Source organism: Vibrio sp. HB236076, assembly GCF_040957575.1.
In the GTDB taxonomy this organism is placed as follows: Bacteria; Pseudomonadota; Gammaproteobacteria; order Enterobacterales; family Vibrionaceae; genus Vibrio.
In genome coordinates this window covers 173,015-230,685 of record NZ_CP162602.1, presented here as the reverse complement: position 1 = coordinate 230,685, position 57,671 = coordinate 173,015, and the positions used below count along the sequence as shown (strand labels likewise).

59 protein-coding genes (2 of these 59 running past the window's edge) are annotated in these 57,671 nt (G+C 45.7%); 28 read left to right on the top strand and 31 right to left on the bottom strand.

From position 1 onward, the window contains the following. A protein-coding gene (locus AB0763_RS14320) for a GGDEF domain-containing protein (RefSeq protein WP_306099866.1) crosses the window boundary here: on the bottom strand, positions 1-630 show its 5' portion. 384 nt of this gene lie to the left of the window's left edge; the window shows 630 of its 1,014 coding nt (coding positions 1-630); it begins with the start codon at positions 628-630; its stop codon lies beyond the left edge, outside the window. 203 nt (positions 631-833) lie between these two features. Here AB0763_RS14320 and AB0763_RS14315 point away from each other — a divergent pair, with 203 nt between their 5' ends. The 3 genes from AB0763_RS14315 (at position 834) to AB0763_RS14305 (ending at position 2,728) form a co-directional block, all read left to right on the top strand. After that, positions 834-1,241, top strand: a complete 408-nt coding sequence (locus tag AB0763_RS14315; protein WP_306099865.1) for an OsmC family protein — start codon at positions 834-836, stop codon at positions 1,239-1,241. Between the two features lie 35 nt (positions 1,242-1,276). Beyond that, on the top strand, positions 1,277-1,957 hold the full coding sequence (gene yjjG / locus AB0763_RS14310) for a pyrimidine 5'-nucleotidase (RefSeq protein WP_306099864.1): 681 nt from the start codon (positions 1,277-1,279) through the stop codon (positions 1,955-1,957). Between the two features lie 228 nt (positions 1,958-2,185). Continuing rightward, positions 2,186-2,728 (top strand): NUDIX hydrolase, encoded by a 543-nt coding sequence (locus AB0763_RS14305; RefSeq protein ID WP_368644202.1) that lies wholly within the window; start codon positions 2,186-2,188, stop codon positions 2,726-2,728. Positions 2,729-2,773: 45 nt separating this feature from the next. Here the strand turns inward: AB0763_RS14305 and AB0763_RS14300 are convergent, their stop codons facing one another. Together AB0763_RS14300 and AB0763_RS14295 are read right to left on the bottom strand one after the other, a co-directional pair. Then, a complete protein-coding gene (locus AB0763_RS14300; RefSeq protein WP_306099863.1) occupies positions 2,774-3,160 on the bottom strand; it encodes a VOC family protein in 387 nt (128 codons plus the stop codon). 3 nt (positions 3,161-3,163) lie between these two features. Continuing rightward, positions 3,164-4,093 carry a LysR family transcriptional regulator gene (locus AB0763_RS14295; RefSeq protein WP_306099862.1) on the bottom strand — a complete coding sequence of 310 codons (930 nt, stop codon included), beginning with the start codon at positions 4,091-4,093 and terminating at the stop codon, positions 3,164-3,166. 616 nt (positions 4,094-4,709) lie between these two features. Here AB0763_RS14295 and AB0763_RS14290 point away from each other — a divergent pair. Continuing rightward, on the top strand, positions 4,710-5,444 hold the full coding sequence (locus AB0763_RS14290) for an IclR family transcriptional regulator (protein WP_306099861.1): 735 nt from the start codon (positions 4,710-4,712) through the stop codon (positions 5,442-5,444). A 108-nt stretch (positions 5,445-5,552) separates the two neighbouring features. Here the strand turns inward: AB0763_RS14290 and AB0763_RS14285 are convergent, their stop codons facing one another. After that, entirely contained in the window at positions 5,553-6,683 is a 1,131-nt protein-coding gene (locus tag AB0763_RS14285; RefSeq protein ID WP_306099923.1) for a mechanosensitive ion channel family protein, read from the bottom strand. A 112-nt stretch (positions 6,684-6,795) separates the two neighbouring features. Beyond that, a complete protein-coding gene (locus tag AB0763_RS14280; RefSeq protein WP_306099860.1) occupies positions 6,796-7,674 on the bottom strand; it encodes a DMT family transporter in 879 nt (292 codons plus the stop codon). Positions 7,675-7,772: 98 nt separating this feature from the next. Here AB0763_RS14280 and AB0763_RS14275 point away from each other — a divergent pair, with 98 nt between their 5' ends. The 6 genes from AB0763_RS14275 to AB0763_RS14250 all read left to right on the top strand — a co-directional run bounded on the left by AB0763_RS14275 (position 7,773) and on the right by AB0763_RS14250 (position 12,959). Continuing rightward, positions 7,773-8,258 carry a MarR family winged helix-turn-helix transcriptional regulator gene (locus tag AB0763_RS14275; RefSeq protein WP_306099859.1) on the top strand — a complete coding sequence of 162 codons (486 nt, stop codon included), beginning with the start codon at positions 7,773-7,775 and terminating at the stop codon, positions 8,256-8,258. 73 nt (positions 8,259-8,331) lie between these two features. Continuing rightward, positions 8,332-8,688 carry a helix-turn-helix transcriptional regulator gene (locus AB0763_RS14270; RefSeq protein WP_306099858.1) on the top strand — a complete coding sequence of 119 codons (357 nt, stop codon included), beginning with the start codon at positions 8,332-8,334 and terminating at the stop codon, positions 8,686-8,688. 563 nt (positions 8,689-9,251) lie between these two features. Then, positions 9,252-9,767, top strand: coding sequence for a diaminobutyrate acetyltransferase (gene ectA / locus AB0763_RS14265; RefSeq protein WP_306099922.1), 516 nt, complete (start codon positions 9,252-9,254; stop codon positions 9,765-9,767). 21 nt (positions 9,768-9,788) lie between these two features. Beyond that, positions 9,789-11,063 (top strand): diaminobutyrate--2-oxoglutarate transaminase, encoded by a 1,275-nt coding sequence (ectB, locus tag AB0763_RS14260; RefSeq protein ID WP_306099857.1) that lies wholly within the window; start codon positions 9,789-9,791, stop codon positions 11,061-11,063. 10 nt (positions 11,064-11,073) lie between these two features. Continuing rightward, positions 11,074-11,460, top strand: a complete 387-nt coding sequence (locus tag AB0763_RS14255; protein WP_306099856.1) for an ectoine synthase — start codon at positions 11,074-11,076, stop codon at positions 11,458-11,460. A gap of 80 nt (positions 11,461-11,540) precedes the next feature. Continuing rightward, positions 11,541-12,959, top strand: a complete 1,419-nt coding sequence (locus tag AB0763_RS14250; RefSeq protein WP_306099855.1) for an aspartate kinase — start codon at positions 11,541-11,543, stop codon at positions 12,957-12,959. 179 nt (positions 12,960-13,138) lie between these two features. Here the strand turns inward: AB0763_RS14250 and AB0763_RS14245 are convergent, their stop codons facing one another. From AB0763_RS14245 to proV, 6 genes are all read right to left on the bottom strand, one after another. Beyond that, complete coding sequence (locus AB0763_RS14245; RefSeq protein WP_306099854.1) at positions 13,139-13,771, bottom strand: LysE family translocator; 633 nt, start codon at positions 13,769-13,771, stop codon at positions 13,139-13,141. Between the two features lie 154 nt (positions 13,772-13,925). Further along, a complete protein-coding gene (locus tag AB0763_RS14240; protein ID WP_306099853.1) occupies positions 13,926-14,564 on the bottom strand; it encodes an HD domain-containing protein in 639 nt (212 codons plus the stop codon). 217 nt (positions 14,565-14,781) lie between these two features. Beyond that, positions 14,782-15,264 carry a MarR family winged helix-turn-helix transcriptional regulator gene (locus AB0763_RS14235; RefSeq protein WP_306099852.1) on the bottom strand — a complete coding sequence of 161 codons (483 nt, stop codon included), beginning with the start codon at positions 15,262-15,264 and terminating at the stop codon, positions 14,782-14,784. Positions 15,265-15,401: 137 nt separating this feature from the next. Further along, positions 15,402-16,403, bottom strand: a complete 1,002-nt coding sequence (gene proX / locus AB0763_RS14230) for a glycine betaine/L-proline ABC transporter substrate-binding protein ProX (protein ID WP_306099851.1) — start codon at positions 16,401-16,403, stop codon at positions 15,402-15,404. After that, positions 16,403-17,506, bottom strand: a complete 1,104-nt coding sequence (gene proW / locus AB0763_RS14225) for a glycine betaine/L-proline ABC transporter permease ProW (RefSeq protein ID WP_306099850.1) — start codon at positions 17,504-17,506, stop codon at positions 16,403-16,405. The genes proX and proW overlap by 1 nt, the downstream gene beginning before the upstream one ends. A gap of 2 nt (positions 17,507-17,508) precedes the next feature. Then, on the bottom strand, positions 17,509-18,696 hold the full coding sequence (proV, locus tag AB0763_RS14220) for a glycine betaine/L-proline ABC transporter ATP-binding protein ProV (RefSeq protein WP_306099849.1): 1,188 nt from the start codon (positions 18,694-18,696) through the stop codon (positions 17,509-17,511). 271 nt (positions 18,697-18,967) lie between these two features. Here proV and AB0763_RS14215 point away from each other — a divergent pair, with 271 nt between their 5' ends. Both AB0763_RS14215 and AB0763_RS14210 read left to right on the top strand, forming a co-directional pair. Continuing rightward, positions 18,968-19,129, top strand: a complete 162-nt coding sequence (locus AB0763_RS14215) for a hypothetical protein (protein WP_306099848.1) — start codon at positions 18,968-18,970, stop codon at positions 19,127-19,129. Positions 19,130-19,173: 44 nt separating this feature from the next. Then, on the top strand, positions 19,174-19,950 hold the full coding sequence (locus tag AB0763_RS14210; RefSeq protein ID WP_306099847.1) for a class II glutamine amidotransferase: 777 nt from the start codon (positions 19,174-19,176) through the stop codon (positions 19,948-19,950). A 47-nt stretch (positions 19,951-19,997) separates the two neighbouring features. Here the strand turns inward: AB0763_RS14210 and AB0763_RS14205 are convergent, their stop codons facing one another. Next, complete coding sequence (locus AB0763_RS14205) at positions 19,998-21,125, bottom strand: carboxylesterase (RefSeq protein ID WP_306099846.1); 1,128 nt, start codon at positions 21,123-21,125, stop codon at positions 19,998-20,000. 56 nt (positions 21,126-21,181) lie between these two features. Further along, positions 21,182-21,412: a hypothetical protein gene (locus tag AB0763_RS14200; protein ID WP_306099845.1), complete on the bottom strand. Its 231-nt coding sequence runs from the start codon at positions 21,410-21,412 to the stop codon at positions 21,182-21,184. Positions 21,413-21,663: 251 nt separating this feature from the next. Here AB0763_RS14200 and AB0763_RS14195 point away from each other — a divergent pair, with 251 nt between their 5' ends. After that, positions 21,664-22,659 carry a Gfo/Idh/MocA family protein gene (locus AB0763_RS14195; protein WP_306099844.1) on the top strand — a complete coding sequence of 332 codons (996 nt, stop codon included), beginning with the start codon at positions 21,664-21,666 and terminating at the stop codon, positions 22,657-22,659. 116 nt (positions 22,660-22,775) lie between these two features. On the opposite strand, the gene AB0763_RS14190 is transcribed toward AB0763_RS14195, so the two are convergent. Together AB0763_RS14190 and AB0763_RS14185 are read right to left on the bottom strand one after the other, a co-directional pair. Then, on the bottom strand, positions 22,776-24,101 hold the full coding sequence (locus AB0763_RS14190) for an MATE family efflux transporter (RefSeq protein ID WP_306099843.1): 1,326 nt from the start codon (positions 24,099-24,101) through the stop codon (positions 22,776-22,778). Positions 24,102-24,252: 151 nt separating this feature from the next. Next, positions 24,253-24,573, bottom strand: coding sequence for a DUF496 family protein (locus tag AB0763_RS14185; protein ID WP_306099842.1), 321 nt, complete (start codon positions 24,571-24,573; stop codon positions 24,253-24,255). A 423-nt stretch (positions 24,574-24,996) separates the two neighbouring features. On the opposite strand from AB0763_RS14185, the gene AB0763_RS14180 reads away from it, so the two are divergent. From AB0763_RS14180 to AB0763_RS14135, 10 genes are all read left to right on the top strand, one after another. After that, a complete protein-coding gene (locus tag AB0763_RS14180; protein WP_306099841.1) occupies positions 24,997-25,635 on the top strand; it encodes a YceH family protein in 639 nt (212 codons plus the stop codon). A 15-nt stretch (positions 25,636-25,650) separates the two neighbouring features. After that, positions 25,651-25,959 (top strand): GIY-YIG nuclease family protein, encoded by a 309-nt coding sequence (locus AB0763_RS14175; protein WP_306099840.1) that lies wholly within the window; start codon positions 25,651-25,653, stop codon positions 25,957-25,959. Between the two features lie 182 nt (positions 25,960-26,141). Beyond that, complete coding sequence (locus tag AB0763_RS14170) at positions 26,142-27,233, top strand: autoinducer 2-binding periplasmic protein LuxP (protein ID WP_306099921.1); 1,092 nt, start codon at positions 26,142-26,144, stop codon at positions 27,231-27,233. 12 nt (positions 27,234-27,245) lie between these two features. Continuing rightward, a complete protein-coding gene (locus AB0763_RS14165; RefSeq protein WP_306099839.1) occupies positions 27,246-29,825 on the top strand; it encodes a LuxQ periplasmic sensor domain-containing protein in 2,580 nt (859 codons plus the stop codon). A gap of 58 nt (positions 29,826-29,883) precedes the next feature. Next, positions 29,884-30,519, top strand: coding sequence for a class I SAM-dependent methyltransferase (locus tag AB0763_RS14160; RefSeq protein WP_306099838.1), 636 nt, complete (start codon positions 29,884-29,886; stop codon positions 30,517-30,519). Further along, positions 30,516-31,193, top strand: coding sequence for a hypothetical protein (locus AB0763_RS14155; RefSeq protein ID WP_306099837.1), 678 nt, complete (start codon positions 30,516-30,518; stop codon positions 31,191-31,193). Before AB0763_RS14160 ends, AB0763_RS14155 begins: the two co-directional genes overlap by 4 nt. Before the next feature lie 87 nt (positions 31,194-31,280). After that, positions 31,281-31,517 (top strand): hypothetical protein, encoded by a 237-nt coding sequence (locus AB0763_RS14150; protein WP_306099836.1) that lies wholly within the window; start codon positions 31,281-31,283, stop codon positions 31,515-31,517. Positions 31,518-31,650: 133 nt separating this feature from the next. Beyond that, the gene (locus AB0763_RS14145; protein ID WP_306099835.1) at positions 31,651-32,667 is read left to right on the top strand and encodes a response regulator; all 1,017 of its coding nucleotides are present in this window, start codon (positions 31,651-31,653) and stop codon (positions 32,665-32,667) included. Then, entirely contained in the window at positions 32,667-33,101 is a 435-nt protein-coding gene (locus AB0763_RS14140) for a PAS domain-containing protein (protein WP_306099834.1), read from the top strand. Before AB0763_RS14145 ends, AB0763_RS14140 begins: the two co-directional genes overlap by 1 nt. 84 nt (positions 33,102-33,185) lie before the next feature. Continuing rightward, a complete protein-coding gene (locus AB0763_RS14135) occupies positions 33,186-34,670 on the top strand; it encodes an NAD(P)H-hydrate dehydratase (protein ID WP_306099833.1) in 1,485 nt (494 codons plus the stop codon). Positions 34,671-34,680: 10 nt separating this feature from the next. On the opposite strand, the gene AB0763_RS14130 is transcribed toward AB0763_RS14135, so the two are convergent. Then, complete coding sequence (locus tag AB0763_RS14130; RefSeq protein WP_306099832.1) at positions 34,681-35,637, bottom strand: LysR family transcriptional regulator; 957 nt, start codon at positions 35,635-35,637, stop codon at positions 34,681-34,683. Positions 35,638-36,056: 419 nt separating this feature from the next. Here AB0763_RS14130 and AB0763_RS14125 point away from each other — a divergent pair, with 419 nt between their 5' ends. Beyond that, positions 36,057-37,061, top strand: coding sequence for a zinc-binding dehydrogenase (locus AB0763_RS14125; RefSeq protein WP_306099831.1), 1,005 nt, complete (start codon positions 36,057-36,059; stop codon positions 37,059-37,061). Positions 37,062-37,089: 28 nt separating this feature from the next. Here the strand turns inward: AB0763_RS14125 and AB0763_RS14120 are convergent, their stop codons facing one another. Together AB0763_RS14120 and AB0763_RS14115 are read right to left on the bottom strand one after the other, a co-directional pair. Further along, positions 37,090-38,781 (bottom strand): EAL domain-containing protein, encoded by a 1,692-nt coding sequence (locus tag AB0763_RS14120; RefSeq protein ID WP_306099830.1) that lies wholly within the window; start codon positions 38,779-38,781, stop codon positions 37,090-37,092. A 91-nt stretch (positions 38,782-38,872) separates the two neighbouring features. Continuing rightward, complete coding sequence (locus tag AB0763_RS14115; RefSeq protein WP_306099829.1) at positions 38,873-40,708, bottom strand: CHASE domain-containing protein; 1,836 nt, start codon at positions 40,706-40,708, stop codon at positions 38,873-38,875. Between the two features lie 324 nt (positions 40,709-41,032). On the opposite strand from AB0763_RS14115, the gene AB0763_RS14110 reads away from it, so the two are divergent. Beyond that, complete coding sequence (locus AB0763_RS14110; protein ID WP_306099828.1) at positions 41,033-42,430, top strand: diguanylate cyclase; 1,398 nt, start codon at positions 41,033-41,035, stop codon at positions 42,428-42,430. 256 nt (positions 42,431-42,686) lie between these two features. Here the strand turns inward: AB0763_RS14110 and arsB are convergent, their stop codons facing one another. The 3 genes from arsB to AB0763_RS14095 form a co-directional block, all read right to left on the bottom strand. After that, complete coding sequence (arsB, locus tag AB0763_RS14105; protein WP_306099827.1) at positions 42,687-43,703, bottom strand: ACR3 family arsenite efflux transporter; 1,017 nt, start codon at positions 43,701-43,703, stop codon at positions 42,687-42,689. Between the two features lie 9 nt (positions 43,704-43,712). Continuing rightward, positions 43,713-44,432, bottom strand: coding sequence for an arsenical resistance protein ArsH (gene arsH / locus AB0763_RS14100; protein WP_306099826.1), 720 nt, complete (start codon positions 44,430-44,432; stop codon positions 43,713-43,715). Between the two features lie 170 nt (positions 44,433-44,602). Continuing rightward, a complete protein-coding gene (locus tag AB0763_RS14095; RefSeq protein ID WP_306099825.1) occupies positions 44,603-45,484 on the bottom strand; it encodes a DMT family transporter in 882 nt (293 codons plus the stop codon). Between the two features lie 196 nt (positions 45,485-45,680). Between AB0763_RS14095 and AB0763_RS14090 the strand changes: the two genes are divergently transcribed. Both AB0763_RS14090 and AB0763_RS14085 read left to right on the top strand, forming a co-directional pair. Next, positions 45,681-46,046: a DUF2750 domain-containing protein gene (locus AB0763_RS14090; RefSeq protein WP_306099824.1), complete on the top strand. Its 366-nt coding sequence runs from the start codon at positions 45,681-45,683 to the stop codon at positions 46,044-46,046. Between the two features lie 153 nt (positions 46,047-46,199). Continuing rightward, the gene (locus AB0763_RS14085; protein ID WP_306099823.1) at positions 46,200-46,598 is read left to right on the top strand and encodes a hypothetical protein; all 399 of its coding nucleotides are present in this window, start codon (positions 46,200-46,202) and stop codon (positions 46,596-46,598) included. A gap of 140 nt (positions 46,599-46,738) precedes the next feature. Here the strand turns inward: AB0763_RS14085 and AB0763_RS14080 are convergent, their stop codons facing one another. From AB0763_RS14080 to moeA, 7 genes are all read right to left on the bottom strand, one after another. Further along, entirely contained in the window at positions 46,739-46,900 is a 162-nt protein-coding gene (locus AB0763_RS14080; protein WP_306099822.1) for a DUF2256 domain-containing protein, read from the bottom strand. Between the two features lie 342 nt (positions 46,901-47,242). Next, positions 47,243-47,419: a hypothetical protein gene (locus tag AB0763_RS14075; protein ID WP_306099821.1), complete on the bottom strand. Its 177-nt coding sequence runs from the start codon at positions 47,417-47,419 to the stop codon at positions 47,243-47,245. A 513-nt stretch (positions 47,420-47,932) separates the two neighbouring features. Next, complete coding sequence (gene tkt / locus AB0763_RS14070; RefSeq protein WP_306099820.1) at positions 47,933-49,927, bottom strand: transketolase; 1,995 nt, start codon at positions 49,925-49,927, stop codon at positions 47,933-47,935. Between the two features lie 118 nt (positions 49,928-50,045). Then, the gene (gene tal / locus AB0763_RS14065) at positions 50,046-50,996 is read right to left on the bottom strand and encodes a transaldolase (protein WP_306099819.1); all 951 of its coding nucleotides are present in this window, start codon (positions 50,994-50,996) and stop codon (positions 50,046-50,048) included. 384 nt (positions 50,997-51,380) lie between these two features. Next, on the bottom strand, positions 51,381-52,223 hold the full coding sequence (locus AB0763_RS14060; protein WP_306099818.1) for a sulfurtransferase: 843 nt from the start codon (positions 52,221-52,223) through the stop codon (positions 51,381-51,383). Next, on the bottom strand, positions 52,220-53,002 hold the full coding sequence (locus AB0763_RS14055; protein WP_306099817.1) for a molybdopterin-synthase adenylyltransferase MoeB: 783 nt from the start codon (positions 53,000-53,002) through the stop codon (positions 52,220-52,222). The genes AB0763_RS14060 and AB0763_RS14055 overlap by 4 nt, the downstream gene beginning before the upstream one ends. A gap of 9 nt (positions 53,003-53,011) precedes the next feature. Beyond that, the gene (moeA, locus tag AB0763_RS14050) at positions 53,012-54,244 is read right to left on the bottom strand and encodes a molybdopterin molybdotransferase MoeA (protein ID WP_306099816.1); all 1,233 of its coding nucleotides are present in this window, start codon (positions 54,242-54,244) and stop codon (positions 53,012-53,014) included. A gap of 149 nt (positions 54,245-54,393) precedes the next feature. Here moeA and folE point away from each other — a divergent pair, with 149 nt between their 5' ends. Then, positions 54,394-55,047 (top strand): GTP cyclohydrolase I FolE, encoded by a 654-nt coding sequence (gene folE, locus AB0763_RS14045; protein ID WP_306099815.1) that lies wholly within the window; start codon positions 54,394-54,396, stop codon positions 55,045-55,047. Between the two features lie 113 nt (positions 55,048-55,160). Here folE and clcA read toward each other — a convergent pair whose 3' ends face one another. The 3 genes from clcA to AB0763_RS14030 all read right to left on the bottom strand — a co-directional run. After that, entirely contained in the window at positions 55,161-56,597 is a 1,437-nt protein-coding gene (gene clcA, locus AB0763_RS14040; RefSeq protein ID WP_306099814.1) for a H(+)/Cl(-) exchange transporter ClcA, read from the bottom strand. A gap of 306 nt (positions 56,598-56,903) precedes the next feature. Continuing rightward, entirely contained in the window at positions 56,904-57,107 is a 204-nt protein-coding gene (locus AB0763_RS14035) for an RNA helicase (protein WP_306099813.1), read from the bottom strand. A 171-nt stretch (positions 57,108-57,278) separates the two neighbouring features. Continuing rightward, a protein-coding gene (locus AB0763_RS14030; protein ID WP_306099812.1) for a dCMP deaminase family protein crosses the window boundary here: on the bottom strand, positions 57,279-57,671 show its 3' portion. The gene runs 57 nt beyond the window's last position; only the last 393 of its 450 coding nucleotides appear in the window; its start codon lies off the right edge, out of view; it ends in the stop codon at positions 57,279-57,281.

The window sequence follows — 57,671 nt, the reverse complement described above, 5'->3', positions numbered from 1 at the left end:
AAAAATGAGACAAAAACTGTCCTGGCTTGCGACGAGCGTGGCAATATCACCGTCAAAGGCGCGTCGATTGTACAGGCCGGATAGTACATCGAATAAGGCCTCTTTTTGGACTTCTTGGAGTTGTTGTTTGAGCTTAATGATTTCATCACTGGCGCTCTTTAACTGAAAATTTAAGTAGCGAGTCGATTGGCGAATGTGATTGGCTTCATTTACCATGTGATTGACAAGCTTCATGATATCTTCAAAATTTAATTTTTGTTCACTGACTTGAGAGAGTTCAACAAACGTTTTTTCAACTAACTGCTGAAAAGCTTGGCTATCACTAAGGGTGTCGGTAACCGAGTTGGCGGCGTCGTTGAGTAGTATTTCTAAACTTTTTTGGAATTGTAAAAATTCAGCTTGTTCTTGGTGAGCAATGTGTTCTAGATACCAAGCTTGGTTTTGCGCTTCACTAACCCATTGTCCCTCTTCTAAAGTGGCATCGATGACAGAGTTCAGCTTGCTGTTACTTTGATCGACATAGGTATACCACAAGGCATAGTTGGCCGGGGTGGTCGCAATGCGGTGTTTTAACATTAAAGGGACTGCTTTTTTTAAATTGGCAGCAGATTTTTTGAACTCTTCGGACATGAAGTAAAACCATCAATAATATCAATCTGATGCTTTAAGTGTAGTGCAAGAACGGTTGAAAAACTCTTGTCTGTTTCAAAATTATCGCAGCTGATCAAGATTAAAAATGGTAAAGATAGCTAATGACATAAGGTTTGTGGGAAACTTGTCGCTAAATTGAGAGTGAATAACGACATTAACACCAAGAAAGTAAGGAAAATACGATGAATTCAGTAGTCAAGTGGACTGGGGATTTACAGTTTGTTGCAACGTCTGCCTCTGGCCACAGTGTGGTGTTAGATGGCCAAGGGGGCAAGACCGCCCCAAGCCCCATGGAGATGGTACTGATGGCTGCCGGTGGTTGCAGCTCAGTCGATGTAGTGGATGGCTTAAAGCAAGCAGGGCAAGCGATCACCGGTTGTGAGGCCTCTTTAACAACAGAAAGAAGAGAGCAAGCGCCTAAGTTGTTTACCAAAATTAACATTCACTTTGCCATCACAGGGCAAAAATTGGATGAGGCTATTGTCGAGCAGGTGACTCTTGATTCACTAACTAAATATTGTTCTGTTTGTTTGATGCTCGGTGCTGGCATTGAAATGACACACACTTGGTCTATCACGCAAGATCAATAATGCCAATTCGATTACTATCAACAATAGGAGAGACGATGCGTTATCAATGGGTCATTTTCGACGCCGACGAAACCTTATTTCACTTTGATGCCGCCAAAGGCATGAGTTTGATGTTTGAGCGTATGGGGGTGCCGTTTAGCGAACAAGATTATCGCGATTATCAAGCGCAAAACCAACCGTTGTGGACGGCGTTACAAAATGGCGATATCACACCAGAACAGCTCAAGCATCAGAGGTTTGAAGCATGGGCCAAACGATTAAACAAGACCACACAAGAGCTTAACTCAGCGTTTTTTGTCGCCATGGCGGATATTTGCGAATTTTTGCCAGGTGCACAACACCTACTGAAAAGCCTACATGGGCAAGTCAACATGGCGATCATTACCAATGGCTTTACTGAGCTACAATCAATGCGCTTGGAAAAGCTCGCTATTACTCACTACTTTGAGCCCATCATTATTTCTGAGCAAGTGGGTGTCGCCAAACCGGATGGGGCGATTTTTGATGCGGCATGGCAGGCGATGGGGCAGCCTAATAAGCGAGAGGTCTTGATGGTTGGCGATAATATTCAAGCGGATATCTTCGGCGGTCATCAAGCGGGGTTTGATACTTGCTGGCTCAATCGAGACCACAAGGAAAAACCAGACCACATCAATCCAACGTTTGAAATTGATCATTTAGCGTGTCTAACGAGCCGTTTAACGGCCGAGTTTTAAATGCGAAACGGTCATTCATGAATAATACCAATCTCACTCAATAGCGGGTCAACCTAGCGGGTTAAAAACTCGATAACATCGTTAAGAAAGTCACGGCTAGAATAACGATTTAGATTGCGTTCTTGATAAGAAAAGGCTTGCTTTGTTCTCACGTTTTTTCCTGCGCTGCTATTGACCACAAACTGAATGAGACTGGTATAATTATTTTATCTCTAAGTGAACAGAACTATGATGCGCCATCTTAAAACCCATTATCACCCCGAAACACCTGCTGACCATGGCAGGAGTCAGTTTTCCCGTTATTCCACTCGTGCGATTGCGCTGCAAGGCAGTGACATTCTGGTTATGTATACGCAACGCTACCAAGACTACAGCTTACCTGGTGGAGGCATGGATGAAGGTGAGTCACGTCAACGTGCTTTACTTCGCGAGCTCAGTGAAGAAACCGGTGCAAGACTGACGGGCTCAATTTATGAATATGGCCAGTATGAAGAATACCGGCCATGGCATCGAGACGATTATGACGTCATGCACCAAGTGTCTTTTTGTTATCTGTGTGAGGTGGATAAAGTGTTGGGCGACAACCAATTAGAAGCCCATGAAATTAAAAATGGCATGACCCCCATGTGGCTTGATATTCATACCGCGATCGCTCATAACGAGCAGGTTATCGCCAATAGCAGCAAAAAGGGTTTAAGCATTGAAAGAGAGACTTTTCTTCTCAAACACATCGCCAACCACTGCTTAGAAGCGGATTATTGCTTAGAGTAATATCATCTTGATCATGTTTCCGACGCTCTAACCAACAAGACAGTGTCAGTCTTGTTGATAGAGCTCTAAAGGAAGTCCGTCAGGGTCTTGAAAAAAGGTGAAATACTTTTCGGTGTAGGGGTCGATGCGAATGGGCTCGACATCGATACCCTGTGCGGTTAAGTACGCCGTCACTTGCTTAATATTGGCGACGCGAAAAGCAAGGTGTCGTAAGCCTTGAGCTTCTGGAAAACTCGCTCGAGCTGGTGCATCGGGAAAGCTAAATAATTCTATCTGGCCGCCATCGGGCAACTGTAGATCGAGTTTGTAAGAGTCACGCTCTGCGCGATAGTTTTCGGCGATGATTGGCAGTTTGAGAATCTGGTGATAAAAGTGACGCGAGCGCGGATAGTCCGAGCAAATAATGGCCACGTGGTGAAGACCTAAAAACACGATTTAATATCCTTGTTGAAGTTTGGGCGCGATGGTATCCATCACGTAATTAATGAATAAACGTACGCGTTTGGGCATGTATTGATTACGAGGGTATTGTAAACCGATGGCGCCGTGATAACTGCTCTGTAACGTCCAATCGGGCAACACTCGAATTAACTGGCCTTGGGATAGGGCATCGCGCACGACAAAATCGTGAAAAATGCCAATCCCCAAATGTTCTTGTACCCCTTTTAAACGAATTTGTGAATGATTAACCGCAAAGCGACCTGCCACGCTGACAGAATGCAGTTTATCTTCTTTCCAAAAGTGCCATAAATTATCGCGATCGTTTTCTGCCAGATACAAACAATCATGATCGACCAACTGCTCAGGGTGAGTCGGTACCCCTTGTTTTGCAAGGTACTCTGGTGATGCACATAAAACCAGATGGGTTTGACACACTTCTTTCATGACTAAGTGTTCGTCGGGTTTGTCAGTCAGTCGAAAAGCGATATCTATCCCCTGATTAAAAAAATCGACTGGTCCATCAATGGATCGCAGGTGCAGCTGTATTTGCGGAAACTGCGCTAAAAAAGGCACGACGTAAGGTTGTAATACCGAATAGAGAAAGGCTTCTGGGGCGGATACGATCAGACGTCCGCTGGCTTGGGTGGATTCGACTTTAGCGCTGTCAACCGCTTGCTGAGCGGCGTTGAGCATAGTTACGCTTAGATCGTATACCTTTCTCCCCGAGGCGGTGATGATCAGTTGCCGCGTGGTTCTTTCAAGTAATCGAACTTCTAATGCCTTTTCAAGCCGAGTGATCAATTTTGATAGCGCAGATGGGGTGACATTGAGCTGTTTTGCCGCAGCGGTAAAACTGCCTTGATTAACAACAATGATAAAAGAAGCGAGGTCGGGAAGTAGGGCTAAGAGTTTTTGCGTTTTCATGATGGCTTGACCGGGTTAACTCGAGTAACAATAGACATGTGATCGCGATGATAATGTCGATTTTACCTTAGTGTAGCATGTATTTGTGCCTAGGATTCACAAATGATTTGCTCAAAAGACGAATAATCACCGTGCATCAGATGGAGTAGAATCAAATGGTTAAATCGTTCTCTAGACCAAAAAGTCAATCAAGCTTTAATCACCTCTATAGCAACGATTTACGGGTTAATCATTATTTTGATTAAGCCACAGACCGCAAAGCATTGGGTGGTGAGACCCTATGTGACCTAAAACCAGTCGACCCTATCGCCAGTTAGGCGAGCGGATACGATTGGTCTCATCCGATACTAAAGGAAGAGTATCGGATGACCGCTTTTTTATTTCTTCGTCAGTACATCGCCACAAGTTCTGTTATCTATCACGGCCTTTCTTTAGATATAAGCGAGCATGAGTTATCCATTGGGCGATAGCGATACAAAACGGTAGACCCAATCAATAAAGCGATCCGTGATTATTCTCATTTCTTGAGAATAGTAGAGGAATTTTTACTTACCTTTCTTACTCAATAGTAATTATAGTTTGTTAAAAACGAAAATAGGGTTAGGTTAGGTATTCAATGACAGGGAAACACAAAATCAGCTCGGGGGCGGTGAACGAAAAGGCATTGCAGCTTTTGATGCAAGTGGCCATTAATCCCCACTCTTTGACGGCAAAAGAATTAGCTGATCAGGTCAATCAACCGTTGAGCAGTCTTTATCGCTATCTAAAAATCTTAAAGGAATGGAGCCTGATTGAGGAGACGCCTCATGAAAAGCGTCTAGCGATTGGCCCGGCGGCGTTGATGTTGATGAGAAGTTATCAAACCACAACGCATACCAGTGATTTAGACGCGGTGTTAACGCGTTTACAGAAACAAACGGGTGAACTCGCCGCTTATATGGTGCCTGTCGGGTATCGAGCTTTGTGCGTCAGTATGAAAGAGAGTATGCAGGCACTGCGTTGCAGCTTCGTCCAGGGTCAAAGTCAACCTCTGCTGCGCGGTGCCTCATCCAAAGTGATGTTGGCTTATATGCCAAGTGAGAGAAGTGAAAAAATCTTGCGCTATTTTAATGAAGGCCATCAACTCGAGCAATGGAAGGCGCTTTTCGAACAAATCCGCGTCCAAGGTTATGCCATGAGTCACGCCGAGATTGATCATGGTGTGGCCAGTGTCAGTGCTCCCGTGCTCAAAGGCAGTAAGTTGATTGGCGCTATCAGTGTGATGGCGCCATTAGAACGGGTTAAGGCCAACAAACAAAAGATAATTTTGCATGTCCTGCAAGCCTCAAGAGCGTTGCCCCCAGAAGGTTAGTTGACAACTGGAACTCAAAGACACCGTTTAGCGCGATCCGCGGGTCATTCTTATTCCATTCCTCGCCATGCGATGGCGAGGAAAAAACCAGTTCCCTTTTAAACGAACTTAGTTAGTTTGGGGCGGTGTAGTTAAATGGGCTGAATCACCGCTTCTCAGTGCCTCTAAAGCCTCACTGTTTTCAAGGTAAAGCGATCGCGAGGGGTAAGCAACCTGTGCATTGTGATGCTTGATAATCGCGGCAATTTTGATTAAAACATCGTGTTTGACCTCGTGATAGCGATTCCAATTTACGGTTTTGGTAAAGGTATAAATAAAGAAGTCTAAAGAAGACGGCCCGAAACTGTTGAAATGCACCATCAAGGTTTTGGTGGTGTCGATTTCTTCGTGGTTCTCCAGCATGGATTTGACGTCAGCGACGATCGCATCCACCGTATCAATATCTTGATATCGAACACCGATGGTTTCATTAATACGGCGGTTAAACATACGCGATGGGTTTTCGACGACAACACTGGTAAAAACGGAGTTTGGAACATAGATAGGGCGTAGATCAAACGTGCGAATCACTGTCATTCGCAAGCCAATGCGCTCGACGGTTCCTTCAATTTGGCGGTCTGGTGAGCGGATCCAATCGCCGACTTTAAAGGGTCTGTCGAAGTAAATGACAATGCCGCCAAAAAAGTTGGAGAGTAGATCTTTGGCTGCCAAACCAACCACCAGACCACCGACACCACCAAACGTGAGTAGACCGGCGACACTGATGCCAAAGGTTTGCAGTAACGTGATACCACCAATAGCAAGACAGACTAAGCGCGCGATTTTTCCTAATGCCTGGACTGTCGTTTCATCGCGTTTTTTCTTTCTTAACGTGTTTTCCTCGACGTTGGCAATCAGTCGAATCACGATCCACATGGCGACGACAATGAAAAAGCCTTGTTTGAGGTTGGCCAACCAGTCGATGGAAGTATCCGTGTAATAATGCTTGAGGATGATCCCCATCGATAACGTCGCTGGCCAGCCCCATACCACGAAGCTGATCGGGGTTTGTAACGCGTCGAGCAGTTCGTCGTCCCAACGCATTTTCGTTTTAGACAGTAAAGAGTACAGTTGGCGATAGACTAATCGCCAAATGATCCATACGACAAAACTGATTAACGTAATCGTCAGTACTTTGCCGTACCAGAGTGTGTTGAAGTCAACTATCTTGTCGATAGCAAGGTTAAGATATTCTGTCATAGCCATAATGAAGTTGATAATAAATTATGGCGTTACGGTAACAAATTCACACTTGGTCAGCTACCCACAATAGGTGAAATGACCAAGTACTGACGGTTTGGAGGTGGGTTTATTACTGCGCAGTTCTGATTTGCTGTATTTTGACCATCACTTGAGGAAGCATAGAAAAAATCACCATTGCCGCCATTAAGGCGTACTGGCTCAACTGGAAAGTTTCACCGAGTAATAACCAGCCAAATAAAACGCCGGCAATTGGGTTGGCCACACCCGCAAAGGTAAAATCGACCACGCTCATTCTTTGTAATAGCCAAACATATAAAGCATACGCGAGTGCGGTATTTAAGACGATAATCCACGTTAGGCCGATGACATTGGTCAACGACACTTGGGTGATACTTGCAAAGGCATGAGGTTGGATAAAGTACTGAACCAAAGCGGCAAGGCTCAGCCCAATCCCGCCTACGATCAACTGCCAAGTCACCACGCCATACCAGTGCATAGATTTGCCCAGTGCTTGAGTGAGTAAACTGCCGATGATAATGCATGAGATAGCCCCGAACATGGCCAACATACCTATGGGGTCAAGGGTCATCGAGCTTGGATTAAATAAGGTCCATGCAAATGCGACTAGAGCGAAACCGCAAATCAGTTTAAACACACTGGGTTTTTGCCGGTACGTCACCCAATAAATGATCATCGCGAACACCGGTACCGAAACCATACCCACACTGGCAACCGCAGAAGGTAAGCGCAGGGCCATCAAAAAGATCAAGCTAAAAAATACCCCAATATTAATACAACCGATGATCACAATCGGTCGCCATTGCGCTTTGGTTGGCAAAGACGGTTTTAATGCAAGTAAGAGCAGGCCTGCCGGTAAGGCTCTCAAAGCACCGAGCAGCAACGCGGGCCAGTCCGTGAGGGCTTCTTGAGTCACCGCGTAAGTCGTGCCCCACAAAAAAGCGGGGATCATAGCGAGAATTAGTTTCATGTTAATTATCTTTATGTAAAGCTAAATTTGCCTGTACTTTACACCGTTCATATTTACAAGTAAAGTTTCTTTATATAAAGATAACTGGATAGAGAATAATGGACGTTGTTGACCAAGTCATCGCGCAATGGGGTGCCGAAAAACCCCAACTCAATACCTTGCCCATGGCGGTGATGGGCCGGCTGATCCGCAGCGTGAAACATTTAGAAACGGCGATTAATCAAGTACACAAGCAGTATGGATTAAAACCCGGTGAATTCGATATGTTGGCAACCTTAAGGCGTAGCGGCCAACCCTATCAGTTAACACCGTCAGAGTTGATGGCCAATATGATGTTGTCCTCAGGAGCCATGACGAACCGCTTAGACAAACTTGAGCAAAAAGGTTGGATCGAACGAGTGCACTGTCAGCAAGATAGACGCAGTGTACAAGTCAAATTGACCGAGCAGGGAATAACGTGCATCGAATCGGTATTAGAGCAACACGTCAAAGAGCAAGAGCGCCTCATGGCACACATGAGTGTCGATGAACAGCAACAATTAAACCACTTACTCAAAGCGCTTGTTAACCCTTACGAGTCATAATTCTTACTTCGCATTAACAAGCAACAGGAGTGAATATGTCATGATGGGCTTTTTATAAAACTTGAGAAGCGCGATGGAATATACAGAGAAAGACCGTGCAGCTTTGTATGATGTTTGGATGTCGCAGAAAGCAAAAATGCACCTTACCCAAATGGAAATGACAAGAAAGCTCGGCATTAACCACAACCAGTTTTCTGGATTGATCCGCGGTAATGAACCACTTAATACCCGTTTTATACGACAGTTGTGTGAGCATTTACACGTTGATCCCTATCGAGTCATCCCCTCATTGTCAGAACAGGGTATTCAAGTACACAGCACCAACAGCTTATCATTGACCAACCGAGTCAAAGTACCTGGAAAAGTCAAAAAAGTGTACGTGGATAATAATGAAGTGGTTATTGAGTACTCTTGCCCGATCACTGATTAATGACTTTCCCTACTCGAGCTTTGACCAATTAAGCGTTCAAAAAAACAAAAGCCGACGAAAAAATTCGTCGGCTTTTGGCGTATTTAGTGCGTTGATCTTTTACAACCTTGTAATTCTTGACTGACGTTGTTAGTGGATGACGTTCAATGCCGCCACCTCCTTGTGCTAAGCACTTCTGATTTTAATCTAAGCCTAAAAAGTCAATTTCGCAAAATGATCGCATTATAATTCGTCATTTTTGTTGTTATATGAGACCCACTTCACAAATAAATGGTGAGTTACCCTATGAGCCGTAAAGTAATAACACGATTTTTCTTCGTGTTGGTCATGTTTTGAACAGCGAGTTGTTTAGGGTTTTATTAATTATACATCAAATTAATATAACTCTAATAATGATGTAATATTTTGGTGCAATGCGCTTAATTAGTGCTTTTTGACATTAAATTGACATTGAAACCCCCACCAACCCCCTTGAAAAGCGATCTCTGTGTGTTAATCTAATAATCAAATTGATTAGAGGTCAAAGGAAAAGAATCGTGACTGCTTTACTTGAAACCGAAGAAATAAACAAACACGAATTATCTGTTGATCAATCTTGGTCATTTCGACAGCCCGAGTTGGTCGATGGGCAATCCATTCATAAGCTGATTGCCAATTGTCCGCCACTCGACGAAAACTCGTCTTACTGCAACTTTTTGCAAACGGGTCATTTTACCAAAACTTGTTTGATGGCGGAGAAAGACGGCGTGTTGGCTGGGTTTATTTCTGGCTATCGCAAACCAGAAACACCGAGCACATTGTTTGTCTGGCAAGTGGCTGTCAATCCAGACTTTCGGGGCCAGGGTTTGGCATTTCAGATGTTAAAACAACTGCTTGGCCAAGCGCATTTACACGACATTTCTCGTGTTGAAACGACCATAACCAAAGACAACCAAGGCTCTTGGCGTTTGTTTGAGAAACTGGACAAACTTCACGGTCAACAAGGTAAGGTCACGACTTTTTTAGATCAAAAGAAACACTTCAAAGGGCTGCACGATACAGAGTATTTGTATCAAATCCCTCTTAAGCCATCTCACTAACAGGAGAAGACAGGTACTGTCATGAATATTTTCAAACAGCAAGAATCAAACGTTCAATCTTATGCGAACAACTTTCCTGTCGTGTTCGACACGGCTAAAGGTTGCTGGTTAGAAACAAAAGACGGTGAGCGCTATCTCGACTTTCTCGCGGGTGCAGGGTCGCTTAACTACGGCCACAATAACCCAGTATTTAAACTTGCTTTGCTTGATTACATTGAGCGCGATGGGATCACCCACGGCCTAGATTTGCACTCACAAGCAAAAGGCGATTTTCTAACCGCACTTCGTACTCATATCTTTGAACCAAGAGATCTTGACTACAAAGTGCAGTTCACCGGCCCAACCGGTACCAATGCGGTTGAGGCAGCATTAAAACTGGCTCGAAAAGTAACCGATAGAACCAATGTTGTTGCTTTCACTAATGGCTTCCACGGCTGTTCATACGGCGCATTGGCGGCGACGGGTAACAAGCATCACCGTGGCGGTGCGGGCGTCACTCTGGGTGGGGTAACGCGTATCCCTTACGAGCATTACGCTGATATTGATGGATTAGCGTTGTTTGAAGCAATGCTATCTGACAACTCAAGTGGTTTGAGTGGTTCTGACAAACCCGCTGCGGTTATTTTAGAAACCGTTCAAGGTGAGGGTGGTTTAAACGCAGCTTCAAACGAGTGGTTACAAACCCTGAGCAAGATTTGTAAACAGCACGATATCTTATTGATTGTCGATGACATTCAAGCAGGTTGTGGCCGAACGGGGACCTTCTTTAGCTTTGAACCGTCGGGTATCAAGCCAGATATTGTGACCTTGTCAAAATCGATTGGTGGCTACGGTCTCCCACTTGCGGTGGTGTTGTTTAACCCTGAGCTCGACCAATGGAAACCCGGTGAGCACAATGGTACGTTCCGCGGTAATAACCACGCCTTTGTCACGGCGACAAAAGCGATTGAGACCTATTGGTCAAACGGTGAGTTTGAAGAACACATCGCGGCTCGCTCAGAGCAAGTGACCCAAAAGCTAAATGCATTGCTCAAAGCCTATCCAAATCTGTTCAACCGATTGAAAGGCCGCGGCATGATGCAGGGGATCGAGTGTAAGTCTGGTGATATTGCTGACCAACTTATCGCAGAGTGTTTCAGTAACGGTATGGTGATTGAAAGCGCTGGTCCAAACGACGAAATCGTTAAATTTTTCTGCCCATTAGTGATTACAGAGACTGAGCTAGAACAAGGCTTAGAGATCTTTTCACAAGCAGTGGCAAGCATTTCGGAACAATTAACTCGTAAAGCGTCTTAAGGAATAGATTATGATCGTTAGAACTTTAGAAGAATGTCAAAACAGTGAACGCCGTGTTGTATCTGATAACTGGGAAAGCGTTCGCATGTTATTGAAAGAAGACCAAATGGGTTTCTCTTTCCACATTACGACAATTTATGCAGGTACAGAAACCCACATTCACTACCAGAACCACCTAGAGTCGGTGTACTGCATGTCTGGTGAAGGTGAGATTGAAATTATCGGTGGTGAGACCTACAAGATCAAACCGGGTGTGTTATACATCCTGGATAAAAATGATGACCACTATCTGCGTGCCAACGAAGGGACACCGATGCACATGGCTTGTGTGTTTAACCCGCCTTTGACCGGTCAAGAAGTTCACGATGAAAACGGCGTTTATCCCGTCGTTGAGTAATCTCATCTCCAAAGAGTAAAGAGATGGTCTCTTTACTCTTTTAACCAAACACTTTTTTGACTGTTAAAGGTAACCAAATCATGACTTATACCGTAGAGAAGATCGGCGGTACATCAATGACAGCGTTTGATGCTGTGATCAATAATATTTTTCTTAAACCCGAAACTTATAACCGCGTGTTTGTCGTGTCGGCATACAGCGGCATTACAGACGGCTTGCTCGAATGTAAGCGAAGCGGTAAACCGGGTGTTTACCAGTTAGTTGCAAAGCGAGACGAAGGTTGGCAACAAGCGTTGCGCGAGTTGGAAACCAAGATGCTAGGTATTAACCAAGACATCTTTGCCGAGGATGAAACAACCCGGTCTATCGCTGATAAATTTGTTCACCAACGTGTGCAAGAAGCGGTCAATTGTATTGAAAATATTATGCAAACTTGTCAATACGGTCAGTTTTCAATGCGCCACTATTTGCCGCAAATTCGAGAGTTTTTATCTTCAATAGGTGAAGCGCACAGCGCACATAACACGGTGCTGAAGTTAAAAACTCTTGATATTAATGCCCAATTTGTCGATTTGTCGGGTTGGGATGAGCCAGAGAGTGGTAATCTCGATACCGTAATCAAAAGAGCCTTTGCCGATATTGATGCTAGTAAGGTTCTGCCAATCGTCACCGGTTATGCCTATTGTGACGAAGGCCTGATGAAGACGTATGACCGCGGCTACAGTGAAATGACCTTCAGCCGTATTGCGTGTTTGACAGAAGCGGATGAAGCCATCATCCACAAAGAATACCACTTGAGTACTGCTGACCCTCGTATTGTTGGTCCGGATAAGGTTCGTCCTATGGGCAAGACCAACTTTGATGTGGCAGACCAGTTAGCCAACTTGGGTATGGAAGCCATTCACCCGAATGCGGCCTCTGGTTTGAGAAAGCAAGGTATTCAATTGCGAGTTAAAAACACCTTTGAACCCGAGCACCCAGGTACATTGATCTCCGGTGATCACCACCCTGATAACGATAAAATTGAGATCGTGGCGGGTAAAGATAAAGTCTTTGCGTTGCATTTGTTTGATCAATCCGTGGTCGGTGAAATCGATACGGTCAGCTGTGAGTTGATGGAAATCATCGCCGATGCCCACGTTAGCTTAGTGGGTAAAGAGATGAACGCCAACTCAATGACTTACTATCTAAGCGGTTCAAGTGACAGCTTAAACCAGGTACTGTACCGCGCTGAAAAACGCTATCCCAACTCAGCGATCACCGGCAAGATGGTGGCATTGATTTCCGTCATTGGTGCTTGTATTAATACCAATACGGCGCTGAGCAAAGGGATGTTGGCTCTGATGAAGCAAGATATTTCACCGATTGCAGCCCATTCATCGATGCGAAACGTAAACGTACAGTTTGTGGTTGAAGATGAGTATTACCTCGCGGCAATCTGTGCATTACACCAAGAATTTATCGATAAAGTATACGATGAAACGGCCAAAGCAGCGTAATCGCTGATTCGGTAAAAGCGTTCACTAAAGACAATGCCAGCGTTTGTTTCGCTGGCATTTTTTATCTTTCAATACCCAAGTGATTCAATCTTTGTTTATCGATAGCACGGCAATGCGTTGAGTTAAGGTCACCTTTTAAACTAGGTTAGTCTTGTTTATTGGGTTGAAGGTCGTTGACGTTATGCTTGAAAACCGCTGAGCATCCACAAAGCAAGAAGCAAAAAAACAGCCCCCATAAACTTGTGTTGAAAAATGCGAAAACGTTCATTTTCAATCAGTTTTCTTCCTACCGTTCCTGCCAGCATCACCAGAAGCAGATTAAACACTAAACCCATCACATTCAAAAGTAATCCCAAGGCGAGCATTTGTTCTGTGTAGGATGCGCTGATGTCGAGAGACACAAACTGGGGCAAAAACATAATAAAAAATAACAATGCTTTGGGGTTGAGCAAGTTGCTCATCAGTGCGCGTTGATAATATGTTGTCGATAAAGCGCCATGGCCCTGAGTTGAATCGACTGGCGAGTTGGTGACTTTGAGGCAATCCCAACCGAGTTTGAGCAAATAAGCGCCTCCCACCAAATGCAAAGCTTTAAGGGCATAGGGGCTCATGGCAATAAGTGAAGATACCCCAAGCGCGGCCAATACGGTCAGTAATACCCCGGATGTGGCATTGCCAAGACTGGCAAATAACCCTACTTTTCGACCATAGCTCATACTGGAGCTTGCGATAAGCAGCATATCAGGACCTGGCAGTAGCAATAGCGCCACGACGGCGGTCAGGTAAACGGGTAGGATGACAAGATCGATCATAAATTCGCTAATAACAATAAAATGGCGCAAAATTTTAAACCAATAAAATCTCAATGATCAATCAAAATGTTTGCTTTTCTTTGTTTATTTGACCTAAAATTTCATAATTTTACTGTTTATTAGTGAATGAAAGTTATTCCTAGTCCCGTGGTGTCTAGGACTCGATTTCGTGGCCGAGTTGGCGAAGATAAGCAGACATAAAATCCGTTCTCAGCTGCGCTTCTTGCTTGGCACCTGTGGTGTGAAATAAGGCAACGAGATTGAGTAGCTTGGTGTAGAAGTGGTCCAAACAAAATTGCGAGTCATCGAGTGCTCTGTGGTTTGCAAAGGGATCATCGAGTTGGTATAGAGGCCGATTTAAATGGCTACTGACTTGTATGGTACGAGCTATACCAATCGCACCAAGCGCGTCAAGTCGGTCAGCATCTTGTACGATTTTTGCCTCTAAGGTGGTGGGGGCGATGTTGGCACTGTAACTGTGCGCATGAATGGCATGATGAATGGCGCTGAGTAATTCGTTGGGATACTCAATGCTGGTGAGGAATGCAATCGCGTTATCGGCGGAGAGTAGAGAACTTTGGTGATTGAGCGGGTGATCTTTGCCATAGGAAAAGAGATCGTGTAAGTAGGCCGCAGGCATCACGATATCCAAATTTGCCGATTCTTTAATGGCGAGTGTTTTTGCACTTTTTACCACGCGTGAGATATGAGCCGCATCGTGTGCTAAATCAGCGCCCATCGTATGAAAAGTGTGTTGTCGAATCAGCGGTTCAAAGTGGTCAAAAGTAGACATAAGACGATACCTCATTAACTAGGGTGTACAATTATCGAGAAATACCGTGTCAATGGCAAACCATAACCCAGGTGAGCATGAGGCGGGTGGGATGAGAATAGAGGTGTATAGTTTTAATTGAGCGTAAGTTCCGCGCGTCAAAGATACCCCGTTATATTGTGGTGATAAACGGCGTGAATATGACTCGCGAGCGTGATGGTTTCTCAGGTTCCTCTGCTTAACCTGCCGCTGAGGCACGAAAATGAGCGAGTAAAAAGTCGGTGTGCTGACTGACTTCCGGGGCATTCATCATGGTCGATAAGCGTTGTACAGACGAGAGGATCAGGTGCTGTTCCCACTCTTCTAGCGATTGAAACTGTTCGATAAAACTGTTTTGCATCAGTGCTGGTGCATTCTTGAGAATGGCTTTACCCGCGTCAGTGAGGTGGGCGTGGACTTTGCGTTTATCTTGAGTATCACGCAGGCGCTTGATCAAGCCGCGGTGCTCTAAACGGTCCAAAATACTGGTTGCCGTCGCTTGGCTCATATTGGTTTGGCGCGACAATTCCCGAATGGTAACCGTGTGATCGGCTTCAATGGTTCTGAGCAATAAAAGCTGCGGACTGGTCAAGCCATAATCTTTACTGATTTTTTTCGAGTGCAGATCAATCGCGCGTATAATTTGCCTAATAGACACTAAAACTTCTTCATGCTTTTCCAAATGTTTCACCTTATCTATCTAGCCCAGTGATGGGGGCGGTAAAGTTGCTCTGTAGGGTTAGGTTAGATAGCCCAACATCGGTCGTTTGGGCTATCTGTTTCTTTTAGTACCGGCTTATTTTTTATGGTAATACCGGATTATTTCACTGCGGCTTTGGCTTCTGCTATCCATCCATCAAAGGTCTTTTGGTGGGCTTTAATCCAACCATTGGCATGTGCCTCAATATCTTGCGGTGAGTTTGAGCCTTGGCTCATCATCATGTTTTCCGCGCTGACATCATTAATGTTAAGTTTCATGATGGCAAATAGCTTAGCAGCCGCTGGGTTTTTCTCAGCAAAGTCTTTGTTGGCGACTATCTTCATCGAGTTCATTTGGAAGCCATAGTTCTTACCATTAGGTAAGGTGGTATCCACATCTTTGCGATCGCCTGGTAAAGAGGAATAAGGCACTTCAATCCAGCTCACATCTTTACCTGGTACTAAGACCCCACTCACCCAATAAGGCGTCCAGGTGTAGTACAACACGGGTTCACCTTTCTTGTAGCGAGCAATGGTATCGGCCATAAGGGCGGCGTAATTGCCTTGGTTGATCTCAACGGTGTCACTTAAACCGTATGCTTTGATTTGGTGTTCAACCACTGCTTCACATCCCCAACCAGGATTACAACCGGTCAAGTCCGCTTTGCCATCGCCATCGGCATCAAACAATTTGGCGATTTTGGGATCTTGTAGCTGTTTGATGTTGGTGATCTTGTATTGTTCGGCTGTGGCCTTATCAATGAGATACCCTTGTGCCGCACCACTGATGTATTCACCTTTGCGGTAAAACTTATCGTCGCCACCGGCTGTTTGGTATTTGTCATTGTGCAACGGCGCCCAGTTAACGGCTAAATAGGTCGCATCCCCTTCGGCGATCGACGTATAAGCGACGTTATAATCAACTTCTTTCGTCGATTCGACGTTGTAACCGAGTGCTTCCATCGCTTTGTTGACGATTAATGTCTGAAAAGTTTCTTCTGCCACGGTTGATTGCAGAGGCTGTACGGTAATGCCCGCGCCTGGGAGTTCATCTGCGCTGGTTGAAGTACTGGCGAGTAGAACCCCTGAGGTGAGGAGTGTGGTCTTCCATGAAACAGTCATTATATCTCTCCTTTGCTTTGAAACGTTTGAGGTTGAGGTTTGTTGCGCTTAAAGAAAATCGAAATGGGGCCGGTGTGATACCAAGCTAGTTGTTTGTTGCGCTTTTCTTTGCCGAGAACTTGTGTCACTCGATCGAGTAGAATGGCCAGAATAACAATACCCAAGCCACCCACAGCGGCCATCCCCATGTCGAGACGACCAATACCACGCAATACCATCTGGCCAAGGCCACCGACTGCGATCATAGAGGCGATGACGACCATAGACAGTGACAACATCAGGGTTTGGTTAACACCGGCCATGATCGTCGGCATCGCTAATGGCAATTGAATGCGATAAAGCATTTGTTTTGGGCTGGCTCCAAAGGCATGACCGGCTTCGATTAATTCTGAAGGGACTTGTTGGATCCCTAAAATCGTCAAACGGACAATGGGAGGCAGGGCAAAAATGATGGTCACGACAACCCCCGGGACGTTACCGATACCAAAGAGCATGACGATCGGCACGAGATACACGAACGCTGGAGTGGTTTGCATCGCATCCAATATCGGCCGAATAAAGCGGGCGGCATTGTCGCTTCGAGCGAGCCAAATGCCCATTGGTATCCCTATTAATAAACAGAAAAAGACCGAAGTCAGCACTAAGGCCAGGGTTATCATGGCTTCAGACCAAGCGCCAATAAGACCGATGACCACCAGTGATATCAACGAAGAAATGCCCAATTTAGGCCCTGAGAGTTGCCATACAATCAAAAATAGCAATAGCAACATGAAAGGCGCTGGTGTCGACACTAATGCGGTCTGAAAAGAGCTCAGAATCAAATCAATCGGTACACGAATAGTTTGAAAAATGGGGCGTCCGTGGTCGACTAACCAGTTTAAAGCACTTTCGACCCAGTGATCGAAGGGCAAAATGGCGTCTTTAAAGGGGTGTAGCCAATCGAAGTGCGTTGGCTCTGGCGTCGAGTTTTGCAACCAAGACGTCTGCGCGGCAGTATCGGCGGCGCTGGCACTGGATGACCAAGCATCGTTGGATGTGCTGCTGGCGGTGCTTGACCATGCATCGGTTGTTGTGGTCGCTGAATCTGCGGTTTCGGTAGCCATAATTAATCCCTATCTAGCGTTTGAAGAAGGCGAGATTTGGTGATCACACCGTGGTAGTGCCCGTCATTATCGACAACGGGAACCGCGTAAGGCACTTCGGCCACTTGGCTGATAAGATCGCTCACCGGTGTATCAGGGGTGATGGTCGTGATCTCATTAAGAAGTGCTGAGGCCAAAGGACGTTGTTCTTTTTTCGCTGCGGTCAGACTTTCGATGGAGACAATGCCGGAGAAGCGGTGGTCTTTTTCAACCACAATGCCAAATTCACGATCGTTATCGAGCAATAACTGCATCGCCGCAGAAGGGCCGTCGTTGTCGTGCTTTTTAAATACGGCCGCGGGTTGTTTGCGCGCAATGTCTTTGGCACTGAAGACGCTTGCTAAGTTGACGCCTCTGAAGAAGGATCGAACGTAATCATTGGCTGGAGAGTGAAGAATTTCATCTGGAGTTCCGACTTGTACCACCACACCGTCTTGCATAATGGCGATGCGATCGCCAATGCGCATTGCTTCATCTAGGTCGTGAGAGATGAAGACGATCGTTCTTTGATCGTCATTTTGCAGGCGAATAAGTTCGTCTTGCATTTCGGTTCTAATTAAAGGGTCAAGTGCGGAAAAAGCTTCATCCATTAACAAAATATCGGGGTCGTTAGCCAAAGCCCGTGCCAGACCGACGCGCTGCTTCATCCCGCCAGAGAGTTCGTCGGGGTAAGAGTCCCCCTGTGCTTCTAGACCAACGCGATCAAGAGCAGACAGCGCGGCATCCTCGCGTTGTGACTTTTCTACCCCACTTAATTCAAGGCCAAAAGCGGCGTTTTCAGTCACCGTCATATGTGGCATTAAAGCGAAGTTTTGAAAGACCATTGAAATATGCTGACGTCTTACTGAACGGAGTTCAGTCTCACTGATTTTGGCAATATTACGTCCCTTAAATAAGACTTCACCTTGAGTGGGCTCAATTAAGCGATTGAGCAGGCGTACTAAGGTGGACTTACCGGAACCAGACAGCCCCATGATGACAAAAATTTCTCCCTCATTAATGGACAGAGAGACGTCTTTGACACCAACGGTCAAGCCGGTCTTGGCAAAAATGTCATCTTTGTCGAGCCCTTTTTCCAGTAAGGGAAAAGCCTCGTCCGGTGAGGAGCCAAAAACCTTATAAAGGTTTCGTACTTCCAACATGGTTTCCATGATTAGATATCCTTGATAATTTGATTTAATCGATAGATTTTCTACGCCATATGTATAGAACTCTAAACATTATTTGCCTGCCTTTCAAGTTGTCCTACCGGCTTTCTGCCCCTCTGTTGAGCTAATTTATTGTATATTAAGGAATAAAAAAGTTGTCGGCTCTTGGTTCTGGTTTAGTGATGTAAACATTAGTATTGTAATTAAGGGGCGTTTTGCTTTGAGGCGCAGGATTTGCTGTTATTTTTTGCTAAGGCGGGGTATAAAGAATTGAATGAAAAACGTTTTCGCCAGATATCCTATCGCGGTGTCTCATACTCATTTGATTAACCAGTTAGGTGACTCGCGCTGGAGTGAGATTGCTATTCTATGGCTGTTATTTCTGGCGATGAGCTATGTTCAATCTGAGTATGGCGTAGACCGAAGCAATGGTTAAAGTCGTCAACAATTGAAAAGACGGATGGTCCAAGGAGGGGCTTTATGTGTCGTTGGTTAGCGTATCAAGGCGAGCCGATTTATTTAGAAACTCTGATTTATCAACCTGAATTCTCACTCATACAGCAAAGCCTGTCTGCTCGTAAAGGGGCGACACGTGTCAATGCCGATGGTTTTGGTATCGGGTGGTACTCTAATCGCTCAACGCCCGGTGTGTTTCACGAAGTGATGCCGGCATGGAGTGATGATAATTTGCGCTCATTAGCCCATCACTTGTCATCACACCGTTTTATGGCGCATGTTCGTGCCTCGACCGGGACCCAAGTTTCTCGCGCTAACTGTCATCCATTTGTGGTTAATCAATGGATGTTTATTCACAATGGCCAAATCGGCGATTATGAACGTCTGCGCTATTCGCTGGAACGCCACTTGTCTGAAAAATGGTATCAGTATCGAACGGGCACGACAGACAGCGAATTGATCTTCTTACTGATGTTGCAAAATGGTTTACAAAACGACCCAGTTCTAGCCATCGAAAAAACGCTTGAAACCATTTTGAAGATGATTGAAGACAAGCAGATCTCGAGCCCTTTTAAGGCATCGATGTGCTTGTCTGATGGCGAGCAAATTTGGATCGTCAGATACAGCTCCGACGGTCATGCTCCGACGGTTTTTTGGCAGCAAGATGGGCAAAATGTTGTGTTTTCCTCAGAACCATTATGCAGTCAAGGCAAGTGGCGACTGATTAATGAGCACTGCATTATGCAGGTCAAACAAGACCGAGTTACCTCAACACCATTAACAGTACGTTTGACTCACTAGACCTTCGACTACGTATTGATCATCTTTGAAACCAGGGCGCCACACCGTTAGTTTGATTGTGACATCACACCGTGCAATTTGGTCATCATGGTGTCGAAATAAGGATTATAAGTTAAGCGGGCGTGGTTTTTATTGCCTTCTTTATAACCCCAAGCACTGTACCAAACCGGTTGGCCTTTTTTACAAGCATGGGTTTGTGATTCGGTTTGTCCATTGTTACAGACTTTTATCGAACCATTGGTGCCGTAATAGGGGTTTTGCGGTGAAAACATCACGCCCATGTGTGAACCGGTTGATATTTTTTTCTCACTGATCGGCATGGGTAATAAGTAAGCCCGATAATCTTTGGGCAAGTGTTCCCCTTGCCATAGCAGTACGCTTCTTGGGTGGGTGAAATGTTGTTTAAACATATCAGCAATTTCCGCGGTGTCGAGAATACTGTCTTGCTCGGCCAAAACCATTAACGTCGGCTTGTCGTAATCGTGCCGCTCTAATTGACGTACCACATTCACCGACGTTCGGTAGTACAAATACGCGCCATGAGTCGGCAGCGAGTTATAACGCAATGGATTATTTTCCGGGTCTTTGTCTGCCCAAGGCATCACGTATTGTGCTAAGCCCGCATACTGAATCAGGGAAGAACTCGAGTGAAAGGCAGGAGAGAACAATAAGAGGCCAGCAACATCTGGGTGTTGGAAAGCCGCTTTTGTCACTAAGTTTGCGCCTGTTGAATAGCCACCAAGCCAAAGTTGCTTCACTTGCTGGGCAAATTGTTCAACGTGAAAGTTGACCATGGTTTGCCAATCGCCGGGGTTGGGTAACATTAAATCTGCCGGTCGAGTACCATGACCTGGTAACAGCAGTGCACGCACCGTATAGCCCTGGGTTACTAAACGCTGAGCAATATCGTGAAATGAGTAGGGCGAATCGCCCAAGCCATGTACCAACAGCACGCCATTGCCGTTATCCTTGTCTGGGCTAGGTTTTAGTTCAAAAGGGCTGTTGAGTATCACTTCGTTGTCTTGATCATCAGTCAAAAATGCACGCGAGGTTTTCAACCAACGCTGTGTGTTGTTGACGTATTGCGAAAAAGGCGTGATATTCCACTCAGGGAGTGCTTCGTTGGGCTGATAGCTTAGCGGATAGTCGTCGCCAGAAGCCGGTGAGCAGGCCACGAGTGTACTGCCTGCTAACAATAGGAAAAAACTAGCCTTAAGGCGAGAGAAGAACATTATGAACCTTTTTTGGTATCGACCTTTTCAAACTCACCGTCAATCACGCGATGCGATTCTGGCTCTCGGGTATTTCGGTGAGCGTGTTGTGAAAACGAAGCGAATTTAACATTGCGTTTTTTGCCCGTCACCAAGGCAAGCAACGCCAATGGGATAAACAATAGCAAACCAAACGCTAAGGCTAGGATGCCCATTACTAGGCCGAAAATAGACAATATCAGTCGTTGCATACAATCTCCACGTCAATAAGTTTAATATTGTAACGTATTTAGACCGCTGTACCCAGAGTGAATTCTGTACAGTTACATTTCTTTGCACAAAACAAGCAGAAAAAATTAAGGCTGTGGCACAAAAATGATTGAGAATAAGGAAAAATTTGGCAAGCAAGGGATATTCTGTTTTGCTTTAGACTCTAATGACGAAATACGTCGTTAGCAATTACCCCCAATAGTGAAAAGATGGGGAATTAGGTAGGAATTTTATGATTAAACTCGCCATTATTGGCACAAATTGGATCACAAAACAGTTTGTTGAAGCAGCTTTAGCCACCGAGCAATACCAACTTTTTGCCGTTTACTCTCGTCAGTTAGAACAAGCGAAACGCTTTGGCTCTCCTTTTAATGCCGCTCGTTACTATGATGATTTAGAACAACTGGCGTCTGATGCACAAATTGACGCGGTGTACATCGCCAGTCCCAACGTGTTACATGCCGAGCAAGCGATACAAATGATGGCGGCAGGTAAGCATGTTATTTGTGAAAAGCCGATTGCCTCCCATTATCAATTGGCTCAAAAGATGTTTCAGGTTGCTGAGCAAAATAAAGTCGTTTTATTTGAAGCTTTTACGGCGGCTTATACCCCAAACTTTCAGGTGGTAAAGCAACACCTAGAGTCCATAAGTCCAGTGCGCAATGCCTTGATCAGCTACTGTCAGTACTCATCTCGCTATCAAAAATACCTCGATGGCGACAACCCCAATACATTCAATCCACAATTTAGCAATGGCTCGATTATGGATATCGGCTTTTATTGCATTGCTAGCGCGGTTGAGCTGTTTGGCGAACCCAAGTCAGTGCAAGCCAGTGCTCAGCTGTTGGCGTCAGGGGTTGATGGGGCGGGCAGTGTCATTCTGTCTTATGACGGATTTATCGTCACGGTGCTTCACTCTAAGATTAGCCAATCTTTTCTTCCTAGCGAGATTCAAGGTGAAAATGGCAGCTTACTGATCCCAATGATTTCTGTCGGTCTAGGGGTAGAAAAAAAGACCCTTGATGGCAAAGTTGAAGACTTGACGGTTCAACAAGTTGACAATCATATGTTTTACGAAGCGCAAGCTTTCGCCAAGCAAGTTGCGCAAGGCAAAATGGACAGCAATGCAACCCAGCGCTCTTTGACTGTGGCCAAAGTGATCACGGAAGTTCGTCGCCAAACAGGAGTGATATTCCCAGCAGATACAGACATGGATATCGAATTCTGAACCATCCAAGCGGATATCTTGGCTATCTCGTCGCAAGCCCTCGCCCAATTTGAGGGCGGGGATATCAGCGACACAATACGAAAACACAGGGCTGATGAGCCCCGTGTTTATTCGGGTCAGGCAGGGTGAGCGGAGGAAATTTTGGCCATAACACGCCTAAACAACCACCACGCTACTAACCCGGCGAGTATGTTGCCAACGAAAGCGCCGATAAACAGCCCTTGCAGCTGCGCAATGTGCGCGCCCAGCCACAAACAAGGCAGAAAGCAAGCAAATAACCTCAACGCTGAGGTAAACAGTGCGGTGTAGGGGTGACTGAGTGCGTTACAGCTCGATACGACCAGCATACATATACCCAAAGCCCCCAAACTGATAGGAACCCAGGTTAAATGAATCATGACGATGTCATTGACCTTGGGATCGGCGCTGAGTAATTGAGCCAAAGGGGTGGCAAATACCTTGGTAATCAGAGCGACCAGCGTTTGAAAAAGCAAAATAAAACCAAAAGCCAGCGTCATCAGGCGTTGGATGTCTGCGATTTTCCCTTCTCCTTTCAAACGACCAATCATAGGTGGCATAGACATGGTTAAGGCCAAGACGATCACAATGGCAAAAAATTCATAGCGAGAGCCAACTGCCCAAGCAGCGACGGCGGCCGTGCCAAAACTGGCCACTAACTTGGTTGCGAGAATCGAGGAGAGAGGTGGGATCAGCTGGCTAAACATGGCAGGCCCCATAATATTGCCGAGCGCACGCAAACTGCTGATAATACTCAAATCACTCCAATCTTTGCTGATCCACTGACGCTTAGACACCTTTGGGGCGACAAAGACAATGCCCAAAGAGAAGGCGACAATCGTGGCGTAAGCGGCGCCATTGATGCCCAAATCAAAAGTAAAAATAAATATCGGGTCAAGTGCCATGTTGAGTAAACTGGTCACCACCATCATCGAGCCTGGCAATACGGTATTGCCATTGGCACGGCATAAACTGTAGAGAAAATACAATACAGCGCCAACCCAAGCGCTCATTAACCAAATGGGCCAATAGCTATCGATGACCGGATAGACACTTTGCGGTGCACTGAGTAGGTAGAGTAAGGCATCCCGACACAACCAAATCATCAAGGAAATGATGGCAACGCCAATACTGCCGACCAGGATAACGAGCCCTCCGAGTTGTTTGGCATAACGGGGTTTATTTTGGCCTAAAGCCAGAGAGATCACCGCGGTGGTTGCGATCCCCAAACCAACCTGAATACCTATGATCACCATTTGTAAAGGCAAGGTGAAGCCTTGGGCTGCCAATGGTAAAACGCCCAGTTGACCAATAAAGGCACTGTCGACCAATTGAAAGCTCATGAGGGATAAGACCCCAAAAACCATAGGTAAGGTCATGGTGAATAAGCGTTTGGCGAGTTGTCGATAAGAAGATGTAGCCATAACTCTCTCTTGGTCGCATCGGAAAAGGCTGCACAGTTTACCTGAGTTTGTTGACAGTAAATAGGGTTCTAACGGGGCAATAACAAAAAACCCAGCTCGGCTGGGTTTGGGAGAGTGTGTGGTTTTATTTGCGGCTCAGTAAACGAGGCAATTATTTTTTAGCACTCAAGCTTTTGAGTTTGTCGGCTTCTGTTAATTCACGAATACGACGGCTAAGCTCGCGGCGCTCTTTGGAGATTTCGGCGCTCTTAATAATGTGATCGTCTACGCGATCTTCGTAGTCAGCTTTCATATTTTTTATGATAGCGACAATCTCATCATGGGTCATCTCAGGCATGATGTAATCCATGAGATTGTCGAGAAGGTCGACACGTTTACGGTTATCGCGAACTTTTTTCTCATTGTCGATGAGTTCACGTTTTAGTTTGTTTTTACGTCGTGCTTGCGCAACAATTTCAAATACACTACTCATGATTATCTTCCTAAAAACTTGATCATTCCTGTAAAAGATTAAAGCACAACACACTGAGAAATAACAACGTTTAGATCAATCTTCGCATAAAAATGTCTAGGATTTAAACGTATGAGAGTGAAGCTGTTGTGTTTATTTCTCACTTGGGGCTATGATGCTAACTCGTTTCGTTTTCACTTATAAATCATCTTGATGAAAGAGTTATTGCAAAATAGGGCTTGGCGAGTCGCCCGCGTGGATGAGGAAAAAACAAAAGAGGACTTTGCGAACCATGTTCGACGTTTAGGTCACGCGTATGTCGAGCAACAAATTCAGTTGGCTTATGAACATTTGCACCACCCGAAGACCCGTGCTTACACCCTCGATGAATCAGGGAAAATGCGGCTGATATCGTTAAATTATTATCATTAAGAAGGACCAGTGATGACGTTGACTTTGACCCCGACAGAACAAAGAGTAATGGGTTGCCTGCTGGAAAAAGAAGTGACAACACCAGAAACCTACCCGCTCACATTAAATGCCCTAACCACGGCTTGCAATCAAAAAAGCAGTCGAGACCCGGTTATGTCGCTCAGTGATTCTCAAGTGCTCGACACGGTTAATCAGCTTATTGGCAAGCGCTTAATCAGTGAAGATGAGCAACTAAAACGCCGAGTCAGCAAATACGCTCACCGCTTCTGTAATACGGAGTTCAGCGATTTGCAGTTGTCTGAGCAGCAAAAAGCGATTGTATGCTTGCTTTTGCTAAGAGGCGCGCAAACCGCGGGGGAAATCAGAACGCGAGCTCAGCGCTTGTGTCATTTCGAGGACGTCAGCCAAGTGGAAGCTACATTGACCACTATGATAGACAACCACTGGGTGGTACAACTGCCAAAAGAACCAGGCAAAAGAGAGCAACGCTATCAACATTTGTTCGGTGACGAGACTGGTAATGATGATGTTTGTACTATCGCTACCGCGTCCGAAACCCCGTCGGCAACGGATATGGAGCAAAGGCTTGGCGAGTTAGAGCGAAAAGTGAGCGAGTTAGAGCAGCAAATTGAGCGCTTGTTAGCGCAATAATGCCTCAGTTACCCTATGCTTGATTGGTCTATTTATCTGATTCGAAATCGTTTTAATGCCCTTTACTGTGGGGTGACAAACGATGTTGAGCGACGTTTTCTTCAGCATTGCGAAGGCAAAGGCGCCAAAGCGTTAAAAGGCAAAGGCCCTTTGCATTTGGTTTGGTATCAGTCAGGGCTCGATAAGTCGACCGCTTTAAAAGCCGAATGCTATATTAAATCGTTACACAAAACTCAAAAAGAAGCGTTAGTGTCGGCGCAAGCAAGGTTGATTGCCAAGACAGAACTGACCCCGGTCAAGCGTGTGAAATTTGGCTTGAAATAGAGCGGTTCAACCAATAAATGTGAACTGCCCCAGAGCATTGTGCAGTTTTTGTCGCAATTTATGGGTAGAGTTTTGGTTAGGCTCTATACTCTACCATGTTCATTTCATTAAAGGACCTAAACATGGCATTTCCTCATAAGAGTTTCATTTTGTTGAAGTCTCGTTCTTGTGCCTTTATCGCTATGGCCGGTTTGGTTTTGAGTGCGATCACATTTAGTGGCGATTCTGTGGCAACAAGCGCTTTGGTTGGTTACTGGAGTTATCAAGAGTTTCTCGATGACAATCCGTTACAATTACAGCTGACTAATCGCATGGCTGAGACAGTCAGGGAGCCTGCGATTCCATTGAGTGAAGCACAAATACCAAAAAAACCAGTGACGATATCGGTGGTTTTTCCAGGTCAGCAAGTGTCGGATTATTGGGTGCGCAATATTGCTGCGCTGGAAAAAAGAATGGCGGAACTCAATATTCCCTATGAAATAAACCAAATGTTTACTCGCCCTAACGAAGATGTGAAACAACAGAGTAAATCCTTGATGGAAGCGCTGAGAAACCAAGCGGATTACCTGATTTTTACTTTGGATACCACGCGTCACAGGAAGTTTATTGAACACGTATTAAATGCGTCGAACACCAAGCTTATTTTACAAAACATTACGACACCGGTAAAAGCATGGGCTCATCATCAGCCGATGATGTACGTCGGATTTGATCATATGCAAGGCAGTTTGGAATTGGCAAAATTTTATCAAAAAACCTTTCCACAAGGAGCCAATTATTCGGTGTTGTACTTTTCTGAAGGGTATGTGAGCGATGCACGGGGCGATACCTTTATTCAAGCAATGCCAAGTGATCTTTTTTCGTTGCAATCTTCTTACTACACGCGAACGACTGCTGAGTCCGGTTATGAGGCAGCAAAATCCAGTTTGACGAAGTACCCAGATATACGCTTTATCTATGCGTGTTCAACCGATGTGGCACTTGGCGCGGCTGATGCACTTAAGGCAATGAATCGAGAAGATATTGTGTTAAACGGTTGGGGCGGTGGCTCTGCCGAACTGGACGCAATTGAAAGTGGTAATCTCGATGTGACAGTGATGCGAATGAATGACGATACGGGCATTGCGATGGCTGAAGCGATTAAATGGGATATACAAGGCGAATCGGTACCGACGGTGTTTTCAGGTGATTTTGAAGTGGTGACCAAAAACGATTCACCACAGCGAATTCAAATGCTCAAAAAAAGGGCGTTTCGTTATTCAGATGCAATGTAAAAGGGGATGCTCATGTACAGCCGTAAGCGGTCGTTAGCCACCCTAATTACCAGAATTATCATTTTGGTGCTCGGCGTTTTGTCGTTGGGTATTTTTGTACAAAGCTATTATTTTAGTCAACAGATCATCACTCAAGAAATTACTCGAACAAAACAACAGACCTCATCGCTGTTGCAAAATTTGTTCAATTACCACATCGCCGCCATTCAGATACACCATGATAGTAATGCGAAAAACGAAGCGCTGATCCGTTATTTGATGACGAGTGATACCGAAAACTTGTCCTATTTTTTTAGCAGCCTAGATCAAAGTGAGCCCACCCATACTCCAGAGTTTCGCTTTTTTACCGTCAACGGCACGGTGCGTTGGGATGATGGCAGTGCGCATTTTTACGGCATTGACGATATACTTCAGCAAAAAATAGCGTCAAAAGTGCCTTATAACGGCCGGTGGTATTATTTGTCGATGCAGACCTTACTCGGTCAAAAACACATGTTAGTGAGGCGTGTTCCCCTCATCGAAAATCAAACCGGTGAGGTGTTAGGGCAATCGTATATTGCTGTGGTGTTAGATAATAATTTTACCTTGATCGACCAACTTCAGGAAGGCAGTAACAGTCAAGACATCATGCTACTGGCGGGCAATAAACTGGTCGCCGACTCATTTGATGGCAGCGAGGGCTATGACGATGTTCTTCATCAAGAATCGGTCGATGATGTGTTTAGCAACGTATTGGTGACCCGTACCCAAGTGTATATTGATGACAACAGTAGTGAGTTGGTCCTTGTTTCTGTGCAAAATAATACCAATGTTGCCAACCTTCAGCGCCAACACTATTTAGGCATTTGTTTTTCAATCATGTTGATGATTTTAATGGCGATGTTGATGCGTAAATGGATTCAGCAGCAGGTGAATACCGCTCTAGACAGTTTGATGAAATACACTCAATCGGCGAGAAATCAAACAGAGTATATTGCATTTGAAGGGTCAAGCATCACAGAGTTTGCCGATATTGGTTATACACTGCAAAATACGTTTGAGCAGTTAGACTCGCAAAGAAAGTCCTTTCGCGACTTATTTAATTTTGCCTTATCACCCACAATGGTGTGGTCTGAGACCGGGATTTTAATTCAAATGAATCCCGCAGCGAAAAAAGAGTTGTGGCCAGAATTTGGCGAGCCAGAACACAAGCCCGCTCACCCCAATTTTCAGCAATTTCAAGCCAAGCTACTCACGTACATCAAAATGACTGCACAAGGCTCCCCTCTGACGGGAATTAACGTTCCGATCGGCGATAAAGTGTTTCGGTGGAACTTGTCTCCTATCAGTGTTGAGGACGGCATCACAGGGGTTATCGTTCAAGGCCAAGATATTACCACCTTAATCGAAGCGGAAGAGCAAAGTAATTTAGCGCGCAGTGAAGCGGAAGAGTCGGCTAAGGCGCGAGCCGATTTCCTCGCTAAAATGAGTCATGAAATTCGCACCCCCCTCAATGGTATCTTAGGCGTCTCTCAATTATTAAAACGCGAGATTGAGCATCCGGGCCACAAAAATCAAATTCAAGTATTGATTAACAGTGGTGAACACTTGTTGGCTGTTATGAATGATATTCTCGATTTCTCAAAGCTTGAGCACAGTCAATTTACCTTGGAAAAACGCGTGTTTCGCTTTGCTGATATCGTCAATACTTTAGATCATATTTACCGGCCTCCTTGCCGCGAAAAAGGCGTGGATCTCATCATTGATAATGAAGTTGGCGAAGATGAACACATTTACAGTGATCAGGTGAGGCTAAACCAAATCTTGTTTAACCTGGTGAGTAATGCCACGAAATTTACCTCTGAAGGTTCGATTTCGATTCGGTTTAAAATAAGCCAGTCGCAGTATCAGACGCGATTAAAGATCTGGGTTCACGACACGGGTATTGGTATTCAGCAAGAAAAGTTGGCCAGTATTTTTGAGCCATTTGTACAAGCCGATTCAAGTACAACTAGGGAGTTTGGCGGCAGCGGCTTGGGCTTGACGATTGTAAAAAGCTTGGTTGACTTGCTGCAAGGGCATATTGATGTCTCGAGTGCCAAAGGGTCGGGGACGACGTTTTATGTCGATTTACCCATTGAGCGAGAACAACGGGAATTGAGAAGCTACCGAGATTTAGCATCGATACCCGCAGGTCAATTGTTTAAAGACAAAGTGCGTATTTTGTTGGTGGAAGACAATCATACGAATGCGTTTGTTTTACAAGCGTTTTGCAGTAAGTACAACGTGGAGGTAACCTGGGTTAAAGACGGCCGGGAAGCGATTAAATCGGTTGAAGAAAATGTGTTTGATCTGATTTTAATGGACAACCAATTGCCCATTATCGGGGGAATTGAGACCACGGAGTTCATTCGAGATGAAATGCAGGTTGAAACGCCCATCTTCGCGTGTACGGCAGATACCCAAGAAAGCACCAAAGAGGCTTTCTTTACTGCTGGCGCGAATCAGGTATTAGTCAAACCGATCAATGAACAGATTTTTTATAAGGCGATGTTAGAATTTTACCATCAGTATTATGATAAAAAAGCCACCCTATCCACACGTTCATTGTAGTCAGGCACTATGGCGTACGAGTACGGCCGTGCTTTTTCCTGCTTAGGACGATAAAGATATGAAATGGTGGCAACAGTACTGCGATCGAAGCGCAATCAATCATTACCATCGTAAAAGGCTTCGCCAGTTTGGTTGTTCGGCCAAATCATTGGGCTGGATTGATCAACAAAGCCAGTGGCAACGATTTGCTGTCTTTGCAGAACACATCGATTTTAGCGAGCAAAGCGTGCTTGACCTTGGCTGTGGCTTTGGCGATTTCTTGTTTTATCTAGAGACTGAGACCAAGGTCTGTTTGCAACACTATATGGGCATCGATGTTTCATCTTCGTTTATTACTCAAGCAAAGCGGCGAGATTTTGCAACCGATTGTCAATTTATCCAAGGGGATTTCAGTCTCGGCCGGTTGCCAAAGGCCGATATTGTGATTGCCAGTGGCTCGTTGAATTATCGCTCTCGGCAGACAGATTATGTGATCAATATGATCGAGAAAATGGCCAGTACCGCTCGTTATCAAGTCGGTTTAAACTTACTCGACTCAGAAAAAATAAACAGCACAACAATCCTGAATGCTTACAATAAACGCGGCTTAGCTCGTTACTGTAAGGCTCGCTTTTCTCACGTCAAGTGCATTGATAATTACAGTGATCACGATTTTACTTTACTCTTTTCTCCTACCGGTATGAGTGCAATATGAAAAAAATAGTCATCCTTATTGTGGTTTTACTCTTGCTCGCAGGTGGCGGGGCGGCGGCTTATCACTTTTACTTTCAAAATAACGATCAAGTGATGGTCGACGAAGAGCAAACTGAGCCTACAGATGAAACTGGCGCGGAAACCCAAACCGCCCCAAAAGTGATTGAGACAAGCGAACCGGTGAATGATTTATTTGTCAATGAGCGTCAAATCAGTGTCGTAAACCAGCCTAATTTACAGGGCTACAAAGTGAAAACACTCTATAAAGGTGATGAGATTCGCGTACGAGAGCGCAAAAATGGTTATCTAAGGATCAGTGACTATGTGGTGTTAAAAGAAGGGGAAACGGCTCAAGCCGAGTGGATAAAGCAAGAAGGGTTGTCCGAGCAAAAACCCGTGATTGATCAAAAAGAGCGCAATGAAATATTGGACGGTTATGTGCAAAATTCCGATGACTTTTTGTTATATCAAGACATTTTTCGCACTCAAACTGAAACGTTGTTACAGGAGAAAAAGTGTGTCCCTGAAGACTTTCATCAACTGGGTGGCTGGGTGCGCTCGGTGACCTTTGCACAGCAACCCATTTACTTTGTTTATTGCGGTGGATTAAATCAAGCAGACAAAATTTACTTAAACGTGGACAGCGGTGAGTTGTTTCAGCCTAGTGCTGACTGAGGTAAGACCAACAACACGAACGTTCAACTCCGTTTGTGAATCATGCGTGAGTAGTGCAAGTCTGTCACTTTTAAAACAAGGAGCGTTATGTTTTTAACTTTATTTATCATAGAAAAAAGCTTACTGGTGATTGGGGTGTTGTTATTGCTAAGTGCATTGGCGCAATACATTCGACGTACTTCAGACTGGCGCGGAGTATTGACGATGTTTTATAAGCGCATTGACATGTCAGTCGGTGAGTATCGTTTTTATCGCCTTGCTATCAGCGCCATTGTATTGGCTGCGGTGCTCAAAGTTTTACTGTTAACGCTATACCCTCAATAAGTTTTTTGATGAAATTGACGAGCCATAAACGCGCCACACAGTGAACAACCTCACAATAAATCCGCACTGTCTTCACGAAATGAAAAGGCTTTCTGATAGACTGAAAGGATAAAAACACAAAGTAGGTAATGGAATGACCGTTTCAGTATTGATATGTGATGACTCTTCACTTGCCAGAAAACAGATCGCTCGCTCTTTACCCGATGCATTGAATGGTGATATTGCTTTTGCGGTTAACGGCAACAACGCTTTAGAGTGCTTAGCTAACCAAAGTTTTGGTTTGATGTTTCTCGACTTGACCATGCCAGAGCTCGATGGTTTCGAAACCTTAGAAGCGATGCAGCAGCGTGGGTATCAGACGCCTGTCGTGGTTGTATCGGGTGATATTCAGCCTAAAGCGAAAGAGCGAGTACTTGCTTTGGGAGCGAAGGCGTTTATTCAAAAGCCCATTGGCAAAGAGGCGCTCAAACAAACGCTACGGGACTTGAGTTCACTGATTGGGTTGCAACCCCCAACGACCACCACACCGATCCGCCAGCCTCAAGTTATGCCCGCATTGCGACGACGTGATGTTTATATGGAAGTCTCCAATGTTGCCATCGGGCGGGCTGCAGATGCCTTGGCAAGGCACTTTGATGTGTTCGTTGAACTGCCTTTGCCCAATGTCAATATTTTCGAAGTCAGTGAACTGCATATGGCGCTGCGCGATTTAGCAGAAAGCCATAATGTGTCTGGGGTTTGCCAAGGGTTTAGCGGTGAAGGCATTGCCGGCGAAGCGTTAGTGTTACTCAGTGATTCGAGTATTGCTGATCTGAAAAGTATGATGAAGGTTCCGGTCGATAGCGAAGAGCTTGAAGAGCTTGAACTCTTAATGGATATTTCGAACATTTTAGTCGGCGCTTTTTTGAATGGTTTAGGCGAGCAAGCCGGAGTCCGCTTTTTTCAAAGTCAGCCAGTGTTGTTAGGTCAACATATTTCGATTGAGTCGGTCATCGAGTCAACGGCAGGTAACTTTAATAAAACCATGACCTTTGAAGTGAGTTATAACATTGAGGGCACCAGTGTGCGTTGCGATCTGCTGTTTATGTTTGTCGATGACTCATTACCATTACTCGATCAAAAACTCGCTTACTTGTTGGAGGATTTCTAATGCTCTCTTTACCTGCGGAGTTTGAACAGTTTCATTGGATGGTCGACATGGTACAAAATGTCGATATGGGACTCATAGTGTTAGACAAAGACTTTAAGGTGCAACTGTGGAACGGGTTTATGACGCACCACAGTGGCAAGCAGTCCCAAGATGTACTGGGTATGTCATTGTTTGATCTGTTTCCCGAGATCCCTAAAGAGTGGTTTGTTTTAAAGTGTAAGCCGGTATTGGACTTGGGGTGTCGCAGTTTTATCACTTGGCGGCAGCGGCCTTATTTGTTTCGTTGCCGCAACGTACGCCCTGTGACTCAACAAGCGCAGTTTATGTATCAAAACATCACTTTAAACCCAATGCGCAATCCTAATGGCCAAGTCAATGCGCTTTTTTTGTCCATACAAGACGCCACCTCCGAAGCCATTGCAACGAAGCAATAATCTTACTCGTACTGGCCGGATAAGCGCATTTTGCGTGCAGTGATGGCGGTGCTTGTCAAACCATTACCGATAAAGTCGTGACTTATGGAACCTTTATTCAATACAAAGCAAATTATTGATTTAGAAAATTTATGGGTATCGAATAAACAAGGTACGCTGTCAGATTTAATGGAAAGAGCGGGCCGAGCGGCCTTTGATTTTATCGAACGTCAATATGGCAATCATCCCCTCAATGTCTTGGTACTGTGTGGCCAGGGCAATAATGGCGGAGACGGTTATGTACTGGCGCGTTGGTTGGTCAAGGCCGGACATAAGGTGACCCTTTGTTACTCCCGGCCACCTTGTCAGCAGGCTCAACCGGCTTATTGGGCCTATCAACAATGGTTAAACGTCTCATCTCAATCCCACTATACGGGTTTAACTGAGTGTGAAGTCTCGGATTTGAATCAGTTTGAGCTCATCGTTGACGCATTATTTGGGATTGGTCTCAATCGAGACATTGCTGGTGACGTGGGACCGTTGATAGAAAAAATCAATGAAGCCACGCCCCCGGTATTATCGCTCGATATTCCCTCGGGCGTTTGCGCTGACAGTGGCCGAATTTATCAACACGCTATCGCCGCGACACACACGCTCACTTTTCTTGGTCGAAAAGTTGGGTTGTTTACCGGTCAGGCAAAGACATTTTGTGGCCAAATAATATGTTGTGATTTAAATCTTGGTCACGATGTCGATAAGGTACTGAACACATCCAGTTATTTGATAGCCCAAGAAGACTTAGTGTTTAAGGCGCCCGCGCTAGACATACACAAAGGCCGCAATGGTAAGCTCTTGTGTGTCGGCGGCCTTGTTGCGATGAGTGGCGCGATTGATCTGACTTCACGCGCGGCGCTTCGCACTGGGGCTGGGTTGGTTTGCGTTCATACCCACAAAGAAAGTCGCGGTGAATTAGCTCACGCCTACCCAGAGCGCATGGTGAGCTCAGATGAGCAGATACTGGTTACCCAACGTTTCTCTTGGGCTGACGTACTGGCTTGTGGGCCAGGGTTAGGCCGAACCGAGTGGGGGGAACAGCTTTATCTAAAATGCGCGGCGGTTAACAAGCCCAAGGTCGTGGATGCTGACGGTTTGTATTGGCTTGCCAGGTACCCACAAAAGGATGCACAGCGGATCATCACCCCACATTCAGGGGAAGCCGCAAGGTTGCTTAATTGCACTGTTGCAGAGGTCGAGAAAGACCGAGTTAAGGCCACTCGCCGCCTACAGGAAATCTATTGTGGTGTTGTGGTACTCAAAGGCCCAGGCACTCTTATTTATGACGGCCAGCGGTCCTATTTTTGTCAAGCTGGTAATCCAGGTATGGCCACAGGGGGCATGGGGGATGTGTTGACTGGGGTGATTGCCGCGTTGCTAGGTCAGGGTGAGACCTTGTTTGACGCGGCATGGCGCGGCGTGTTACTGCACAGCTGCGCCGCGGATAGTGAGGCTCTAGAACATGGCATGGTGGGCATGTGCGCTCATGATCTCATGCCTCATATCCGTCGATTGCGAAATCACTATTTTTCATGACTATATGATTTTATGACTCTTTTGGCGCTTGATAGAGCTTGTCGAGCTGCGGAAAGTTTTTTTCCCACCTAGGTTTGTCTTCGCCGATATAATGTTTCGCTGCGTCTAAAAACAATCGGGTACGAACCGGTAAATCACGATGAGGGTAGACCGCATACATAGGGTTTAGTTCTGGTAAGTGAACATCGGTGAGCAATGGCACTAACCCTTGCGTGTCTATGGTATCGGCAAACAAAAAACTCGGCGCGTTAAAGTAGGCGGTGTGTGAACGAACTTTTGATAAGATAGCCTCACCGTCATTGGACTGAAACACCGGTTTGATGACCTGCTCTTGTGGCTTTCCTTTACTGTCAAAGTAGTGAATGGTTTCAATTCTTAAATGCGAGTTGCTGTAAGTGGCCGCGGGCAGTTCTGCTAACTCTTTAATGCTTTTCGGTTCGCCGTAAATATCGACAAATTCCGGTGTCGCAATGATGACATTGCGATTGCGTGCCAGCTTTCGGGCGATCAGAGACGAGTCTTTAGGCTCACCAATACGAAAAGCTAAGTCAAACCCTTCAGAGACCATGTCGACAACTTTGTCATCTAGCCTCAACTCCACATTGACTTCAGGAAAGCGCTTTTGAAAATCATTAATCACGGGCATCAAGTAGTGCTTACCAATGTAGTTGGCGGCGGTTATCCTAAGTAGCCCCTTGGGCTCTTGGTGATAGTTTTCCGCAACCTGTATGGTTTCGCTAAGCAGGGTTCTCAGCTCGGCGGCCTTTTTTACCATTTCTGCACCCGAAGCGGTAAGAGAAAATGAGCGTGTAGTTCGGTTTAATAAACGAACCCCTAGCTCTTCCTCTAATTTACTGATCTGCTTAGAGATAACCGAGCGGTCAAGGTTACGAAGCTCGGCGGCATTGGCAAAAGAACCTTGTTCAACAACTTCTAAAAGCATGATTAACCGACTGGTAGTATCCATAAGTACTCACTTCTGCTGCAAAGAGGGGGCTCATTTTTTATAAGGTTAATTTTAAAACAAATGAGCGTAAAAACATACAAGGCTATGTGAATGATCTGTTAGTAAATTTGTGTACTTTCTGCGTTGTGATTGCGCAGGTCTTTTGGTCTTACTTTGCCGTTTAAAGGCTTGTGATGACATTGTAATATCGATGACTTACCATGCGGAAGGTCAGCGCTGTGAAGACACTGAGACTGGCAATAGGATGGTCATGGCTATTGATAGTTCAATGATTCGTGCATAAATTGCACCTGAGTGTTTATCTATCGACGGTTTTTTTCTCAGCCCAATGGGAATAGTATAGATTTAACGATAAGGCAGAGGTTTCCAAACTACTGTGACTGTCGTGTGTTAATCGCTCATTTAAAGGAGATTTTATCATGTTTGACAATGAAACAATGCAAGCGATACAGCTACTGCAAAGTGGGCCTGAATTTGATTTGCAACAGGTTTCAATGCCAATTCCAGAGATTACCTCAAATGAGCTATTGATTGAGATTGATTATGTTGCCCTCAATGACCTAGACGCCAAATTGGCCCGAGATGGTTTCAACGCTTGGCAGTTTCCACATATCTTAGGGGTTGATGCCGTCGGTACAGTGGTCAAAGCTAACAAGGGGGTGTTTCCTTTGCCAGGGACGCGCGTGTTATTTAATTCCTGCCTGGCTTGCCAAGGTTTATTAAAACAATACGCGGTGATCCCAAGCCACGCCGTGACCATCATTCCTGATAATGTTGCCAGTGAAGTGGCGGCGGTGTTGCCAAGTGCAGGTATGTCGACTCTCATCGCTTTGTCGAAGTTAAACTTGTCTTCGTCCGATGAAGTGCTAGCGATACACTGTGCTGGTGGCGATGTCGGCCACTTTGCAATACAGTATGCCAAGAAAAAAGGCGTCGAAGTGTGTGCTCTAGCGCCTAAATCTCATCATGACCGCCTGCTGTCTTTGGGAGCAAACTATGTTTTTGACCCAGATGAAAAAGACTTCACCAAGCAAGTCGAGCGGCAAATGGGCGAGGCTCAATTTGATTGTATTTTGAACACCATGGGCGGTGATTCGTTAAATTGGGATCTAAAGCACTTGCGATTTGCTGGCCGCATTGCCTGCTTAAGTGGTTTTGAAAGCATTGATTCCAATTTGTTAATTGAAAAGTCGCCCACCATAGGTGTGGTTTCGGTCACGGGGGCCTGGTTGACGAAAAGTCTCTGTGCCCAACAGCATTTAGGGTTGATGTCGCAGACGTTATTAGCGGATATCGCCAAAGCGGAGATACGCTCGCCGCAGGTAAAAGTGGTTGAGTTTTCCACGGCTGCAATACAAGCATCGCTTACTGCGTTATTAGAGAAAGTCAGTGCAGAGCGCTTTGTGGTCAAAGTCAAATCGTAAACTGTATTGGGCAAAAATTTGGTTGGGTTTAACTCAACCAAATTAATTCAATGTCTTTGGCCACCACTGGACGCGAAAAGTAAAAGCCTTGCATGCGATCCACGCCAAGTAAGGAACAGCTTTGTTGCTGAGCCTGTGTTTCTACCCCCTCTGCCACTATGGTATAATCCAATGCCTTGGAAAACTCACAAATGGCTTTTAACATGCGTTGATCTCGCTCCGTTTGTGTATCTTGGACAAAACTTTTATCGATTTTAATCACTTTTATTTGGGTTTGCTTTAAGCGCGTAAAAGAAGAGTAGCCGGTACCAAAATCATCAATGGCCAAGGTAATGCCCAATTGTGCAATATTATTAAGGGTCGCCAAAGCTTCTGGACTTTGATCAATACAGCTTTCGGTCAGTTCGATTTCCAAGGCTTCGTTAGGAATGTCATAACGTCTCAAGCACGATTTCAAATGTTCAATTAGCGTTGGGTCAGACAACTGTTTAGCCGAAATATTGATGGCAATCGTCAATCTGCGACTAAGCTCAAATTGAGTCGACCAACGTTGCCACTGACAACATGCTTCTTCAATCACCCAGTGACCTATTTCATTAATCATGTTTATTTCTTCAGCGACCGAGATAAATTGGTCTGGGGGAATCAGCCCCATTTTAGGGTGTTGCCAACGGACTAGCGCTTCAAAGCCCAATAATAAATGCGACTGGGCATCGAGTTGTGGCTGATAGTGTAAACAAAGCTCGCCACGTTGTACCGCAAGCTTTAAGTCACTTTCAAGCTTAAGCCTATCCGTCATTTTTTGGTGAAATTCTTTCGAGTAATACTGAATCTGATTGCGCCCTAATGACTTGGCTCGATACATGGCAATGTCGGCGCATTTCATTAATTCGTTCGCTTCTCTAGCGCAGTCTGGAAAGGTCGCAACCCCAAAACTGGCTCGAATGTCGAGGAGTGTATCGTTGAGGAGAACAGGCTCTTTCAAGCAGCCAAATAGCCGATTCACTAATAGATAAACTTGTTCAATCTTGTTGAGGTTGTGTGCAAGGATGGCAAATTCATCGCCCCCTAAACGGCATAATTTATCTCCCGCACGAATGGGTTGATTGAGTCGCTGAGCCACAGCGCAGAGAAATTGATCGCCAATCGGATGACCGAGTGTGTCGTTGATGGTTTTAAAAAAATCCAAATCTAAAAAGATCACGGCAAGGTGTTTGTTATTGCGTTGTGCCAATTCGATGGCATCGCGAAGAGACTGTTGAAAATAAAATCGATTTCTCAGCCCAGTCAGGTTGTCGTTTTCGGCTAAAAACTTTAAGTGTCGATGGCTTTGCGCCACCATTTCCTCGAGTTGATAGTGCTGCTTGTATTGCAGTATGTTGCGCTTGAGTTGGGTTAAATTCAACTGCGTTAAATCGAGAACATCTTGTGCGCCGGCCTCAATCAGCTCAAGGACATCATCGGGTTCAAGGTCATGTGCTATCACGACGATAGGGGCCGCAATGCGGTCGGACTGTAGGTTGCGCAGTAGCTCAACGTTATTGCTATGGCAACCTTGGCTGCCCAATAAAATGACATCGTATTGATGATGGACAGGGTTGAGGTGTCGGTTGATCACTTGGTACGAGGACAAGCATACTAAATCGATCTCCTCGGCAACAAACTTTTGCAAAATGGTGCTTTTTAACGTTGAGTCATTGTCAATGAGCAACAGTTTCATAACGGTTCCCTGTTTGAGTGATTAAGCGAATTACTCCTTTTTATACTTTAACTACCATAGCGAATATTGATTCAATTAAACATACTATTGTTTAATTTGACTGCAATTTTCGATGATTATAGCCAATCTCTCGCCACTTTTTCATCTCATTACTGTTGGGCCAAGTAAAAGAAAAACGGCTGCCTCGGCCATCATGACAATCAAAACCATATTGGCAAGAATAGCGATCTAAGATCTTTTTCACTATGGCGAGCCCCATGCCCGCAGAGTGGTCTTTTGTGGGTTGTTGCGCTTTATAAAATAAGTCAAAGACTCTCGCTTGATGCTCGACGGGTACCCCAGGACCATCATCTTCGATCGTAAACAGAAATTGTTCTTTGTGTTGAGAAACGGTAATTTTTATCTGGCCGTAGGGTTTGTCATGGTGTTGTATGGCGTTGTCCAGTAAGCACTTAAGCACCAGATTAAGTGGTGAGATTAAGGTATCAAAGCAAGTGACTTGCAGATCTTTTTCTACTTTGAACTGATTGGAGAGGGGCAGTTGTTCAAGCATCACATCGAGTTGTTGATCAATGTGATACGCTTGGATATCACCTTCATCGTAATGAACCCTTGAATAGCGAAATAGCCCATTGAGCAAGCCTTCTAAAGCTTTTACTTTTGAATTGATGAGGTGAACGTAGTCCAAATTTTGTACGCTGTTGGTTTGTGTGACGTCTCGTTCTAGCCATTGACTGAGCTCGGCAATATGGATCAAAGGCGCTTTGAGATCGTGTGAAACGGCAAAGGCAAATTGGTCGAGGTCTCGGTTGGCCTCTTCGAGTTCTAGATTTCTAAGTTGCAGTTTTTGCTGTGCTTTTTCGAGCATACTTTGCCGGTGCTGCAAACTTTCAGTCATCTCTTCGGCATAGCGCATAGCGCGTTTATTGGTTCTGACTAAGACGTAAAAAATAATCAATAACAAGGCATCAATCGTCAAACCACCGTACAAAATATAATCTGGCTGGGACTGTACATTTTGCCGTTTGAACAACTTAGATGACTGAATGGTTAATTGCCATTCTCGACCGTACATATTGACCATAATTTGCTGACTAAATAACGGGTCTTTATCGACATTGTCCGCGGTAAAGTCCATCTCGCTGTACAATTGCTCATCACCATCAAAGATACTAATGTGTACCTGGCGGTTTTTGTTCTCCAAGGTGCCGTTCATCAACCTAGCAACGACGAAGGGAGCATAGACCAATCCCATAAAACCCTTGTCATCGCCGTAATAAGGCGGCGCGGGATGAGTGTTTTCATACCAAGGGACAAAAAATAAAAACCCCGGTGTTTTCAACGAGTCTTGCACTAATACAATCGGCCCGGTGATTTGAGGCAGACCGGAATGTTGCGCCTTTTGGGCTGCGGTAAAGCGGTTTGTCTCATGGGCCATATCGAGTCCGAGCGCTTTGTGATTTTCAGTACTAGGTTGGATAAAAGAAATTGGCCAGTAATCCCGGTGAGAGTGAGTCGGGTGAATCGTAAAATGAGGCGATTGCGCTTGACGCCAACGCAGATAAGCGTCGCGTTTTGTATTCGGTACGTGATGGATCACGCCCATGCCATTGATACCGGGAAATCGTTCACCAATTTGAAAGGCATCGGTAAAGGTTTGCCAAGTTTCTAATTCTACCGGGCCGTTTTGCATGTGTATCGCTGCGACCCCTGCCCACAAAGCCTCTTCATACTTTTCCATTCTTTCTTCGATTAGGCTGACTATCTGTTGCGCCTGGTAATCAAATTGCGCTTGGTTTTTCTCTTTTGCTTGCTGCTTGGCGATATTCCAGGCAAATAGCGTCAAAAGTAATGAGAGTGCGATGACTAACCAGTGATACCAGTTTAAGCGAGCAGATAGGGTGTGGTTGAGTGAATGGTGAGTCATGGCATGTCCGAGCAGTTAATAAGTTAATTATAGACTAGGCTAATAATACCCCTCACTTTAACTCGCAATGGGATATTTTAATTAAGTTGTGAGCTAGACGTGTGTTTGTTAAAAAAATACCCGTATTAAGAGACAATGGATGAATGACTGCTAGAGTTATTGAAGGATAAGTACACCAGTGCCATTGGGAGCGTCAGCGCATTGACAGGAGAGCGTTTCCTACACCAAAGTCAACAGGCTGATACTCTTTAAGCGGAGTGTTACGGTCGCTGTGTAGTATGGATTTGTGAATAGCCATTGGGCTCAATGCCTAGAGAAAAAGTAATGAAATTGTCGATTCAAACTAAGTTAATTTCGATTATTATCCTCATTCTGAGTCTGTCAATCTTGGTGATCTCTGGTGTTGGCTATCGCTTTTTTGCCCACAGTGAAGAACACGCTCTGCACAGTAAAGCTCTGATGGCGGCTAAAATGTATTACAGCAAGATTGATTACTTGGTCGAACTGGGGGTGATTTTACATCCGGCTAAACAATTCAATCTCGACAGTAGAGAGCTCGTTGAAAGTATCCCAGAGGTTGACTACGTCGCGGTAACGGATACTAAAAACAAGATTATTTACCACAATCAAGCATCGGTTGTTCGCCAGCTTTTGCCGGGCTTTACCGCTCAAATGCACGTCCATGACGATCATCAAGATGTGCTGGTCAGTGAGGGGGTTATCGAATGGCAGGGCAAGAATTATCTTGAGTCTCGGCTTCCTTTATTGAGTTTTGATCATCGCAATATTGGCTGGATTCGCGTTGGTATACCGCTTTCTACACTTGAGCAACGTTTGCTCAGCTACCGCAATGTTTTATTCAATATTGGATTTTTTGCTCTGCTCTTTGCGGCCATTGTCGCGTTTTTCATCATTCGACATGCCATTACCCGCCCCATCGATGATCTTAGGCAGTCTATGAAATCGGTCACCAAAAATGCCAATGATTTGGATCACTACGTAAACAATACCACCAAAGATGAAATTGGTTCGATGGCACGCTGTTTCAATCAGATGATCGATGCCCTTAAATACAATAAAACCCAGCTTGCTCACTACACCAATGAGCTAGAAAAAAAAGTGGCACAGCGCACCGAAGAACTCGAACAGCTAAATCAACGTTTGGCCGATGACGTTAAGAAAAAGAGCATTGAACAGGTAAAATTAAAACACATGGTGCATCACGACCACCTGACTGGACTGCCTAATAGGAAATACGTGATGAATGCGCTAGCTCTGATGCTTGAAGAAGCGCGTTATCATGACGCTCAACTTGCGGTGTTATTTATTGATGTCGATCGTTTTAAGTCGATCAATGATACCTATGGCCATCATATCGGCGATGCTTTTTTAAAGGAGTTTGCACAGCGGTTGCAAATAAGCACCAAGCAAGAAAGCATTGTGAGTCGCTTGGCGGGGGATGAGTTTCTTATTGTTGTGCCGATGGTAACCTCGTTAACAGCGCTTCGCCAGTTCACTCAATCCATGATAGATACCGTGACCCAGCCGATGACATTGGAAAATCTTGAACTGCAACCGGCGATGAGCGTCGGGGTGGCACTGTATCCGAGTGGGGCATCGGATCTAGAAAGCTTACTAGTTAACGCCGATAAAGCCATGTACAAAGCCAAGCAGTCAGGCAAAAATACCTTCCGTCTCTGGGGCTCTAAAGTGGCATCCTAATGACAACCCCAACTCAGCCAAAGCGTTGCTGAGCCGGGATTGCATTGACTTCGATGAGGGTAATCATACCAATCTAACGAAATAGTCGGTCACCTAGCGGGTTAAAAAACTCGATAACGTCGTTACGAAAATAACTGGTAGAACCACGACTCACTGTCTTTTTGTCTTGTTCTCAAGCTTTTCCCTGCGCTGTCATTGACCAGATACTGAATCAGATTGGTATAAGATCCGGATTGAGGTATCTATTGGCAAAGTCTTAGTTGGTAAACCAGTGTCTGGTTCGGTTTGCGAACCAAACCAAAGACAGCATAACGGGCACCTCAACCAAAACCCCAACCACGGTTGCTAGAGCGGCACCAGAGTGAAGGCCAAATAAAGCAATCGCGACCGCGACCGCCAATTCAAAAAAGTTTGATGTACCAATCATGCACGCTGGTGCGGCAATGTTATGAGGCAGTTTGAGTTTTTTGGCGGCCCAATAACTAATGGCAAAAATACAATAGGTTTGTATGAGTAGCGGAATGGCAATCAGCACGATGGCTTGGGGTTTATCAAGGATGGTATTCGCCTGCAATCCAAACAATAGAGTGACAGTGGCCAGCAAACCAATAATGGACCAAGGTTTGAGTTTGGTCAGCATATCACTCAGCGCTTGTTCACCTTTGCGGTTGAGCGTAGCACGAGTGTAAGCGCCGGCCAACAAAGGGATCACCACGTACAACACGACCGATAGTAGTAAGGTATTCCAAGGCACGGTAATGTCACTCACACCAAGCAAAAATCCAGCGATGGGAGCAAAAGCAAAGATCATGATAATGTCGTTAACCGAAACTTGAACCAATGTGTAGTTCGCATCGCCTTTGGTCAATTGGCTCCAAACGAAAACCATGGCGGTACAGGGCGCAACGCCAAGTAAAATCATACCGGCAATGTATTCACTGGCACTTTGCGGGTCTACCCAGTCTGCAAACAAGCCTTTAAAAAACAACCAGCCGAGTAAAGCCATAGAAAAAGGTTTGATTAGCCAGTTGACGACCAAAGTCAGTAGCAACCCCTTGGGCTTTTTACCGACATCTTTTAATGATGCAAAGTCGATTTGTACCATCATTGGGAAGATCATCAACCAAATCAGAACGGCTATGGCGAGGTTAACATGGGCGTACTGCCATTGTGCCACTGCTGTGAAAAGGTCAGGGGCCACAATGCCAAGCCCCAATCCGAACAGAATCGCTAATCCAACCCAAACAGACAGATAACGCTCAAAAAGTCCCATAGATACCTCTTAAATTTCTTTTTGATTGACTCGAGCCATAAGCTCTTCAGCACTTTCGACACGCTCAGAGTAGCGGTCGACTAAGAACTCACTATTATCACGAGTTAACAAGGTAAATTTCATTAGCTCTTCAAGCACGTCAACGATGCGGTTATAAAAACCAGACGGCTTCATACGGCCACGGTCATCAAACTCTAAAAAGGCTTTGGGCACGGAAGACTGATTGGGAATAGTGATCATACGCATCCAACGGCCAAGCACGCGTAATTGGTTGACAACATTAAACGATTGAGAACCACCACACACTTGCATAACGGCCAAGGTTTTGCCTTGTGTAGGGCGAACAGCGCCCAAGCTAAGGGGAATCCAATCAATTTGCGCTTTCATGATGCCCGTCATCGCCCCGTGACGTTCTGGCGAGCACCAAACTTGCCCTTCAGACCACATAACCAGTTCTCGTAATTCCTGTACTTTTGGGTGGGTGTCTTCGACACTGTCTGGCAATGGCAGGCCTTCTGGGTTGAAAATTTTTACTTCAGCGCCGAGCGCAGTGAGAATGCGGGCTGATTCTTCAATCACTAAACGGCTGTAAGAGCGTTGACGCAACGAACCATACATCAACAAAATCTTAGGTTTATGAGAAGATAAAGCGGTTGAAAAGTCTGAGAGACTGGGCACTTTTACCTGTTCGGAATGCAAGTTAGGATTAGAAAGATCATCAATGGACATGAGAAGAAAACACCTAAAGTTATTTAATATATGAAATATCATATATGTTATCATGTGGAAAATCAAAAGTTGCTGGCTGAGAAGAACAACCGCCAAACACTTCAGTATAAATGGTAAAAATGACAATGATATGGCTTTGCCCGCTTTCATTCATTTTCGGTTATCGCTGGTTATTTTACCGCTCGCTTTTGCGTTGCATTAACAAGTGCCGCGGCAATAATTAAGCCGCCACCAAGCCAAACTTCTGATTGTGGCATTTCGTTAAAAAACACCATACCCAATACCAGGGTAAAAATAATTTGCACATAGCCGTACGCAGAGGCTTGAGCCGCAGATTCCGTTTGCATTGCTTTGGTGAGCCCCCATTGACCGACTTGAGTAAAGATCCCAACTAAAATAAGCATCCCCATTTGGCTTAAACTTGGCATGACAAACCCCGAAGCGATCATGAGAAAAACCGATAAAGGTAAGGCGATAAAAGGGAAGTAAAAAATGATCACAGAACTGTCTTCGGTTTGGCTCAATCTTCGCACAATCACATAGGCCGTTGCGCTCCCTAAGGCCCCGAACAAGGCGATGATGATGGCGAGATGGTCTAGTGCGCCTGGGTGATTGGTTTGTGCATTGGGCACAAAAATAACCATTAAGCCAAGTAGGCTAATCGCAATACAAGCACAGGTGGTTCTCGAACACTTCTCTCTGAGAAAGGCATAAGCCAACAACGCGGTAAAGATGGGGTAAGTGTATTGCAGTAAAACCGCCACTGCCAATGGCAAGGTCGTCAGAGCGTAATAAACGCACATTAATGCCAGGCTGCCAATCGCTCCGCGCAGGAATAACAGTGTCTTATTATGGCCCCAAACCCCGATGCGCTTTCTCTTGATATCAATAAAACTGATCACGCAAGAGACCAAAGCGCGCGCTGCCACAATTTCAAACAAAGGAATACCGCTGTTGCTGGTGTATTTGACACAGGCTGACATCAAGGCAAAGCCCAGCGCAGAGATGAGAATATAACGGACACCCAAAGGGATCGATTGAAAAGTCAACAAGTGCGTTACTCAGTGTTAGTAGTTAGGTTAAAGCGTAATCGACGTGGCCTCAGACTCTAATGTAAAAATGGCTGGTGCGCAATTTGTCATTTTATCGCTGAAGCCATCAGCGCGCTTTAAAATGGAGACTTGTTCTTGAACCGAGAAAGGGTTGTGGTTATGGTAGAGCCAGTTTTCTAACGAGTGAAAAATACTTATGACTTCTTCAACTCCCGCTTTAAATACGCCCTCAGAACGCATGCGTTTTTTCTTTAACACCATCGCGAAAGACAAAAAAATTTGGTTGCTTGTCGATGAGCACGGCAGTGTGTTACTCAGTACCGATGAGGATGAGTGCGTCCCGGTTTGGCCAAGCGAAGATATCGCACGACAGCAAGCCACAGAAGATTGGCAAGAGATGCAACCGGAAGCCATTTCGATTGCCAAATGGCGCAGTCGTTGGACAACTGGCCTAGAAGAAGATGAACTGGCCGTGATTGTCTACCCAAGTCTTGATGGGGAAGGGATTATTTTGTCACCGGATGATTTTGATTTTGAATTAGAGAAAATTGTGCGCCGTTGATGGCTTGGTCAGACCATGGGTTCATTCCTCCACGCTTGCTTTAATATGGAGGCTTTTTGTTGTGGAGAGGTGCATTTTAACTGCCAAATGTACGTCAAGCATCACAATGCTAAGAAAAAGGATGTCATCAAAGCGCAGTATTGAGGTTTTATTTTGATAGCGAAGTACATTCACATTGCGTTATTGGCGCTTACCGTCAGCTCGCCATGGTTAGGTTTTGGGCAATGGGTGTGGCTACCTTATACCGGGGTGTTACTCATCTATCTACTGCTAAATCGATTAACGGGAATGGCACTTGAAAAAGTCGCCATGACCAGTTTAATTGCCGCGTGCTTTATGTTTATCGCTGGTAGTATTGTTTTTTTTGCCGACTACATCAGTCAACAATTGGCGAAACCCGTCGCCGATCTCGATGTCGTTCGCCAAAGCCGTTCGGTATTTGAGGCGCTGGTCCCCACACTGGGTGATTTGTATCATCACATGGTGATCATTACCGCTGTTTTTATTATTGGTCGTTTATTTTTCCTGTTGCGCGGTCCTCGTCAACACTGATAGCCTGATTTAACCACAAGTTTTCCCTCAACTTACCGCTGGTTGGCCAGTCGTTGAGGGAGACTTTCTTTCCGCAATATACCCAGGTTACGCATGTTGATGTTTCACTAGGGTGACCCGTTATTGAGTTTGATGGTGATTTACTTGGATCGCCGACAACGCTCAGAGCAGTAGATAACGTCTTGCCAGCAGGCCTGCCACTTTTTTCGCCAATGAAAAGGGCGCTGACAGATAGGGCATACCTTGGTGGGTAAGTCGGATTTTTTATTGCGACGTTGATTGGATTGACGTGAACGATTCATAACAGATTGAAAGCACCACAGATGACGACAGATATTAACTGGCGATGCCCCATGCTGGACAAGATGCCATGTTAACGAAATAAACAATTATACTGGTCAACGGGAAATGGGATCATGGGAATGACAATCTCTTGTATTCAAATTCATGATCACAAGAGATTGACGTGACAGTGGGGTGAGAAAAGATTGTAAGGCTCCACTGTTTCATTTATGGGCAATGGCTATTGCTCATTGCTTCTTTCTACTGCTGTGGTCGATAGTGCCACAGGGTATAACGCTTTTTGTTGTTACCAAGTGTTGTTGTGTTAACGGGTATTCACTGACCATCGAACGACGGTCTGATCAGTGTGCAGCTACCGTGGCTTGATTGTCGTAAATAGAAGCAATCTTGCTGTGTACTAAGTGCATGGCAAGTGTCGCTCTCACGGCTTTGTGTTCACCGGCTTCAACGAAGTGCTCACCTTCCCAGTAGTTTTCACGGTAGTGATAAGGTTTTAGAAACTCTACAGTTACTTTCATGGTTGATCTCCTCTTTTGTGATCTGACTAACAACATATACCTTGTTAACCAAAAGTTAAATTACAAAAACTGAAAGTTAAAGTTGCAAAATTGTTTAAGTTATTAACACTGGGTTTTTATTGTTAACTTTTATGGTTTAATTCTCAGTTTTTCAAGACGTTGAGAGTAAAATGGCACACTACTTACTCAGGGTATCACTGCGGTGAATGTGTCTGTTATTGACAAATTCATGGTTACGGTAATGTGTTGAAAACTAAGGTGGCGAGGCTGGTGAGACGGGCAAAAGGGGGAATACCAATCTGATTGAGTCTGTGGACAATGAGCGCGTAGGATCAAGCTTGAGAACCAGGCAAGAAAAGACAGTGAGTCGTTGTGCTACCAGTTATGTTCTTAACGATGTTATTGAATTTTTAACCTGTAAGGGTGACCCGTTATGAAGTTAGATGGGTCTGAGTTTGGAAATAAAAAAAGCGCCGTAAACGGCGCTTTTGAATCGGTTTGATTGACTTAAACTTAGTCAAGCAACTCTTGAGCGGTTGCAACGACATTGTCAACGGTAAAGCCAAACAGCTTAAACAGCTCACCAGCAGGCGCTGATTCGCCAAAGCTTGTCATACCGATGATACGACCGTCAAAGCCAACGTACTTGTACCAGAAGTCGGCAATGCCGGCTTCGATGGCAATACGCGCAGTCACATCAGAAGGCAGTACAGACTCACGGTACGCTGCGTCTTGCTTGTCAAAGGCATCGGTTGAAGGCATGGATACGACGCGAACCGCTTTGCCTTGTTTCTCAAGCTCAGCGGCGGCGTTCACAGCCAATTCAACTTCTGAACCGGTTGCAATCAAAATAAGATCGGCTTTGCCTTGGCAGTCTTTTAGCACGTAACCGCCTTTAGCGATGTTGGCCACTTGCTCTGCGGTACGATCTTGCTGAGCAAGATTTTGACGAGAGAAGATCAAAGACGTTGGAGCATCTTTGCGTTCAATCGCCAATTTCCAAGCCACAGCCGACTCGACTTGGTCACATGGACGCCAAGTGCTCATGTTTGGTGTGAGACGAAGAGAAGCCACTTGCTCAACCGGTTGGTGAGTTGGACCATCTTCACCCAGGCCAATCGAGTCATGAGTGTAAACTTGAATGTTTTGTACGCCCATCAGTGCCGCCATACGCATGGCATTTCGCGCGTACTCCATGAACATCAAGAAGGTTGCACCGTAAGGAATGAAACCGCCGTGCAGTGCAATGCCGTTGATGATGGCAGTCATACCAAACTCACGTACACCGTAGTGGATGTAGTTACCCGAGGCATCTTCATTGGTTAGAGACTTAGAGCCAGACCACATGGTCAAGTTTGACGGTGCTAAATCGGCAGAGCCGCCCATAAATTCAGGCAAGATGGCACCGAAGGCTTCAAGCGCGTTTTGTGATGCTTTACGAGACGCAATGTTCGATGGATTCGCTTGGAGGTTAGCGATAACCTCAGACGCTTTTTGTTCCCAATCGCTTGGCAGTTCGCCGTTTACACGTCGAGTGTATTCCGCTGCAAGCTCAGGGAAGGCCGCTTGGTAGGCAGAGAACTTCTCGTTCCAAGCCGCTTCTTTATCAGCACCAGCTTGCTTCGCGCTCCACGCTGAGTAAACGTCTTCTGGCACTTCAAATGGACCGTAATTCCAACCTAGGTATTCACGAGCCGCTGCGATTTCATCTTGGCCAAGTGGCGCACCGTGACAATCGTGAGAACCAGACTTGTTCGGTGAACCAAAGCCAATGATGGTCTTGGTACAGATCAAGGTCGGACGTTGAGTTTCCGCTTTCGCTTCTTCGATTGCCGCGTTGATTGCTTCAGGATCGTGACCATCAACCGCTGGGATTACATGCCAGCCGTAAGACTCAAAGCGCTTCGGTGTATCGTCAGAGAACCAACCTTCAACGTGACCATCGATAGAGATGCCGTTGTCGTCCCAGAACGCAACCAACTTACCTAGGCCAAGGGTGCCAGCCAGTGAACAGGCTTCATGAGAAATGCCTTCCATCAGACAGCCGTCACCAAGGAATGCATAGGTGAAGTGGTCAACAATATCGTGGCCTTCGCGGTTAAATTGAGCCGCAAGTGCTTTTTCAGCGATCGCCATACCGACAGCGTTAGTGATGCCTTGGCCTAGAGGACCTGTGGTGGTCTCAATACCAGGTGCATAGCCATACTCTGGGTGGCCAGGCGTTTTAGAGTGCAGCTGACGGAAGTTTTTTAAGTCGTCAATGCCAAGCTCATAACCGCTCAGGTGCAGTAGTGAGTAGATCAGCATAGAGCCGTGACCGTTAGATAGCACGAAACGGTCGCGATCAGACCAGTTAGGGTTTGCTGGGTTGTGGTTTAGGTGGCTGCGCCAAAGAACTTCGGCGATGTCTGCCATACCCATAGGCGCACCAGGGTGGCCAGAGTTTGCTTGTTGTACGCCGTCCATGCTAAGGGCGCGAATGGCGTTAGCTAGATGTTTACGATCCATAGTCATTTCTCGTTATTAAACTCTTGTCGTTAGTGATAGTGTCGCTAACAAAATAATGGATGGCCGATGTCTCGAAGATAAGGGCCATCCTTTTGATTCTAAAACGTCAGCAATAAAATTAAAGCTTAGCTTCAATCATCGCTTCTAGTTTACCTTGGTCAACCGCAAAGTTGCGAATACCATCGGCCAATTTTTCAACAGCCATAGGATCTTGGTTGTGCTCCCACAAGAACTCCGCTTGAGTCATTGCGGCAGGGGCGGCTTTGGTGCTGCCAGAGTCTTTCAGTTTTTCTACCACTTCGCCTTCAGCATCGGCAAGCTCTTGCAGCAATTGCGGGCTGATAGTCAGACGGTCACAGCCTGCAAGCTCAAGGATTTCACCTGTGTTGCGGAAGCTCGCGCCCATGACAACGGTGTTGTAGCCGTATTCTTTGTAGTAGTTGTAAATTTTAGTCACAGACAATACGCCTGGGTCTTCACTGGCTTCAAATGAACGACCTTCTTTGGCTTTGTACCAGTCCATGATACGACCTACGAACGGAGAAATAAGGAAGACGCCTGCTTCTGCACACGCGCGTGCTTGAGCAAAAGAGAACAACAGCGTTAGGTTACAGTTGATGCCTTCTTTCTCAAGGATCTCAGCCGCGCGAATGCCTTCCCAAGTAGACGCGATCTTAATCAGGATACGCTCTTTGCTGATGCCAGCATCGTCGTACAGTTTGATCAGTTGACGAGCTTTGTCAACGGTCGCTTCGGTGTTGTAAGAAAGACGAGCGTCCACTTCTGTCGAAATACGACCTGGGATTGATTTTAGGATTTCCTTACCGATGTTGACGGCAAGCACATCGCATGCGTCTTTCACTTGTTGTGATTTGTCATCGCTTTGCGTTTTGGCAAACGCAATGGCATCGTCAATGAGAGGAGCGTATTCAGCGATTTGAGCGGCTTTTAAAATTAGAGATGGGTTGGTAGTTGCATCTTCTGGTTGGTATTTTTTAATCGCTTCAATTTCACCGGTATCAGCGACAACTGTGGTTAGTTTACGAAGTTGTTCTAACTTGTTGCTCATGTGTTTTCGTCCTATTTTTGTGCCGTATCGCTTAAAAGTAGAGCGATACAAAATGTAAAGCGAATGAATAATTTTAGCCCGGCTAATCGCGATTTTCTCACTCGATTAACATCGCAGATTGTTAGCTCTATACATTATTCACACTCATGTTCATGGCGGCGATGTTTGGCAATGAACATATGCCCCATCACTGAGTAAATGATGCTCCCATATTTATCTTATCCGCAATAAATGTCAATCGTACAGACAATATTGTGGCCAAAAGAGTATGAAAAATTGTGTATTGATCGCAGTGCTTGCTTCCTTGTCGATAAAGACTGCGATCGAAAGTGAAAAGTGAGAGTTTCACACGATGTCACAAGAGTGAACATTTGTTTTCATCTGTTACATATGTTCAATTTTTTCTATCGGTAGGCGAAGTGTCGAGCCCCATTCCGCCCAAGAGCCATCATAGACCGAAAGGGAGGAGTAACCCAACTCATCCGCTGCTAATAATAAGATACATGCCGTCACCCCTGAGCCGCATGAAAAGATCAGTCCTTTATTGCGATCTAGTGTCAGTGTGTCAAAGGCATGTTGCAATTGCGCGACGGGTTTGAACTTTCCATTTTCAATGAGCTGGCTAAAGGGCAAACACTGAGCATTGGGAATGTGACCACTGCGCATGCCTGCTCGCGGCTCTGGTGCTGTGCCGTGGAAACGGGCCAACGAGCGCGCGTCGATAATCGCATGGCTCTGGGTTTGACTAGCCTCGAGGACTGCGGTTGAGTCGACAAAGGCTTGACCGTGTTTTTGACCATTAAAATTGCCCGGTTGTGTGGTTTGGCGATAGTCACTGTCAGTGTCAAATCCCGCGTCAATCCACGCAGGTAAACCGCCGTTTAATACCTTAACATTCTTGTGTCCCATGGCCTTTAACATCCACCAAGCTCTTGGGGAGGCTAGGGTGCCACTGTTGTCATAGACCACAATGGGCCACTCGTTCATTAAACCAAGGTGTTGCGCGCTGTGATTAAACCGCTCGCTGCTTGGCATCGTATGAGGTAGCCCGCTGTTGGGATCGGCAAAGTCACCATCGTAGTCAAAACGAAGGGCACCAGGGATCACCTGTCCGACGATCTTTTCTCCTTCGCCAGGGATTTGAAAAGCGATACTGGCGTCGAGAATGTGTAGCTCGCCCTCTTGCATCATCTGGTTGAGCTCGGTTGCTTCAATGAGGTTTTTCATAGGCCATCCATTGGTAAAGGTTCGACTGCCGCGCATACGGGGCAGTTTGGTGATTTAGGCAGAGCCAGTGTTTGCCATTGCATCGTCATGGCATCGAAAAGCAGCAATTTGCCACATAAAGGTTGGCCATACTGACAGAGCACTTTAATGGCTTCTAACGCTTGCATGGCTCCGACGATACCGACGACGGCAGGCATAACGCCGGTTTCTACACAGCTGAGCTGGCTTTGTGAAAACCACTGACTAAAGCACTGATAGCAAGGTTGCAGAGCGTCGCGATACTCGAAGACACTGACTTGGCCCTCCATGCGGATCGCGGCGCCGGAAATCAGTGGCGTACTGAGTTGATGACAACAGCGGTTTAATTGATTGCGCGTTGTTAGGTTATCACTGGCATCGACGATCACATCGTGTTGCTTGATTTGCTCAATTAATGCCTCATCCTCAAGGCGCGTATCCAACGTTTCAATTGCAAGGTATGGGTTAATTTTTTCGAGTTTGGCTTTTGCTGAGTGGGTTTTAGGTTGGCCCACATCGGCATCGTGGTGCAGAACTTGGCGATGTAAATTCGACTCGTCAACGCGATCATCATCGCATAACGTTAAGTGACCGACACCACTGCTGGCAAGGTACTGACTGGCCGCACACCCTAAACCGCCAAGGCCGATGATCAACACTCGGCTTTTTTTGAGTTGCTCTTGTTTGTCAAAGTCAAAGCCTGCCAGGCTGATTTGGCGAAAATAGCGTAACTCTTCTTGTTTTGATAATGTTGAGTCCATACTTGCTCGCTAGTAAAGCTGGGGTGAAAACCATTCGATATTGACACTTTCTCCCGCCGCGACATGGCCGCGTTCGCGCTCGAGGACAATAAAGCAATTGGCCAAGCTCATCGAGCGAAAAGCGCCAGAGCTCTGATTACCGGTTGTTTCTACTACCCATTTTCCCTGTTCGAGTCGGGCGTAACCGCGTTGATAATCACAACGCCCGGGGGCTTTTTTAAGTGGGCTTAACAAGGTGGCCGGCATCGAAAGTGGCGGCTGCCATTGGCTATGCCCAGACAGGTTAGCCAAAAGTGGTTGTACCAAAACATACAAAGTGACAAAGGCCGAAACCGGATTGCCCGGCAAGCCACAAAAGAGGGCATGGTTGAGTTGCCCAAAGGCAAAAGGCTTACCAGGTTTGATGGCTATTTTCCAAAATTCGACCTTACCAAGCTCTTCTAAGACGGTTTTAGTGTAATCGGCTTCGCCAACACTGACCCCACCAGAGGAAATGACTAAATCTGCGTTGTTATCGGCATAGGTGAAGGCTTCTTTGAGTGTGTCTAACTCATCGGCCACAATGCCCATATCCAAAACATCACAGCCAAAATTGTTGAGTAAGGCGATCATCGTGTAGCGATTGCTGTCGTATATTTCGCCGTGCTCAAGGGGGCTACCCAAGGGCTTGAGCTCGTCTCCGGTAGAGAGAATGGCAACCTTGGGTTTACGGCGTACTTTAACCTCGGCAATACCCAGTGATGCCAACATAGGGACATCACGAGGCGTCAGGCGATGGCCTGCTGGTAACACCAGTGCCCCTTGCGTGATGTCATCGCCAACCGGGCGAATGTTTGCCCCTACAGACCTTGGCAATGAATTGATGATGATCCCTTGTTGAGTCACGGTGACATTTTCTTGCATAACCACCACATCGGCCCCTTTGGGTAAGGGCGCGCCGGTCATGATTCTCACCGCACTGCCTGGGGTGCATTCTTGAGTAAAAGGTTGCCCTGCCAATGCGGTGCCGATCACCGTGAGGGCAGGGGAGGTGAGATCGGCAAAACGGCAAGCATAACCGTCCATCGCAGAATTGGTAAAGGGAGGCACATCCATGGGTGACGCGATCGCTTCGGCTAAGACGCGCCCCAGCGCTTCTCCAAGGGGTAAGGTTTCTATTTCAGAGACGGGTGTGGCGCGTTCACACATGGCTTGGACAGCGCGCTCTATAGCGAGTAGCCCTGGGCTATCACAGCAACTCATATTCACTCCTATCATGAGGCTTTGAGGCATAAGATTATCACACTCGCCGGCAACAATAGATGATTCCCAGACAGAAAATAGGGATGTAATTATTGGCTAATGCGAGTATGCTTGCAAAATCTGCAAAAAAGTCAGTTAGAGGAAGAAAAATGTCAGATCTGAGTGCATCAGCATTACAAGTAAAAGCTGCACTAGAAGAAAATGGTTTAGAGACTCCAATGGAAAGCAACGGACTAAGCCAAGAAGTAAAAAGAGAGAAAATAGAACATCACATGCGTGAGATTTTAGGCTTATTGCAACTCGATTTAACTGACGATAGCCTAGTCGAAACGCCAAAACGCGTCGCCAAGATGTACGTGAATGAAGTGTTCTCGGGTTTGGATTACGCGAACTTCCCCAAAATCACTGTAATTGAAAACAAAATGAATGTCAGTGAAATGGTGCGTGTGAAAGACATCACTTTGACCAGCACCTGTGAGCACCACTTGGTGACCATCGATGGCAAAGCCGCGGTCGCTTACATTCCGCGCGGCAAAATTATCGGTTTATCGAAAATTAACCGCATTGTGCGTTTTTTCTCGCAGCGCCCTCAAGTACAAGAGCGTTTAACGCAGCAAATTCTCGTCGCCTTACAAACCTTACTCGAGTCAGAAGATGTGGCGGTCACGATTGATGCGACTCACTTTTGCGTGAAATCACGTGGCGTGATGGATGCGACGAGTGAAACTACGACCACGGCATTAGGTGGTATCTTTAAATCAAATCCAGCCACTCGACATGAGTTCCTGCACGGCTTGCGTTAATCTCGGTTTGTTAACCTTGTCTTATTGAGCTCACTTCGGTGACAGGATGGCATAAAGTGAATAGTAAAAAAGCGCCGGCCGGCGCTTTTTTGTTTGGGTGAAATAGCACTGAATTAAGGTGCTTTTGCGCTTGGCTCTGCGGATTTCACCTCGTTTTGTTCAAAAGGTAATTCTTGTTTTTGCAGTTTCTCATTGCGCAATGTACGGTTTAATAATTGGCTATAAATCGGCTGACCACCTAATGCCTGGGCCAATAAGGTCGCCCCTAACGCTGTAATGATGAGCGGCAAAATCAAGTAGTAGTTGTTGGTCATCTCTATCACTAACACAATGCCAGTGATCGGCGCTCGTACGGTGGCGGCAAATAAAGCGCCCATGCCTGCAATGGCAAACATACCGGGTTCAATTGGCAAGCTCGGCCACAGCGATTGAGCCACAGCGCCAAAGGCATAACCAAACAAGGTCCCTAAGGCGAGCATAGGGGCAAAAACGCCGCCAGGCGCGCCGGAGCCAAAACACACCAATGTGGTTAACATTCGGCCAAAAAAAATCAAGATCAGCAAGGCAATTGAATAGTCGCCATTGGTCACGGCAGGAATGAGTTCAATACCGCCGCCAGTCAATTCAGGCAAATAAATAAGCAATAAACCAAACACGCCACCAAGAGTTGTACCCAATGTTAGGTAGCGACGACGATTGTTTTTGTGAAGTTTAACTAGGCTATCTTGGGAAAAGGTAATACAGCGGTTAAATATTACGCCAAAAAATCCAAACAGAGCACCGAGTACTAAAAATAACCAAAGAGTCGACAACTCTGGCGCTTGGTATTGCGGCATAGTGATCACCGCTTGCTGACCGTTAAACAAGCGAAACACTAAAGTGGCTAAAATTGAGGACATGATCACCGCTTTAATCGAGATCAGCGAGTAGCGAAACTGAGGACGCATCTCCTCGATGACAAATAAAATCCCTGCAAGCGGTGCATTAAAGGCAGCGGCCAACCCACCGGCAGCCCCCGCGGCGAGTAAGGTGTGTCTTGAGTCATCTTGTTTAACGCGAAACACATCGCTGATCATACGGCCAACCGCACCGCCCATTTGTACCGTGGGGCCCTCACGGCCAAGTACCATACCAGAACCGAGCGCGCCCATACCGCCGATAAATTTGACAGGCAAGACTCGCCACCAACGCAAAGGGCGAATATTATCCATTGCCCCTTCAATTTCTGGGATGCCAGACCCCCCCGCCTCAGGACAAAAACGGTGGACTAGGTAATAGCCGACAAAAGCCAAACTGGCACTGATCAAGATGGCAACAGCCCACAGCGGTAAGAAAGCGGTAATTTCGGCTTTTAGCCATTCTGTACGAGTACTCGAGACAAGGTGTACGGCTTTTTCAAACAATGTACCGACAATACCGGCACCGCAGCCAACCAAAACGGAAAGTAGTAAAGTGGACACAGAGGGTGGCCTGCGGGAAATAAATTGATTAAGCGTATCTTTGGGCGATTTAAACAAGGCAGAGTGGATACTTCTTTCACTCTTAGACATTCAATAACTCCTTTTTACTGATGATAAAGCGCGGTTGTACGACAGAAATGGGGGCGAATTCGCGGTGAAAAATAGGGGATATTTTTCATTTTTGGTTAAATTGTCCTCACTAATGCGACAAAATGTTACCAAAAGCAATCAGTTTAATAAACACAATTCACCCAGTGTGGAGAAAATAGTCAGCCCTGGGTATTTCAAATGTTGATGTCGCGCAAAATAGGCAAAAAATCAGTAATAAAGAGGGAAGAAGTACGAGGGAAAATGGAGATTGTCAAAGCAATAAAGTGGCAAGCAGCGGGATTTGGCCTATTGGTCAGGCCAAATCATAAAAAGATCGCAAGACTTTTTACCCAGCTCCAAATACTGCTGGTAAGCCTGTTTTTTGCTGTCTGCGACTATGGTCATCCACTGCATCTCGCCGTGTTCAAAGTAGCGAATGACGTATTCACTTCGGGCTTGTACGTACTCAGCTGCGGCCATGATTTTTCCTCCTAAACCGAGATTACTCAAACGTTTATCATTGAATATGGCAAGGTGACATATTATTGCTATCTTGTAACACACCATCAAGAGCGAAATGTTGGTAAAAAGCAAATATTATCAATAATCACAAGATTTATTTGCCGCGACGGGTCGATTTGACCTATTTTTCGGTATGGGCGCTGACAGGAAAAAACGATGTTATAGATCGTCCAATTCATCGATGGGCAACCAGTGTATGGCGACGCCGGCTTGAATGAACATATCTTCGCTGACTTTGATTTTTTCACCCCAACGAGACAAAAAGTCTTCCGATTGCTCGGGGCAATGCACAGCAGAAATACCCGTTTGAATGATTTTAGCCGCACAGTTCGGGCAGGGGAAATGAGTCACCCACATCTCGCAACTGTCGAGGTCGCGTTTGGAAAATAAAATCGCGTTTTCTTCCGCGTGGACGGTTTTTAAATACTTCAGTTCGCGCTCATCGGTTTCAACACTGTCAGAGACGCCATGTGGGTAGCCATTAAAGCCAACAGAGACAATGCGATTTTGTTTCGTGATCACCGCACCGACTTGAGTGGACGGATCTTTACT

Coding starts and splice junctions, on each gene's coding strand:
- AB0763_RS14190 (WP_306099843.1), bottom strand. CDS start 24,101: ATGGCTACATCTTCTTATCGACAACTCGCCAAACGCTTATTCACCATG.
- arsB (WP_306099827.1), bottom strand. CDS start 43,703: ATGGGACTTTTTGAGCGTTATCTGTCTGTTTGGGTTGGATTAGCGATT.
- clcA (WP_306099814.1), bottom strand. CDS start 56,597: ATGTCTAAGAGTGAAAGAAGTATCCACTCTGCCTTGTTTAAATCGCCC.
- AB0763_RS14315 (WP_306099865.1), top strand. CDS start 834: ATGAATTCAGTAGTCAAGTGGACTGGGGATTTACAGTTTGTTGCAACG.
- AB0763_RS14295 (WP_306099862.1), bottom strand. CDS start 4,093: ATGAAAACGCAAAAACTCTTAGCCCTACTTCCCGACCTCGCTTCTTTT.
- AB0763_RS14155 (WP_306099837.1), top strand. CDS start 30,516: ATGAAAAAAATAGTCATCCTTATTGTGGTTTTACTCTTGCTCGCAGGT.
- AB0763_RS14130 (WP_306099832.1), bottom strand. CDS start 35,637: ATGGATACTACCAGTCGGTTAATCATGCTTTTAGAAGTTGTTGAACAA.
- AB0763_RS14255 (WP_306099856.1), top strand. CDS start 11,074: ATGATCGTTAGAACTTTAGAAGAATGTCAAAACAGTGAACGCCGTGTT.
- AB0763_RS14180 (WP_306099841.1), top strand. CDS start 24,997: ATGACGTTGACTTTGACCCCGACAGAACAAAGAGTAATGGGTTGCCTG.
- AB0763_RS14250 (WP_306099855.1), top strand. CDS start 11,541: ATGACTTATACCGTAGAGAAGATCGGCGGTACATCAATGACAGCGTTT.
- AB0763_RS14195 (WP_306099844.1), top strand. CDS start 21,664: ATGATTAAACTCGCCATTATTGGCACAAATTGGATCACAAAACAGTTT.
- AB0763_RS14055 (WP_306099817.1), bottom strand. CDS start 53,002: ATGGACTCAACATTATCAAAACAAGAAGAGTTACGCTATTTTCGCCAA.
- AB0763_RS14125 (WP_306099831.1), top strand. CDS start 36,057: ATGTTTGACAATGAAACAATGCAAGCGATACAGCTACTGCAAAGTGGG.
- AB0763_RS14060 (WP_306099818.1), bottom strand. CDS start 52,223: ATGAAAAACCTCATTGAAGCAACCGAGCTCAACCAGATGATGCAAGAG.
- AB0763_RS14245 (WP_306099854.1), bottom strand. CDS start 13,771: ATGATCGATCTTGTCATCCTACCCGTTTACCTGACCGCCGTCGTGGCG.
- ectB (WP_306099857.1), top strand. CDS start 9,789: ATGAATATTTTCAAACAGCAAGAATCAAACGTTCAATCTTATGCGAAC.
- AB0763_RS14185 (WP_306099842.1), bottom strand. CDS start 24,573: ATGAGTAGTGTATTTGAAATTGTTGCGCAAGCACGACGTAAAAACAAA.
- AB0763_RS14305 (WP_368644202.1), top strand. CDS start 2,186: ATGATGCGCCATCTTAAAACCCATTATCACCCCGAAACACCTGCTGAC.
- AB0763_RS14280 (WP_306099860.1), bottom strand. CDS start 7,674: ATGAAACTAATTCTCGCTATGATCCCCGCTTTTTTGTGGGGCACGACT.
- AB0763_RS14080 (WP_306099822.1), bottom strand. CDS start 46,900: ATGAATCGTTCACGTCAATCCAATCAACGTCGCAATAAAAAATCCGAC.
- tal (WP_306099819.1), bottom strand. CDS start 50,996: ATGAGCAACAAGTTAGAACAACTTCGTAAACTAACCACAGTTGTCGCT.
- AB0763_RS14150 (WP_306099836.1), top strand. CDS start 31,281: ATGTTTTTAACTTTATTTATCATAGAAAAAAGCTTACTGGTGATTGGG.
- tkt (WP_306099820.1), bottom strand. CDS start 49,927: ATGGATCGTAAACATCTAGCTAACGCCATTCGCGCCCTTAGCATGGAC.
- AB0763_RS14075 (WP_306099821.1), bottom strand. CDS start 47,419: ATGAAAGTAACTGTAGAGTTTCTAAAACCTTATCACTACCGTGAAAAC.
- proX (WP_306099851.1), bottom strand. CDS start 16,403: ATGACTGTTTCATGGAAGACCACACTCCTCACCTCAGGGGTTCTACTC.
- arsH (WP_306099826.1), bottom strand. CDS start 44,432: ATGTCCATTGATGATCTTTCTAATCCTAACTTGCATTCCGAACAGGTA.
- AB0763_RS14270 (WP_306099858.1), top strand. CDS start 8,332: ATGGAATATACAGAGAAAGACCGTGCAGCTTTGTATGATGTTTGGATG.
- yjjG (WP_306099864.1), top strand. CDS start 1,277: ATGCGTTATCAATGGGTCATTTTCGACGCCGACGAAACCTTATTTCAC.
- AB0763_RS14240 (WP_306099853.1), bottom strand. CDS start 14,564: ATGTCTACTTTTGACCACTTTGAACCGCTGATTCGACAACACACTTTT.
- proV (WP_306099849.1), bottom strand. CDS start 18,696: ATGGAAACCATGTTGGAAGTACGAAACCTTTATAAGGTTTTTGGCTCC.
- AB0763_RS14210 (WP_306099847.1), top strand. CDS start 19,174: ATGTGTCGTTGGTTAGCGTATCAAGGCGAGCCGATTTATTTAGAAACT.
- AB0763_RS14145 (WP_306099835.1), top strand. CDS start 31,651: ATGACCGTTTCAGTATTGATATGTGATGACTCTTCACTTGCCAGAAAA.
- AB0763_RS14090 (WP_306099824.1), top strand. CDS start 45,681: ATGACTTCTTCAACTCCCGCTTTAAATACGCCCTCAGAACGCATGCGT.
- AB0763_RS14160 (WP_306099838.1), top strand. CDS start 29,884: ATGAAATGGTGGCAACAGTACTGCGATCGAAGCGCAATCAATCATTAC.
- proW (WP_306099850.1), bottom strand. CDS start 17,506: ATGGCTACCGAAACCGCAGATTCAGCGACCACAACAACCGATGCATGG.
- AB0763_RS14290 (WP_306099861.1), top strand. CDS start 4,710: ATGACAGGGAAACACAAAATCAGCTCGGGGGCGGTGAACGAAAAGGCA.
- folE (WP_306099815.1), top strand. CDS start 54,394: ATGTCAGATCTGAGTGCATCAGCATTACAAGTAAAAGCTGCACTAGAA.
- AB0763_RS14135 (WP_306099833.1), top strand. CDS start 33,186: ATGGAACCTTTATTCAATACAAAGCAAATTATTGATTTAGAAAATTTA.
- AB0763_RS14175 (WP_306099840.1), top strand. CDS start 25,651: ATGCTTGATTGGTCTATTTATCTGATTCGAAATCGTTTTAATGCCCTT.
- AB0763_RS14215 (WP_306099848.1), top strand. CDS start 18,968: ATGAAAAACGTTTTCGCCAGATATCCTATCGCGGTGTCTCATACTCAT.
- AB0763_RS14285 (WP_306099923.1), bottom strand. CDS start 6,683: ATGACAGAATATCTTAACCTTGCTATCGACAAGATAGTTGACTTCAAC.
- AB0763_RS14170 (WP_306099921.1), top strand. CDS start 26,142: ATGGCCGGTTTGGTTTTGAGTGCGATCACATTTAGTGGCGATTCTGTG.
- AB0763_RS14120 (WP_306099830.1), bottom strand. CDS start 38,781: ATGAAACTGTTGCTCATTGACAATGACTCAACGTTAAAAAGCACCATT.
- moeA (WP_306099816.1), bottom strand. CDS start 54,244: ATGAGTTGCTGTGATAGCCCAGGGCTACTCGCTATAGAGCGCGCTGTC.
- AB0763_RS14140 (WP_306099834.1), top strand. CDS start 32,667: ATGCTCTCTTTACCTGCGGAGTTTGAACAGTTTCATTGGATGGTCGAC.
- AB0763_RS14115 (WP_306099829.1), bottom strand. CDS start 40,708: ATGACTCACCATTCACTCAACCACACCCTATCTGCTCGCTTAAACTGG.
- AB0763_RS14275 (WP_306099859.1), top strand. CDS start 7,773: ATGGACGTTGTTGACCAAGTCATCGCGCAATGGGGTGCCGAAAAACCC.
- AB0763_RS14200 (WP_306099845.1), bottom strand. CDS start 21,412: ATGCAACGACTGATATTGTCTATTTTCGGCCTAGTAATGGGCATCCTA.
- AB0763_RS14165 (WP_306099839.1), top strand. CDS start 27,246: ATGTACAGCCGTAAGCGGTCGTTAGCCACCCTAATTACCAGAATTATC.
- AB0763_RS14110 (WP_306099828.1), top strand. CDS start 41,033: ATGAAATTGTCGATTCAAACTAAGTTAATTTCGATTATTATCCTCATT.